The 57,671-nt window shown below is 32.4% G+C and carries 53 protein-coding genes and 1 riboswitch (2 of these 54 cut by a window edge); of the genes, 31 read left to right on the top strand and 22 right to left on the bottom strand.

Features of this window, described 5'->3' with window-relative positions; genetic code table 11:
* The 4 genes from IM744_RS17705 to IM744_RS17690 all read right to left on the bottom strand — a co-directional run.
* Positions 1-334: the 5' portion of a trans-sulfuration enzyme family protein gene (locus IM744_RS17705; RefSeq protein WP_194509509.1), read on the bottom strand. The gene continues 827 nt to the left of window position 1, outside the view; the window shows 334 of its 1,161 coding nt (coding positions 1-334); its start codon is at positions 332-334; its stop codon lies off the left edge, out of view.
* A 3-nt stretch (positions 335-337) separates the two neighbouring features.
* On the bottom strand, positions 338-1,360 hold the full coding sequence (locus IM744_RS17700) for an alpha/beta fold hydrolase (protein ID WP_194509508.1): 1,023 nt from the start codon (positions 1,358-1,360) through the stop codon (positions 338-340).
* A gap of 69 nt (positions 1,361-1,429) precedes the next feature.
* On the bottom strand, positions 1,430-2,722 hold the full coding sequence (locus IM744_RS17695) for an O-acetylhomoserine aminocarboxypropyltransferase/cysteine synthase family protein (RefSeq protein WP_194509507.1): 1,293 nt from the start codon (positions 2,720-2,722) through the stop codon (positions 1,430-1,432).
* 142 nt (positions 2,723-2,864) lie between these two features.
* A riboswitch (SAM riboswitch) is annotated at positions 2,865-2,989 on the bottom strand.
* Positions 2,990-3,286: 297 nt separating this feature from the next.
* Complete coding sequence (locus IM744_RS17690; protein WP_194509506.1) at positions 3,287-4,735, bottom strand: T9SS type A sorting domain-containing protein; 1,449 nt, start codon at positions 4,733-4,735, stop codon at positions 3,287-3,289.
* Between the two features lie 331 nt (positions 4,736-5,066).
* On the opposite strand from IM744_RS17690, the gene metK reads away from it, so the two are divergent.
* The 8 genes from metK (at position 5,067) to IM744_RS17650 (ending at position 16,119) form a co-directional block, all read left to right on the top strand.
* On the top strand, positions 5,067-6,320 hold the full coding sequence (gene metK / locus IM744_RS17685) for a methionine adenosyltransferase (RefSeq protein WP_194509505.1): 1,254 nt from the start codon (positions 5,067-5,069) through the stop codon (positions 6,318-6,320).
* Positions 6,321-6,414: 94 nt separating this feature from the next.
* On the top strand, positions 6,415-7,218 hold the full coding sequence (locus tag IM744_RS17680) for a hypothetical protein (protein ID WP_194509504.1): 804 nt from the start codon (positions 6,415-6,417) through the stop codon (positions 7,216-7,218).
* Between the two features lie 61 nt (positions 7,219-7,279).
* Complete coding sequence (locus tag IM744_RS17675; protein WP_194509503.1) at positions 7,280-7,939, top strand: hypothetical protein; 660 nt, start codon at positions 7,280-7,282, stop codon at positions 7,937-7,939.
* Entirely contained in the window at positions 7,926-9,062 is a 1,137-nt protein-coding gene (locus IM744_RS17670; RefSeq protein ID WP_194509502.1) for an AAA family ATPase, read from the top strand. Before IM744_RS17675 ends, IM744_RS17670 begins: the two co-directional genes overlap by 14 nt.
* On the top strand, positions 9,035-9,784 hold the full coding sequence (locus IM744_RS17665) for a hypothetical protein (protein WP_194509501.1): 750 nt from the start codon (positions 9,035-9,037) through the stop codon (positions 9,782-9,784). The genes IM744_RS17670 and IM744_RS17665 overlap by 28 nt, the downstream gene beginning before the upstream one ends.
* Positions 9,777-12,332, top strand: a complete 2,556-nt coding sequence (locus tag IM744_RS17660) for a ribosomal protein L7/L12 (RefSeq protein ID WP_194509500.1) — start codon at positions 9,777-9,779, stop codon at positions 12,330-12,332. The genes IM744_RS17665 and IM744_RS17660 overlap by 8 nt, the downstream gene beginning before the upstream one ends.
* Positions 12,322-14,208: a hypothetical protein gene (locus IM744_RS17655; RefSeq protein ID WP_194509499.1), complete on the top strand. Its 1,887-nt coding sequence runs from the start codon at positions 12,322-12,324 to the stop codon at positions 14,206-14,208. The genes IM744_RS17660 and IM744_RS17655 overlap by 11 nt, the downstream gene beginning before the upstream one ends.
* 90 nt (positions 14,209-14,298) lie before the next feature.
* The gene (locus IM744_RS17650) at positions 14,299-16,119 is read left to right on the top strand and encodes a carboxypeptidase-like regulatory domain-containing protein (RefSeq protein WP_194509498.1); all 1,821 of its coding nucleotides are present in this window, start codon (positions 14,299-14,301) and stop codon (positions 16,117-16,119) included.
* 77 nt (positions 16,120-16,196) lie between these two features.
* Here IM744_RS17650 and IM744_RS17645 read toward each other — a convergent pair whose 3' ends face one another.
* The 5 genes from IM744_RS17645 to IM744_RS17625 all read right to left on the bottom strand — a co-directional run bounded on the left by IM744_RS17645 (position 16,197) and on the right by IM744_RS17625 (position 22,428).
* Positions 16,197-17,060 (bottom strand): GLPGLI family protein, encoded by an 864-nt coding sequence (locus IM744_RS17645; RefSeq protein ID WP_194509497.1) that lies wholly within the window; start codon positions 17,058-17,060, stop codon positions 16,197-16,199.
* A gap of 317 nt (positions 17,061-17,377) precedes the next feature.
* Positions 17,378-20,110, bottom strand: coding sequence for a TonB-dependent receptor (locus tag IM744_RS17640; RefSeq protein ID WP_194509496.1), 2,733 nt, complete (start codon positions 20,108-20,110; stop codon positions 17,378-17,380).
* A 61-nt stretch (positions 20,111-20,171) separates the two neighbouring features.
* Complete coding sequence (locus tag IM744_RS17635) at positions 20,172-21,068, bottom strand: GLPGLI family protein (protein WP_194509495.1); 897 nt, start codon at positions 21,066-21,068, stop codon at positions 20,172-20,174.
* 113 nt (positions 21,069-21,181) lie between these two features.
* Positions 21,182-22,030: a GLPGLI family protein gene (locus IM744_RS17630; RefSeq protein ID WP_194509494.1), complete on the bottom strand. Its 849-nt coding sequence runs from the start codon at positions 22,028-22,030 to the stop codon at positions 21,182-21,184.
* Between the two features lie 26 nt (positions 22,031-22,056).
* Entirely contained in the window at positions 22,057-22,428 is a 372-nt protein-coding gene (locus tag IM744_RS17625) for a hypothetical protein (RefSeq protein WP_194509493.1), read from the bottom strand.
* Between the two features lie 375 nt (positions 22,429-22,803).
* Between IM744_RS17625 and IM744_RS17620 the strand changes: the two genes are divergently transcribed.
* The 4 genes from IM744_RS17620 to IM744_RS17605 all read left to right on the top strand — a co-directional run bounded on the left by IM744_RS17620 (position 22,804) and on the right by IM744_RS17605 (position 26,523).
* Complete coding sequence (locus IM744_RS17620; protein ID WP_194509492.1) at positions 22,804-24,366, top strand: sensor histidine kinase; 1,563 nt, start codon at positions 22,804-22,806, stop codon at positions 24,364-24,366.
* A complete protein-coding gene (locus IM744_RS17615; RefSeq protein ID WP_194509491.1) occupies positions 24,359-25,036 on the top strand; it encodes a response regulator transcription factor in 678 nt (225 codons plus the stop codon). Before IM744_RS17620 ends, IM744_RS17615 begins: the two co-directional genes overlap by 8 nt.
* Before the next feature lie 87 nt (positions 25,037-25,123).
* Positions 25,124-25,906 (top strand): hypothetical protein, encoded by a 783-nt coding sequence (locus IM744_RS17610; protein WP_194509490.1) that lies wholly within the window; start codon positions 25,124-25,126, stop codon positions 25,904-25,906.
* Positions 25,907-25,908: 2 nt separating this feature from the next.
* A complete protein-coding gene (locus IM744_RS17605) occupies positions 25,909-26,523 on the top strand; it encodes a deoxynucleoside kinase (RefSeq protein ID WP_194509489.1) in 615 nt (204 codons plus the stop codon).
* A gap of 28 nt (positions 26,524-26,551) precedes the next feature.
* On the opposite strand, the gene IM744_RS17600 is transcribed toward IM744_RS17605, so the two are convergent.
* The 5 genes from IM744_RS17600 to IM744_RS17580 all read right to left on the bottom strand — a co-directional run bounded on the left by IM744_RS17600 (position 26,552) and on the right by IM744_RS17580 (position 31,777).
* Entirely contained in the window at positions 26,552-27,010 is a 459-nt protein-coding gene (locus tag IM744_RS17600) for a hypothetical protein (RefSeq protein WP_194509488.1), read from the bottom strand.
* Between the two features lie 2 nt (positions 27,011-27,012).
* Complete coding sequence (locus tag IM744_RS17595) at positions 27,013-28,008, bottom strand: App1 family protein (protein WP_317175401.1); 996 nt, start codon at positions 28,006-28,008, stop codon at positions 27,013-27,015.
* Between the two features lie 51 nt (positions 28,009-28,059).
* Positions 28,060-28,512 (bottom strand): hypothetical protein, encoded by a 453-nt coding sequence (locus IM744_RS17590; RefSeq protein ID WP_194509487.1) that lies wholly within the window; start codon positions 28,510-28,512, stop codon positions 28,060-28,062.
* A 187-nt stretch (positions 28,513-28,699) separates the two neighbouring features.
* On the bottom strand, positions 28,700-31,117 hold the full coding sequence (locus tag IM744_RS17585) for a sodium-translocating pyrophosphatase (protein WP_194509486.1): 2,418 nt from the start codon (positions 31,115-31,117) through the stop codon (positions 28,700-28,702).
* A gap of 132 nt (positions 31,118-31,249) precedes the next feature.
* Positions 31,250-31,777 (bottom strand): inorganic diphosphatase, encoded by a 528-nt coding sequence (locus IM744_RS17580; protein WP_194509485.1) that lies wholly within the window; start codon positions 31,775-31,777, stop codon positions 31,250-31,252.
* Positions 31,778-31,968: 191 nt separating this feature from the next.
* On the opposite strand from IM744_RS17580, the gene IM744_RS17575 reads away from it, so the two are divergent.
* The 3 genes from IM744_RS17575 (at position 31,969) to IM744_RS17565 (ending at position 33,464) form a co-directional block, all read left to right on the top strand.
* On the top strand, positions 31,969-32,403 hold the full coding sequence (locus IM744_RS17575) for a DUF4174 domain-containing protein (protein ID WP_194509484.1): 435 nt from the start codon (positions 31,969-31,971) through the stop codon (positions 32,401-32,403).
* 6 nt (positions 32,404-32,409) lie between these two features.
* Positions 32,410-32,748: a hypothetical protein gene (locus IM744_RS17570; RefSeq protein ID WP_194509483.1), complete on the top strand. Its 339-nt coding sequence runs from the start codon at positions 32,410-32,412 to the stop codon at positions 32,746-32,748.
* Positions 32,749-33,242: 494 nt separating this feature from the next.
* Positions 33,243-33,464, top strand: coding sequence for a hypothetical protein (locus tag IM744_RS17565; protein WP_194509482.1), 222 nt, complete (start codon positions 33,243-33,245; stop codon positions 33,462-33,464).
* A 202-nt stretch (positions 33,465-33,666) separates the two neighbouring features.
* Here IM744_RS17565 and IM744_RS17560 read toward each other — a convergent pair whose 3' ends face one another.
* Both IM744_RS17560 and IM744_RS17555 read right to left on the bottom strand, forming a co-directional pair.
* Entirely contained in the window at positions 33,667-36,177 is a 2,511-nt protein-coding gene (locus IM744_RS17560) for a DUF5686 and carboxypeptidase-like regulatory domain-containing protein (RefSeq protein ID WP_194509481.1), read from the bottom strand.
* Between the two features lie 149 nt (positions 36,178-36,326).
* Positions 36,327-37,304, bottom strand: a complete 978-nt coding sequence (locus tag IM744_RS17555) for a pyruvate dehydrogenase complex E1 component subunit beta (protein WP_194509480.1) — start codon at positions 37,302-37,304, stop codon at positions 36,327-36,329.
* A 327-nt stretch (positions 37,305-37,631) separates the two neighbouring features.
* On the opposite strand from IM744_RS17555, the gene IM744_RS17550 reads away from it, so the two are divergent.
* The 9 genes from IM744_RS17550 (at position 37,632) to IM744_RS17510 (ending at position 45,669) form a co-directional block, all read left to right on the top strand.
* On the top strand, positions 37,632-38,363 hold the full coding sequence (locus IM744_RS17550; protein WP_194509479.1) for a hypothetical protein: 732 nt from the start codon (positions 37,632-37,634) through the stop codon (positions 38,361-38,363).
* Between the two features lie 26 nt (positions 38,364-38,389).
* Positions 38,390-39,136, top strand: coding sequence for an electron transfer flavoprotein subunit beta/FixA family protein (locus IM744_RS17545; RefSeq protein WP_194509478.1), 747 nt, complete (start codon positions 38,390-38,392; stop codon positions 39,134-39,136).
* 22 nt (positions 39,137-39,158) lie between these two features.
* Positions 39,159-40,121: an electron transfer flavoprotein subunit alpha/FixB family protein gene (locus IM744_RS17540; RefSeq protein ID WP_194509477.1), complete on the top strand. Its 963-nt coding sequence runs from the start codon at positions 39,159-39,161 to the stop codon at positions 40,119-40,121.
* Between the two features lie 115 nt (positions 40,122-40,236).
* Complete coding sequence (locus IM744_RS17535; RefSeq protein ID WP_194509476.1) at positions 40,237-40,851, top strand: bifunctional nuclease family protein; 615 nt, start codon at positions 40,237-40,239, stop codon at positions 40,849-40,851.
* A 558-nt stretch (positions 40,852-41,409) separates the two neighbouring features.
* Complete coding sequence (locus tag IM744_RS17530; protein ID WP_379660191.1) at positions 41,410-42,750, top strand: NupC/NupG family nucleoside CNT transporter; 1,341 nt, start codon at positions 41,410-41,412, stop codon at positions 42,748-42,750.
* A gap of 21 nt (positions 42,751-42,771) precedes the next feature.
* Positions 42,772-43,275 (top strand): DUF7738 domain-containing protein, encoded by a 504-nt coding sequence (locus IM744_RS17525; RefSeq protein WP_194509475.1) that lies wholly within the window; start codon positions 42,772-42,774, stop codon positions 43,273-43,275.
* Positions 43,276-43,504: 229 nt separating this feature from the next.
* Positions 43,505-44,329, top strand: a complete 825-nt coding sequence (locus IM744_RS17520; protein WP_194509474.1) for a thymidylate synthase — start codon at positions 43,505-43,507, stop codon at positions 44,327-44,329.
* 9 nt (positions 44,330-44,338) lie between these two features.
* Positions 44,339-45,160, top strand: coding sequence for an energy transducer TonB (locus tag IM744_RS17515; RefSeq protein ID WP_194509473.1), 822 nt, complete (start codon positions 44,339-44,341; stop codon positions 45,158-45,160).
* Positions 45,161-45,174: 14 nt separating this feature from the next.
* Positions 45,175-45,669, top strand: coding sequence for an energy transducer TonB (locus IM744_RS17510; RefSeq protein ID WP_194509472.1), 495 nt, complete (start codon positions 45,175-45,177; stop codon positions 45,667-45,669).
* A 70-nt stretch (positions 45,670-45,739) separates the two neighbouring features.
* Here IM744_RS17510 and IM744_RS17505 read toward each other — a convergent pair whose 3' ends face one another.
* Positions 45,740-46,039: an isoamylase early set domain-containing protein gene (locus IM744_RS17505; protein ID WP_194509471.1), complete on the bottom strand. Its 300-nt coding sequence runs from the start codon at positions 46,037-46,039 to the stop codon at positions 45,740-45,742.
* Positions 46,040-46,339: 300 nt separating this feature from the next.
* Here IM744_RS17505 and IM744_RS17500 point away from each other — a divergent pair, with 300 nt between their 5' ends.
* From IM744_RS17500 to lspA, 5 genes are all read left to right on the top strand, one after another.
* Positions 46,340-47,269 (top strand): dihydrofolate reductase, encoded by a 930-nt coding sequence (locus IM744_RS17500; protein ID WP_194509470.1) that lies wholly within the window; start codon positions 46,340-46,342, stop codon positions 47,267-47,269.
* A 27-nt stretch (positions 47,270-47,296) separates the two neighbouring features.
* Positions 47,297-48,394, top strand: coding sequence for a hypothetical protein (locus tag IM744_RS17495; RefSeq protein ID WP_194509469.1), 1,098 nt, complete (start codon positions 47,297-47,299; stop codon positions 48,392-48,394).
* The gene (locus tag IM744_RS17490) at positions 48,391-49,944 is read left to right on the top strand and encodes an NAD(P)/FAD-dependent oxidoreductase (RefSeq protein ID WP_194509468.1); all 1,554 of its coding nucleotides are present in this window, start codon (positions 48,391-48,393) and stop codon (positions 49,942-49,944) included. The genes IM744_RS17495 and IM744_RS17490 overlap by 4 nt, the downstream gene beginning before the upstream one ends.
* A 71-nt stretch (positions 49,945-50,015) precedes the next feature.
* Positions 50,016-50,909 carry an ACP S-malonyltransferase gene (gene fabD, locus IM744_RS17485; RefSeq protein ID WP_194509467.1) on the top strand — a complete coding sequence of 298 codons (894 nt, stop codon included), beginning with the start codon at positions 50,016-50,018 and terminating at the stop codon, positions 50,907-50,909.
* A 5-nt stretch (positions 50,910-50,914) separates the two neighbouring features.
* Complete coding sequence (gene lspA, locus IM744_RS17480; protein ID WP_194509466.1) at positions 50,915-51,400, top strand: signal peptidase II; 486 nt, start codon at positions 50,915-50,917, stop codon at positions 51,398-51,400.
* Positions 51,401-51,483: 83 nt separating this feature from the next.
* On the opposite strand, the gene IM744_RS17475 is transcribed toward lspA, so the two are convergent.
* The 4 genes from IM744_RS17475 to IM744_RS17460 form a co-directional block, all read right to left on the bottom strand.
* Entirely contained in the window at positions 51,484-51,675 is a 192-nt protein-coding gene (locus IM744_RS17475) for a hypothetical protein (protein ID WP_194509465.1), read from the bottom strand.
* Positions 51,676-51,836: 161 nt separating this feature from the next.
* A complete protein-coding gene (locus IM744_RS17470) occupies positions 51,837-53,120 on the bottom strand; it encodes an amidohydrolase family protein (RefSeq protein ID WP_194509464.1) in 1,284 nt (427 codons plus the stop codon).
* 10 nt (positions 53,121-53,130) lie between these two features.
* A complete protein-coding gene (gene galE / locus IM744_RS17465; RefSeq protein WP_194509463.1) occupies positions 53,131-54,153 on the bottom strand; it encodes a UDP-glucose 4-epimerase GalE in 1,023 nt (340 codons plus the stop codon).
* Position 54,154: 1 nt separating this feature from the next.
* Positions 54,155-55,309, bottom strand: coding sequence for a DegT/DnrJ/EryC1/StrS family aminotransferase (locus tag IM744_RS17460; RefSeq protein ID WP_194509462.1), 1,155 nt, complete (start codon positions 55,307-55,309; stop codon positions 54,155-54,157).
* Between the two features lie 160 nt (positions 55,310-55,469).
* On the opposite strand from IM744_RS17460, the gene IM744_RS17455 reads away from it, so the two are divergent.
* The gene (locus IM744_RS17455) at positions 55,470-56,624 is read left to right on the top strand and encodes a 3-deoxy-D-manno-octulosonic acid transferase (protein WP_317175400.1); all 1,155 of its coding nucleotides are present in this window, start codon (positions 55,470-55,472) and stop codon (positions 56,622-56,624) included.
* Between the two features lie 110 nt (positions 56,625-56,734).
* Entirely contained in the window at positions 56,735-57,169 is a 435-nt protein-coding gene (locus IM744_RS17450; RefSeq protein WP_241738361.1) for a hypothetical protein, read from the top strand.
* A 139-nt stretch (positions 57,170-57,308) separates the two neighbouring features.
* On the opposite strand, the gene IM744_RS17445 is transcribed toward IM744_RS17450, so the two are convergent.
* On the bottom strand, positions 57,309-57,671 hold the final stretch of the coding sequence (locus tag IM744_RS17445) for a T9SS type A sorting domain-containing protein (RefSeq protein WP_194509461.1). Its footprint extends 918 nt past the window's final position; 363 of the gene's 1,281 nt are visible here — the last part of the coding sequence; its start codon lies off the right edge, out of view; the stop codon is at positions 57,309-57,311.

Here is a 57,671-nt window from a genome sequence, read left to right as displayed (position 1 = left end):
CATGAGTAGATCCAAAAATGCTCCTTGCAGAAACAATATGATCACCTGCATTTAGTAATGCTGCGAATGTTGAAAACACTGCAGACATTCCTGTTGCGAAGGCATAACCAGCTTCAGCTCCTTCCATTTTACAAATCTTTTCTACAAACTCAGTAGTGTTTGGGTTTGTAAAACGACTGTAAATATTACGTTGTTTTTCTTCGGAAAACGACGCTCTCATATCTTCGGCATCTTCAAAAACAAAACTTGATGTTAAGTATAAAGGTGTAGAATGTTCTAAAAATTGAGAACGTTCGGTTTGCGATCTTATCGCGTCTGTTTCAAAATGACTCATGTTTTATGCTGTTATGCGTTTTTTATAGCACTCTAATTCAAAATATTTGGTTTCTTTTCGAGCTTCAAAAATGGGTGTTAAAAATTTAGATAATTGTGCAAATTCAATTAAAAATGCATCATGACCATGAATCGATTTGATTTCATTAATGCAAACATTCTCTTTAATTAATTTTAAGTCTACGTAAGTTTCCCAATTTTCTTCAGCCTTAAAAAAGAGATCACTATTAATCGTCACAATATGAATATTTGAATTGATTTTTGAAACCACATCATTAAACGAAGTTCTATCTCTAGTAATATCAATAGTCCTCAATATTTGATTCATTAATTTATATGCTGAAAGATTAAAACGTGTATTCAAAGCTTCTCCATGATAATTTAGCCAACTCTCCACATTAAAAAGCGAACTCGATTTTGTGGTACGATTAAACTTACTCGTTAATGATTCTGGTGATCGATATAAAGTCATCGCATGCATTCTTGCGTCCTCTAAAGGCTTACAAGAGTTATTTAAAATGGCATCTTGGATATGACAATTCGCAATTAACCAATCTGTAGATTTCCAATCTGTAGCTATAGGAATAAGGTGATCTATCAAATCTGGTTGCAGTGCTGCAAGTTCCCATGCAATTCCGCCACCAACAGATCCTCCAATAACAGCAAAAAGTTCTTTTATATTTAATTTTTTTAGTCCTTCGGAAAAGATCTCTGCAATTGTTCTTGCTGTAAAATCCTTATAGTTTTCAATTAGATTTTCGTCGTTATCATCAAATCCGTTTCCAGGAATATTGAAAGCTAAAACCGTATAGAAGTTTGTGTCAATGCATTTGTTTTCACCTATAAGATCATTCCACCAACCCTCTTTTCCGCAGACAGTAGAATTACCCGTTAATGCATGATTCACCAAAACTATTGGTGCATCGCTTAAAGGCTGACCATATATTTGATATGATAGCCTGATATGTTGTGATTGTCCATTTTCGGTTTTAAAACTGGAAATCTTAATATATTTTAATGACGACATAAACTTACTTATTAGAATAGCTATCGCAAGCCAGAACGACTTGAAATAGCTATTTTGACTACTATATTTTTAGGATAAAATAGCTTGTTTCACCACTGCGAAAGCTTCTTTTAAATCTGCTTTCAAATCATCAATATTCTCTATACCAACAGATAAACGAATCAAATCTTTAGTAACACCTGTAGTTTCCTGCGCTTCATCACTTAATTGTTGATGCGTTGTACTTGCAGGATGAATAATTAAAGATTTAGTATCACCAATATTGGCTAATAATGAGAACAACTTGGTTGTATCTGCTACTTTTTTAGCTGACTCATAACCACCTTCAACACCAAAGGTCACAATTCCACTTTGTCCTTCAGGTAAATATTTTTTAGCTAAGTCTCTATATTTACTTGTTTCTAAACCAGGGTAATTAACCCAGTTTACTTCTGGTTGCTCCTGTAACCATTTTGCTAATTCTAACGCATTCTCACTATGCTTTTTAATACGCAATTCTAAAGTTTCTAAACCTTGAATAATTTGAAACGCATTAAACGGACTCAAAGCTCCACCATAATCACGTAATCCTTCAATTCTAACTTTTGCAATAAATGCTGCTGGACCTATGGATTCGCTATAAACCAAACCATGGTAACCTGCTGATGGCTCTGTGAACTCTGGGAATTTTCCGTTAGTCCAATCAAAGGTTCCTGCATCAACTATAATGCCTCCTAAAGATGTACCGTTACCATTGATGTACTTTGTCAATGAGTGAATGACAATATTTGCCCCATACTCAATTGGATTTAACAAATAAGGTGTTGCCACAGTATTATCTACAATTAATGGCACTTTATGCGTTTTGGCCTCTTTAGAAATGGCTTCGAGATCTAAAACATCAAGTTTTGGGTTTCCTAAAGATTCTACGAAAATTGCTCTGGTATTTTCTTGAGCTGCTTTTCCGAAGTTTTCAGGATCAGAAGGATCTACAAAAGTTGTTGTAATACCATGTCTTGGCAACGTAACGCTCAATAAATTATAGGTTCCTCCATACAAACTGCTTGACGCTACTATATGGTCTCCAGCTTTTAAAAGTGTTAACAATGTTGTTGAAATAGCAGCTGTACCAGATGCGGTTGCAACTGCTGCGACGCCACCTTCCAGAGCAGCAATACGTTGCTCTAAAATATCATTGGTTGGGTTATTTAAACGTGTGTAAATAAATCCTGGAACAGACAAATTAAAACGTCCTGCTGCATCATCAGAATCATCAAAGACATAAGCTGTAGATTGATAAATAGGAACAGCCCTTGTACCTCCATTTTTACTAACATCGTGTCCTGCGTGCAACGCTTTGGTTGCGAATTTTTGTGTACTCATTTTTCTAAGTTTTTGAGTTAATTAATGATTAAACCAAAAGCCAAATAAGCTTCATTTACCCTGAGTATTATCTAAGGCTGAAGCATACTTAATAGAAAAATGTTATAAGAAAATATATAACTACAGATGAGTAATTACATTTTGGTTATCTATCTAGTTTGTCGATAAATGAATCGAAAAACTGAGTAGAATTTAGCACCTTCTTAATAAACTTAAGGGTTGCTAAGGCTTCATCGGGTCTAATCCCTCTGCCTTTCTTGATAACATTTTTGAAAAATTTTAAAAATTAAAATCTTTCTTTTCAGTAAGTGTTTGAACTTTGTGAGCACAAATATTGCAAAATTTAAATTGGACGACCAAATTAAACAGAATATTTTTCTTAAAAAATAATATATTCTTAATTAAACGGAAAATTATTCTATTAAATATAATCAATACAGTGGTTTATTCTAAAATCTTTAAATTGAAGATAATCGCATTTGTACCAAAAAATGCTTTTAGAATTTAATAATTACCATTCCATAATGAATGTAATAATTTTATTAACTAGAACGTTTTACAAAATCATTCTTTAATAATCCTATGAACAGTTGTACGATCATCAATCTCGACAAAAACAACATACAATCCTGAATTTAATTTGGAAATATTAACTTTTTCATTCGTCATATTTGACTCAGAACTTAATACTTCCTTTCCTAAAATATCAAATACTTTAACTCGAGTTATAGGTCTAACAGATTCTAAATTTAAAATATTACTCGTTGGATTTGGATACAAAGTGAATTGATTAGATATGTCGTCCTCAATTGATAACGTTTCTGCTTGAATAAGAATATCAAATAATCCTGGAGTATCTTTACTCCATACTTGTAAATAGTAATTTGCATTAGTAGTTACAGGAATATCACTTAAAAAATCTGTATCACATGCACCGCTTACTTGACTTAAGCTTTCACAAGCCCCAGTCCAAAGCTGTAAATTATATTGAGCTGATACGATAATATCAACAGAAGAAAATCCTCCAGTATTAAATGTAAACCAAACATCTTCTCGATTCATGTCATTACATGCGGGCACCTGTAGTGATTCTGTAGCATATTCATTATAAGCCTCTAAAGACTCTCCTATAGTAAGGCTTAATGCATTATTGCAGTCATCATTGCTTGGCACAAGACTGCAAGAAAATGCTACTTCCGGTACATTATTACAACCAGTAGCATTATTTTCAAAATTAACATAAGGACTTGATCCACCACAACATTGATAAATTTGATCTATTCTACTACAAAAAGGTACAACATTACAAACTGATAAATAAGGATTATTTAGAACTTGAATGTTAAATATTGGATTCGGGCAATCATCTAATGCTGAGATATCATTCAATAACGCATTATCCTGAATTCGTATACCATCTATATAATCAAAACCTATGTTTCCAAAACTTTGCAATACATCATTATCTGCTACTATAAAATAATTATAACAAAATAAATTATTACCTAATCCGTCTAAATTCAACAAAGAGTCATTATTGGCAATAGTGATAGAATCAAGAAAAGCATCATTCCCTTGAAGTCCATTTAGACTCATCAACAAAGGGTTATTTGAAATATTGATTGATGCATATTGATTGTCATATACCATATTTGACAATGCACTAATATCTGTTAACAAATCATTATTCCTTATTCTGAGACCATCAAATGAAAAATTTAATTCCAAAAGATTATTTAATCCTTCTAGGTTTGGTAATACAGCATTGTTTTCTATTAGTAATCTTGAGTTAATAGAAGTTATTCCTAATAATGGTGATAAATCTGTAATATCGTTACCACTAATAGTTAAACCAAGTATTATATCAGTACAACCAGGATAATTTGTAGTAAAAGCATCTACATCCGCTTGTGAATTTAACATGATATGAGCCTGAGGACATTGACTAAAACCAAAAGTTGGCATTATAACCATTAAAAAGTTTAGAAATAAAATATGTAGCATTGTTTTCATAAGACAAAAATTTTAATTAAACATTTAATAATCAACATGTTAAATATAATAAATATACTCTATCTATCAAAGTTTTCTTAAAATAATTGAATGACAATTCACAACCTACAGTAACGGTATTTTAATTAAAATAGTGAGATATTCAATAACAACCTACCATTTTTGTTTGTTATCTTCTATTAACTGTTTACATTTGTACTTTCATATACAGAGGAAAAATTTGTTCTGATTGCAACCTCATTAAAAAAATGCTAAAGCAGTTAGTTTTCGACTTCTCTAGCGACCAAGCAATCTCAATTTATTTTTCAGAATTATAAAACTAAAGAGATTTATGTCATATTTATTTACTTCGGAAAGTGTCTCTGAAGGCCATCCAGACAAAGTAGCAGATCAAATTAGCGATGCGTTAATTGATCATTTTTTAGCATTTGATAGCGAATCAAAAGTAGCTTGTGAAACCTTAGTTACTACTGGTCAAGTTGTTTTGGCTGGTGAGGTAAAATCTAATACGTATTTAGACGTTCAAAAGATTGCACGTGATACGATAAACAAGATTGGCTACACAAAAAGCGAGTATATGTTTGACGGAAATTCATGTGGTGTATTTTCTGCAATTCATGAACAATCTGAAGATATCAATCGTGGTGTTGATAGAGCTAGTAAAGAAGAACAAGGTGCAGGAGATCAAGGAATGATGTTTGGTTACGCAACTAGCGAAACCGAAAATTACATGCCTTTAGCATTAGATTTATCTCACAGAATCCTAAAAGAGCTTGCAGATTTAAGACGCGAAAATAAAGACATTACTTATTTACGTCCAGATTCAAAAAGTCAAGTGACTATTGAGTATAGCGATGATAATGTACCTCAACGTATTGATGCCATTGTGGTTTCAACTCAGCATGATGATTTTGACGAAGACGAAATCATGCTAGCCAAAATTAGAAAGGATATTGTTGATATTTTAATTCCAAGAGTGGTTGCTAAATTACCAGAACACATTCAAGTATTATTTAACGATCAAATCACATATCATATCAATCCAACAGGAAAATTCGTAATTGGTGGACCTCATGGAGATACAGGATTAACAGGACGTAAAATAATTGTAGATACTTATGGCGGAAAAGGTGGTCATGGTGGTGGTGCTTTCTCAGGAAAAGATCCAAGTAAAGTAGATAGAAGTGCTGCTTATGCAACAAGACATATTGCAAAAAATATGGTTGCTGCAGGTATTTGTGATGAAATCTTAGTACAAGTGAGTTATGCGATCGGTGTTGTAGAGCCTACCTCTATTTATGTGGATACGTATGGCACTTGTCCGTTTAATATCACAGATGGAGAGATTGCTTCAAAAATCAAAGGTATTTTTGATATGCGACCAGCAGCCATTGAAGAGCGTTTAAAATTACGTCAACCTATCTACAGTGAAACTGCAGCTTATGGTCACATGGGAAGAACCCCTGAAATGGTTACTAAAACTTTTGAGCAACCTAATGGAGAACCAATTACACTTGATGTAGAATTATTTACATGGGAAAAATTGGATTATGTAGATAAGGTTAAAAAAGCGTTTGACTTGTAAAACATATTTATATAAGATTACTAAAACCTCTGAATTTTAATTCAGAGGTTTTTTGTTTTACAGAGAGTCCTTATATTGTTTAAAAATCTAAGCTATGAAATTCAAAACCCTAGAATCTTCAGAATATAAAAATCTATATTTCCATAGAACTGAAGCATGGGATTGGATGTCTAGCGAGATGATTAGAGTTGTTGATAGTAAAAGTCCAAGAGTGATAACCATGGATCCTTGGCCTCAAAAAATATTTTTAGAAGCACTGGGACAATTAACAGTAGAAGATTATGTGCATACTGTTGCTAAAGAATACCCTAAAGGCAATACTCCAGAAGATCTAGATGTTATCATATTAGAAATGTTAGAAGACTTGGTTTACGGTGAAAAAATTGTTTCATTTTCTGATGTTCCTGTAACTTTAGATGCTTCAATTTTAAAACCTATGACAGAAGAAGGTACCATTAACGTTAAAGGTATTTGGAATGGTACTTATCAATATGCTCCACGAGATGAATTTAAAGACGACAAAATGATTGATGTCAACTTTACAATAACTATTGATAACGTAAAAAAGAATACATTTACTGGAACTGTAAAAGATGACTTATCAACTGGAGGCACACCAGGAACTGGAATCATTAAAGGGAAATTTGATAATGACCGTATGTATTTCACCAAGAAGATGCCTATTTCTTCTACAATAGATGAAACAGGAAAACGCAACAATGACACCAATAAAAAACACCCAACGTTAATATACGAAGGTGCTTTTTCCAGAAGTAAACAAATCATAACTGGCACATGGAAATTCAAAACAAAAGCCTTGTATTTTAAAGGCTTTATCCCTTACCTATTTTCTAGAGGGACTGGAACTTTTGTAATGAGTAAATCCCAAAACAGTTAGAAAAATCAAATTAGCATGGTTCATACTTTTGTACTAAATTGTAGTCCTTTATCTATAATTAATGTCAAAACTAAAACCTAACTTTTTTCTAGATTCTATTGCTCATTTAAGAGCTCATGGACATCTAATTATTAGCGACGACTTACTTAAAACGACTAAAGCAGAAGACGAAGACATCGTATTATATCTAGAACAAGATTTTGAAAAAGAATGTTTAAGCTTTCCTTTTAAGGCTCCAAAATTTAATCCAAAAGCTGCTTTATGGGCAAGTAAAATTGTCTATTATGCAACACTTTTATTATTACATCGCAAAGACACCAAAAAAGATTTGGATACCATGTTTACAGATTATACAGGTGTTGTGGACTTGTCTGCTATACTTTCGGTAGATTTAACCTTACGCTTTTTACCTCAAGTTCTTTTAGAGTTAGAAGCTATTGACCCTCAAGACCCTTTGGTTCCTATTTTGAAACAGATTTTAAATACGTGGCAGTTTTCAGCAATACATCAAACATTTAAAGTTGAAGAGATTGATAAGCATATTTATTTAGACACCTTAGACATTAAACAACTATTCTTAAACAGAATTATAGATAAAAAAGCAATAAACTGGGCTAATGATTCACAAATAAATGACATTTTAATTAACCATTTAGGTTATTATAAAAATGACATTTGGAAAGCTCTTCAACCTAAAACAGTAACTAATGAACACGAATAATATAGAACAACTCAAAGCGGTTTTAGATCATATCAAAGCAACTTTTGTTGGTAAGGATGATATTATTGATTTGCTTGGCATTAGCTTAATCGCTAGAGAAAACACTTTTTTATTAGGACCTCCAGGAACTGCAAAAAGTGCCATTGTAAAATCATTATCTAAGGGAATTGAAAATGGTAAAAACTTTGAATATCTCCTCACAAGATTTACAGAACCTAATGAATTATTTGGACCATTTGACATCAAGAAACTTCGTGAAGGCGAATTGGTGACCAATACAGATGGGATGATGCCAGAAGCCTCTATGGTATTTTTAGATGAAATTTTCAATGCCAATAGTGCTATTTTAAATAGTTTGCTCATGGCATTAAACGAAAAAGTATTGCGACGAGGTAAACAAATTTTAAAACTACCAGCATTGATGTTTGTTGGCGCAAGTAATGTATTGCCAGAAGACGAAGCTTTAAACGCACTTTTTGATCGTTTCTTGGTACGTGTTAAATGTGATTATGTGAATCCAGATTTACTAAATCAAGTGTTATTAGCTGGTTGGAAATTAGAAAAAAACGCAACAGGTGACATTCCAGTGATACAACCTGAAAACATAAAAGAATTACAAGGCGAAACCAAAAAAGTAAATCTTACACCTATTATTTCAACTTATGTTGATGTGATTCATAATCTGAGAAACACAGGTATTAATGTGTCTGACAGACGTGCTGTAAAACTTCAAAATCTAATTGCTGCGAGTGCTATTTTCTGCGGAAGACAAGAAGCAATCCTCAGTGATCTTTGGGTGTTGAAATATATTTGGGATACCGAAGAACAGATTGAAATCTTAGAAGGCATCATCAATAATGTCATAGAAAAAGATATTACAGATGATTCTCATCCGCAAGCATTATACAACAAAGCTCCAAATCCTGAAGAAGTCATCAAAGAAGTCAACGCGTTAAAAGAACGTTGGAAAAATGACACCTTATCTTTTGAAGAACAAAATGTGATTAAAGACAAATTACGATTTACCCAAAGTCGCGCAGATTGGATTAACAACGACGAACAAAAACAATTTATCAAAAACGAAATAGATGCATTATGGCAAAAAATTCTGCAGACATTATAGAATTTTTAGTTAGGATAGATAAGTCAGATCTTAATACTTTGGCCCAAATTCGTCATTTTGAGAATTTAAAACTTGCTCAAAATGAAAACGATATATGGGTTAAAGGCTTTAGTATGGAACAAATTGATAGTGTTGCTGTTAAAACGCTTCCGAAGAAAAATATATTTTACATTAAAGATTCTAAATTGTTCCCTAAAGAAAGTCTATTACCAATTGGGAAACTGCCATCGTCTTTGCTTTGGACACCAATACAAATGGCACTTTTGTTAGAAGAACCTCAACTTAATCACAATTTTTTTGGCATTCATGAGACTATTGACATTCAGCTCTCACCATTTTCCGAGGAAAAACAACTATTTGCAACGTTAATTAATTTAGACAACACGACTAAATCAACCATAGAAAGTTCTCCAAATTTCAGATTAGAGCATCTCAAATATGTGCTCGTTAATACATCAAAACTTTTAATTATTGGGCATCCAACATTAGGTATTAAAGGACAGTCATTTTGGTTTCACAATGATTTTTTACTACCAAATGGATATCATTTTAAATTCCCAATACTTACTAAAAGTATTAAGAATGCCATAAACTCAAATGGAGAACATTATGTATTATGGCAAAAAAATAACAGCTATGCTTTGATAAAAAAGAGCGATTTTAAACCCATGTCAATAAGTTCTTTTAGGCGAACTTTAAGTCTGCTTGATATCCATGCATAACTACTTTAACACATATAAAGGCTATTTTTGGCATTGGGATTGTGATGAGGAGCATGTGAATGACGAAACTCATTATTTAGCGACGATTACAGACGGTCAATCCATTGCTTATTATCCTAAGATTAAAGGTCTTCTAGAAGATTTAAAACATCAAGGCCTACCTCCTTTTGGATCAATTTTATTAGTCTTAATTGCTACTAATGAAAACATAGACGAAGTCACGTCAAACCACCTAGAGCGTTTATTATTAAACATTGATGATTCTAAAACGACGCTCAATGCGATAGAAGTCTTAGATCTTATTAAAAATTTACCATACAGACTTAAAACGGGTTCCAATCTTAGTTTACTATTACAAACGCTATTTAAAGAATGTCATAATAGAATGGCAATTCCTAAATCTAAACAACTTCTCAATAATCTAGAAAATACATACTATAATTATTATATAAGCTTAGAAACTGTTGAGAATAAAAACCAAAGTATATTTCATAAAGACATAAGAGCCATCTCATTACTTATTAGGCGTTTTAAAAGCACTGAAGACATTAGTAATGCGATGCAAAACATCCCTAAAAATGATTTAGCGGAAACTTTAGAACTCGAAGAAACCATCTCTAAAGAAGACAATGTAGATAAATCATTAATTGAGCAATTAACCGAAAACAAAAGCACTTACCAGATTGGAAGTTTAATTAAACGTATTTGGTCTGGACTCAATATCCCAATGCACAATAATTTGCCAAGTTCTCAACCTTTAGGAGGCGTGTCTGATATTACAAATAAGGGAGATTTTAGCAGATTATTAATTTCCGAATTTGCTTACGACGACGACACTTTCATGTCAAGAGTCACTAATAACGAAGCACTTTACATTGAGAGAGAAACACCTCCAGAAACCAATGATAAGCATCGCGTATTTTTAATTGATGCGTCTTTAAAAAATTGGGGAATCCCTAAAGTATTATCATTTGCAACGACTTTAGCAATTGCTCAACACCCAAAATCTAATTATAAATACAGTGCTTTTATTGTTGGGCAAGATTATGAAGAGGCACCTATTCAAACATTAGTTGATGTTATTGACAGTCAGCAAGTCCTTTCAGGAGGTTTGCAAGCTTCTCAAGGTTTATCAAAATATTTTCATGATTTTGATGATGATTCTAATCGCGAACTTTTCTTTTTAACCGAAGCAAAGAACTTGGAGCATCCAGATCTTCAGAATATAATGTATCAGTTTCACGAGCAATTTAATTACATCATTACTACACAAACCAGTGGTGACATCGATTTTTATAAACACCAGAATAGAAGCAGGAAACATTTTCAGCATATTTTATTGCCTTATGAAGACATTTGGAATAGTGAACGTCCAAAAAACAAAACTTCTAAACCTATTACGAGTAGTGACATTCACATTGATCATTTATTATTAGAACCTATAGATATTACATCTGTTAAGATTATTCCGTTTGAGGAAACGTATTATTTAATACAGAATTCTAATGTATATTCATTGACATCTGCTGGTTTTGACAAAGGTTTACAATTGGTTATGGAGGACATTCCCTATAGCCGAGACTATCAATATACAATTGTAAGACATGAATCTAAAGCGCTCATTTTAGTTGTTTTTTATTTAGCTGAAAAACGCCTTACCAAAATCAATCTAAAGACAAAAGAAAGCTCGTCTAACATCATCGCAAATAAAAGTATTTCAAATTATCAAACCGTATTATTTTCCGAAGAAAACAACATTATAATTTCTAGTGACAATTCGTTTTGGAACATTACTGAAGATTCAAAATCATTCTTTAAACTTAAAGGAACTGTGGCATTTTCAGAATCTATGAACACTTATTTTGATAAAATTCATGAGTTTAGACGAGAGCTGAGACTTCATAAGGTAAGATATGACATTCTCAAAAACCTTGATCACATTAGAGCAAAACGAGGTTCGAATGCAATTCTCTACTTAATTATTAATGATTTCTTACTTGAAAACGAATACATAAAAAGCACCAATCAAAGCAGATATCAATATGCTTTAAGAGCAGGAACATCTGTTTATATTGAAAAAAAGCAAATCCTTATTTTAAAAAGAAGAGGCGACAAACCTCTGAGTGTCGTAAAATACCTCAAAGAAAATTTAAAATTTAATTTAAAACAAGCTAAAGAAACCGTTGAAACATCTCCTTGTGTGATTTCAAAACAATTATCTTTTGATGAAGCAGAGCGATTCAAGAAAGAAATTGAAAATCTAGGAGCAACCTGCTATTTAAAAACAGATTATTTTGAAAGTAAAGATGGTAGCACGATTCATATAAAAAATGGTCAACTCATTTTTAATAGTAGTAAAAAATTCATTCCAGCCTTTTATATTACGTCTGTTCTTAATCAACGCATTGCTATGGCTACTCAAGGAGAATTTGCAGGAAACACGTATTATTTACCAGTAAATCATAAGCTCACAGCTATAGAAACTCAAGAGTTTTACAAAAAATATATTAATCCGTTTCTAAATCAAATTCTAGAATATGAAGATTAATATTACACCAACAAAACGTAACACATATCCTAAAAAAGGTATTTTAATTAGAAGCGCTCATCCTTATGAGTGGATCCAAGAATTACAAAATTTAGGCATTGATTTAGAAACCGTAAACGCGTATGCTATCCCAAGCAAAATCGCAAATCAAATCTATGGTTGTTTTGTGGTTTTAGATAGCTTAAAATCTAATACTCACATTGCCAATGTTGCCATTTTTCAATCGATTAATGATGTGATTTATATTCCTGAATTTTCTAAAATAAATCCAAAAATATCATTAGAAGAAAGTCAAAAATTATTAAAATCACCACATATATTTCATCCAGATTTTGGTTGGTTTTCTCTTGAGACAGAAATCAACTGGGCTAATCTCATTGCACTAAGAGCGCCTCTACCTTTACAAATTACTGTTCCTGAGGATTCTGTTTTTATTCCTTCGGAAATTTTAAGTTTTCAATTAATTTCTAAATCTGATGAAGAGATTACAAAAGATTTAGATTTAAAATTAGAGAAACCAAAAAAGGAAAAACTAAGTGCTGTAGATAAAATAAAACTCAATGTTCTAAAAACGCTATTTTCAGCAACACAAGGAAATAATGGAAACTTTAAAGTTGAACGCAACGGACTTTTAAAATGGTTAGATAATTTAGGTGGATCTCAAGGTAAACCTCAAAGCAAACGAAGCTCAAAGTGGGAAAAGAATTTAGAAAAACTCCTATATAAAAACCAAAAAGAAACAGACAAACTTTTGAGATTATTACGACTCAATCCAAACGCAGCATTAAAATTTGCGATCCCTATAGATTTAGCAGGATCGTCTAGAGATTCAGGAAATAGAAGTTTGAGTATTTTCTCTAAAAATGGTGATGGCGATAGTCGGTTTTCTAATTTTATTTTTAAAGCACTCGCCTATTTTACTATTATTACAATTGTATATTTATTATTTAAATTCTTTACAGGAATAGCTAATTCTAATTTATATCCGTTTTTATGGACCTTATTAAAAGCTGCTGGTTATATAGTTGCAGTAGTTATTGTAGTCGTCATTCTAGAACGTTTATTTGAAAACAATGACAATGGAGGTTCTGGTACTGTGGATAATGAGCGCTTAAATGCTTTGAGAGAGCAATATGAAAAATTAGCAAAAGATGCCATTGCTAAAAAAGACTACAAAAAAGCAGCCTCAATTTATATCAAGCTTTTAAAAAATTACTACTCTGCAGCAGAAGCCTTAGAAGAAGGCCAACTCTATCAAGAAGCTGCGCTTGTTCATTTAAAATATAATAAAGACAAGCATAAAGCTGCAGAGGTTTATGAGAAAGGGAAAATCTATGACAAAGCCATAACACTTTATAAAGAATTAGAAGACCACGAAAAAGTAGGTGATGTTTATAAGACGATGCGCAAAAAAGAAGATGCTAATACTCATTATCAAATGGTGATTGACAATTATATTGAAAATTCTCAATTTGTAAAAGCCTCATTAATTTATAAGTATAAAATTGAAGATGCTCCAAAAGCTCAAACCATTTTATTGCAAGGTTGGAGAGCAAATAAAGATGCTTATAACTGTTTGACAAACTATTTTAGCAATTTCCCAAATACAGATATTTTAAAAAAGGGTATTGAATTTATTTATAAGAAAGAAACTAAACCAGAAAATCTCACTTTGTTTTTAAAAGCTTTAAAAGTAGAACATCAAAAGCATGAAAACATTCAAGATTTCACTCAAAACATTGCCTACGAGATTGTAGCCAACAACTTGAGTGATAATCCTGGAATTACTTTTGAACTAAAGGCATTTAATACAGATAATCATTTATTACAAAATGACGCGACACGTTTTGTAAAGCGCACGAAGTACAAAAAGTAACTAAAAATCAATATTTTATAATTTTTGACGCAACCATTTTATAAGTTTCGCATCTAAGCTATAGAACTCTATAATAAAATCAATCAAAATATGAAATTATCAAAATCACTTTTACTCGTAGCTTTAATGTTTTGTTTCTTTTCTTGTAACAAAGACGATGACCAAAACAATCCTCAAAATCAAGACCCAGATCCAGATCCAAACCCAATAGCATTTGCTCAAAATTTTGGAAGTGAAATCTCAAGAACATTTTTGGGGACTGTAGTTGACATCAACAATAACCCAATTGAGAATGCAACTATTAGCATTGGTAGCTCAACAGCATCAACAGATGCCAATGGAGTTTTCATCATTAATAATGCTACTGTTAATCAACGCTTCGGATATGTAAAAGCTGAAAAAGCTGGCTTCATACATGCCTCTAGAGCTGTTGTACCAAGTGAAGGCACAAATAAAGTTCGCATTACCATGTTAGCCGAAACGGTAGTTGGTACAACCTCAAGCGGAACAGAAGAAACCATTACTTTACAAAATGGAGCATCTGTTGCTCTTGATGGAAACTATATAAAGCCAGATGGCTCTACTTACTCCGGAAATGTGACTGTCATTATGCATCATTTAGATCCAGCAAATGAAAATATGGCAGACCAAATGCCTGGAATGCTGTATGCTGCTAATGCACAAAATGAAGAACGCATGCTACAAACTTATGGCATGTTAGCTGTTGAATTAAGAGGAGACAGCGGAGAAGATTTAAACTTAGCAGAAGGTTCTACAGCAGAAATCACAATGCCTGTAGATGCCAGTTTAATGGCAACTGCGCCAAGTTCAATACCACTTTGGTATTTTGATGAAGTGAATGGGTATTGGATTGAAGATGGTGCAGCCACTTTAGTTGGTAACAATTACGTTGGAACGGTGTCCCACTTTTCATTTTGGAATTGTGATATTCCTGCTGAAGCAGTGAATTTGTGTATCACTATTAAGGACGAAAATGACAACTTATTATCTAATTTGTATGCTCAAATTACTAGTACACAATATGGTGCAAGAGGAGGAAATACAAATCAAAATGGAATGGTTTGTGGTTTAGTGCCAAGTAATGAGAGTTTAGAATTAATTGTATATGACGCTAGTGGTAACATTTGCGAAAACAGTCTATATAATGGTAATATTGGTCCATTTACCTCTGACTCGAGCATTGAAATCACAACAACAAATAATAGTGGTGAATGGATAACAGAAACTGTCACTGGCAATTTTACAGATTGTAATGAAAATCCAATTTCTGAAGGATATATCAGGCTTACTAACAATGTCAACAGTTTTCTAGATATGAATTTTGTTGAGGATGGTGAATTTGAATTGTCTACTGTGAGATGCAGTTCCAGTTCAAATATCTTTAAATTATATGCTGTAGATTATGTTAATGCTCAAGAAACAGATTCTATTAGTTTCACCTATACCTCTCCAATTACAAATATAGGTACCATTGCAGCTTGTAATACTGTAGATGAATTTATCACTTATCAAGTTGATGGAGGAGACACATATACTGAGTACTTCGGAATTCAAGGTGGACTTGATGGAGAATCTTATCTAGTCGTCTCTTATTATGACAATATCGGAAATGTAAATAATCAATTTAATATTGGAATTTCAAATGAAGATGGAACACCAATAACAATTGGTGTGTATACACCTTCAGAAAACACCTATTTTAGTTTTCAGGATGGAACAAATGCGACTGGACCAAATTCAACTGGAAGTGATACTTCTATTACTCTAAACATTTCTGAAATTGGAGAGGTTGGAGACTACATAGATTTGACTTTTAGTGGCACTTATCTAGATATAGATTTGGTTGAGCATACTATTACAGGTACTATTCATGCTTTAAGAGATTATTAAAAATCATTATTTAAACAAAAAAGCCTCCTCATTTATTGAGGAGGCTTTTTTGTTACTTCGGAAATTGGCTTAATCAATTATCCTCTAGGTCGTCCACCCATTCTTTGAGATCTAAACTCTTTCATTTTCTCAACAATCGTTTCTTGATACTCTTTCTTATTCACTTCTTTTCCTTTACTTGGAGCTTCTATTTCAATAGATTCTTTTGGGTTAATAACCAATTTAGAACATAACATCGTTGTATCTCCTGCGCTTACTTCTAGAATTAATCCTGGAAGTCCCCAATATTCTGATGGTCCATGACTAACAGGGATTTGTGGAGAGTACCATGCTTCTACTTCCGTCATATCAATTTCTAACTCTTCTGTTTCTCCACTTTCAGTAACAGGAGCACTAGGTCTTAATTTTCCCCATGAAAATGAATGCCAAGTCAACTCATCTGTTGGGATAGATGCTGTGGCTTTAAAACACATATATTTTCCTATTGGCTTGCTTTCACTTCCTAATTTCCAATTAATTGGTTGAAGGCTATCTTTTACTAAAAAACGTTTTCCGTAGAATTCTTGGTCTTGTATTTGTGTATTGGTCTTCACATTTTTATACTGATCACCTGCTGCAAAGTTTTTTCCCCAAGAATCTGTTGCTCCAGACATGGCGTCTAACATATCATTCTCTGTGAAGTAAGATTCGGTTTTATTGAAGGTAAGCATGTATGTTTTTTCTAGTCTATTTTTTAATCGTGCCTTTACTTCCTTTTTTTGCTCTTCACTCATTCTTGCTCCCCAACTCCCTAAATCTAATGAAGATTTTGCCATGTACGTCGCTTGACCTTGAAATTCTCTAGTGTCTTGTGTTTCAATTGATTTTATTTTTTTGTCTGGACTTATTATCATTAATCCCATAAATAATAACAAAGAAAATGTAGTGAAAATTGTTTTCATAATAACCAATATTTTGTTTAACAAATTTAATTAAAAATTAAACAGTAAAATATTTTTATTATAACATTAACATCTAAACAACTGATTATCTGTAAAAAGAAAAAGCCTTCTCAAATAATGAGAAGGCTTTTTCTTTTGCGTTAAGGATTACTCACGAATTATTATTCTTTTGTATCGAGTTCGTGAACCTAAAGGTTTGTAGCGACATCCTTTTTGTTTTTCTCAAAAAGATATAGCGAATAGCCTGACTATTTACTCATACCTACAAGGTTTTGAAAACCTTGTAGGTATGAGTAAATAGTAACGCCCAAAATATTTTACAATGTATAAATCACTCTAAAGGTTACGAAACGTGGTTGAATAAAAGTTTCTGAACTATAAACTGAGATATTACTAGACCCATTACTAATATTAGAATCTATATCTAATAAGTTAGATGCCTTGACTTCAAATTCCCATTTTGCATCTTTATCTTTTCTATAAGCTAAACTCGCATCCCAAGTTTGGAATGACTCTGCTGGTCTTAAACCATCATCTTGGTTTGTATAAGTATAATCTGTTCTAAACGTAAATGCTTTTAATATGTACGCATCAAACTCTACAGATGGTGCATTAACTTTAAATGTTGTAGAACTTGCGCCTTGATTATTTTCAGTAACTGTGTAAGCATATCTCAATCTTACATTAGGAGCTGTTTTAAAATTAGTACGAATTTCTGGTGTATAACTTTGTCTAAAACTTTCATTGACAGATCTGACATCTTGTATAAATTGATTGCTCTTACTATATGAAAAATTAACATTTAAGCCTGCACGAATCTTTTTAAAAGTACGTTGCACACGACCAAATACACTAGCAGATTCATCTGCAAAATTAGAATTGAAATACGTACTCGTTCTAATAACGTTATCAAATTCTGTTTGACTTCTAATTTGATCAATATTCTTAGAATAAGAAGCACGCGCAAAAACATTTGTATAATTAAATAGATTAAAACTAAAATAATTTAGACTCACATTATGTGATAATGAATTTTGAAGTTCTGAATTTCCATAACCTATGTTATTATAGTTATTTAAAACCAAGCCTTCTGCCAAACTCGTTACATCTGTAAATGAGTTGCTCATGTTATAATTAAAAGTCAAACTTTCACTCTTTTTAAACTGAATACGTGTTTCAAAATCTGGTAAAACTCTAAAGAAATTGTCTTTATACGTTTCATTAAATTGAGTATTCTTATTTCCGTAGGAATGTAAAGAGAAACCAGGTGTAATTGTGAATTTTCCAGTTTTTAATCTATAGTGAAATCCTAAATAGACATCGCTAAAATTGTAGTCTGTATCGTTTTGATTTATTAACACGTTGCCTTCACCATCTTCTAAAGTAGCTATTGGGTCAAAAAATGTCCCATCGTCTAAAAACTGAAATATATTAGAATTAAATTCTTGTTTACTTAATATGGTTCCTAATGTTAGGTTGATATTACTCTTATTATTTAAAATGTGGTAATAATCTACTTTGGCATCTAATTGATTGGATTTAATACGTCTATTTTGATTAAGGTTATAACCAAATTGATTTTGATCTAAACCTAAACCTTCTGCTGTATTGTCAAATGCATCATCGTCACTCGTTGGGTCATTTACTAATAAAGCATTATAAAATGGATCTTCATCTTTAATAAGATGTTGCGCTTCTAAAGCAAAAATATTTTTATCATCTAAAGTGTAGTAATAACTTAAGTTTTGATTGATACTAAAAGGTTTCACTTTATCAACTTGATTTGTACTACCTACTACTGAAGAAAACAAATCTTGAACTTCTGTATCATTTGATAAACGACCTAATAGATCATAATCTAATTGGTTATTAGAATTTGGTTTGTAAGTAGCGCTCAATTTAGCTAATGCTTGGTTTGATGCTTCTTTTCCTATTTGTACCGTTTCTTCATCTGGAATACCTAATTCTGCATCTGTGTAACGTACATAACTCTCTTCTCTAGTTCTTAATCTACTGCTATTGTATATAAAAAACCCACTAAGATCTAGATTTTTTTGTGGTGCATAACTAAAGTTAGCAGCTCCTAATTTTGTTTCTACTTTTTGAGCATTGCTAACATTGGTCAATCCACTAAGACCATTATTTCCTAAATTAATATTAGTACCACTACTTCTAGATGGCGATCTAAATCCACCTCCAAAATTTCTAATATCACGATTTGTCAATGCAACTTCTCCAATATTATTCATATCACCAATAAGGTTGATACTATATTTTGGACTGTAATAAAATAATTTAGGTTGTACGAGGTAGAGTCCGTCGTTGTCTGCAACTCCTGTTCCTGCTGTAATATCTCCAAACCAAAAATTCTCTTTTCCTTCTTTTAGTTTGATATTAATAGCAACATTATCTTGATTATTACTGACACCACTCAATTGACCAACTTCAGAATAATTTCGTAACACTTGAATTTTATCTACAGCATTAGAAGGAATATTTTTTGTAGCTAATTTTGAATCACCATCAAAAAAATCTTTTCCATTTACCATAAGCTTTGTTACAACTTTTCCCTCGACTTCTATTTGTCCGTCAGCATTAATCTCAACACCTGGTAATTTTTTTAAGACGTCTTCAAGTTTTCTTTCGCTACCATCTTTAAATGAATCTGCGTTATAAACTAAAGTATCACCTTTGATGGTTACTGGCATTTCATAAGTAAGCTCGACTGCAGCAAGTGCATTGTCATTTTGAAGTGTATAATTTTTGGTAAGATCTTCTTCTTTGGTAGTAATCGTTTCTGAAACTGTTTTCATCCCAATATAACTAACCTGAACAGTGTAGACTGTATTTTTATCTAGATCAAGCTTAAAAACCCCTTTATCATTGGTAATAGCATAAGATGCCATGGCTTTTGTTTCTTTGTTGATAGCAATAATATTTGCTAATTCTAAAGTGTCGCCAATACTGTCTTTTACGACACCTTTTACGGTAACTTGGGCACTAGAAATTCCTGCTATTAAAAGCATTAAAACAATAAAAATATTTTTCATTTGGTTGGTTTTTACTTCCTTATTATCTTCGGAAGTGTGGGAATATTAGTTAATTAGTTGATTAATTTCTTCGTCCGCCTCCTCCACGTCCGCCTCGACCACCATACATCTCTCTCATCTCTGCGATCTTGTCTTTCATGATTTGATTGTATTCATCGCGAGTTACTTCTTCTCCTTTTTCTGGTCTGTCTATTGATTCTTTGTTTTGAGGATTCATTACAATCTTAGTACATAACATCACTGTTTTATCTGCTGTTACTTCTAAAATTAATCCTGGAAGTCCTTGATATTCACCTGGACCTGTACTCACAGGTATTTGTGGCGTGTACCAAGCGGTAACAATGACAAATTTTGGAACTTCGATATCCTCAAAAACATCATTTGATTCTTTCTTAGTAGTATCTGCTTTTTCCTCACCTTCTTTCTTTTCATCATCTCGACCTCTTCTACGCATACTCATAAAGTCCATTTCATCAACAGGCTTTGTCGTTGTTGCTTTAAAGCAGGTATATTGTCCAATTTGTTTGGTTTCACTTCCTAATTTCCATTCTAATTTTGGTAGAGAATCTTTTACGAGAAATTGTTTTCCGAAGAATTCTTGTTCCTGTAAAATCAAAGATTCTTTTATATTTTTATATTGTGCTCCACCAGTGAAGCTGCTCATCATTCCGCCAAAACGACCTCCACCACCAGCACCTGGAGCTTCTAACTTTTCTTCTTCTGTATATGTAGATTCGCTTCTATTAAAATTAAGTACGTAAGTTTTCTCTAACATACTTTTCATGCGATCTGCAATTTGTTTTTTTCGTTGCTCACTCATTTGATCTCCTCCAAAACCACTCATATCCATAGTTGTTTTAGTTTGATAAATAGCTTGCCCTTGAAAATCTTGAGCAGAAATTGAAACACTAACTAATAATAAAAGTGCAGTGCTAAATGTGATAATAAATCGTTTCATATTATTTAAAGTCTTTATAAAAGAGGTAAAGTTAAACCCTTACATTCCAATTAGACTTTAAAAGTTAAGATTAGTTAAATCATGAAAAGTTAAAATTTTCTTAAGAAATTAAACTAGCCTCCAATTCTTATCTCAATGCTTTCTCCATCACCTCTTCCATTAGGGCTGTAGCGTTCTTCCATTTCTTTCAGCTTCTTTTCTAAAATATCATCAAATTCTTTTTGAGTGACTTCTTTTCCTTTTGTGGGCTCTAGGATTTCTTTAGACTTTTTAGGATTAATAATAATCTTACTACAAATAATCGTTTGGCTACCATCATTAGTCTCTAGAATTAAGCCTGGAAGTCCATGATATCCTGCTGGACCAAAACTCACAGGAATTTGAGGCGTGTACCAAGCAGTAATTGTAATGGTCTTCATTTTAGGTTCAGCATTCTCATCTTCGCTTAAATCATTATCTCCATTAAAACTAATACCACTTTGTACCTCTTCAATTTCTCTGGTCATAGTGGCCTTAAAACAAGTATACTCTCCAATATTTTTTGTGTCTGACTCTAATGTCCATTCATGTGCTTTCAAATCATCTTTGACTAAAAAAAGCTTACTAAAAGTCTCGGTTTGGTTGGTTTTGCGTTTTTCTTTTATGTTTTTATATAAAATGTCTGATCCTCCAGTGCCAATCATTACCATTTCCATGCCTTGCGGATTTGGAGCACTAAGTGATTCTTCTTCTATATATACAGACTCTTCTTTATTAAATGTAAGAATGTGCGTTTTTTCAAATTGCTTTTTCAACATTTCCATCACCTGCTGTTGCATTCCTGTATCCATCTGTGTGCTATCTAACTTAACGTCTATTTGTCGTTTAGATTTATAGGTTGCTTCGCCTTTAAACTCTTGAGCGTTCATTTTTCCGAAGAGAAAAAGTGTAGATATGATAATTAATTTTACGATTGTATTCATCTTTCTAATTTTTGATTTATTAATATTCACTTTTTATTATCGTAATATTTAATGGCTGCTTTTCTAATTTTCTTTATGCTTTTAATAAACCCTTTTGTGTCACTTGAATTTCCTGTTACGCGATAAGAAACTTTGCTAGTAACTCCATTTGAAATCTCTTCTCCATTACAAGTAATTTCAAATGAGAGATCTTCATTACCTTCAACTTCATTTAATATTTTCTTAATGTCTTTCATATTAAATGTAGATTCGACTTCTTCTGCGGAATCCACTGTTACAGAAACACTCAAATTTATTATCTTAGTGTCTTGAGTGGTAACGTTTGCTTCTAAATTTTGTGCCTGACTAAAGTTAACTGTTGCTACTAATAGTCCTAAAATTGTAAATACTGTTTTCATGTGTTTCTTTTTATTATTTTTTATTCGACACATGCAGTTCGCCATTAATAACCTCTTTAAGTGATAAAATTTTGAAAATGCTCGTGTCATGATATTTGATTTTTTATGAACTCCTCTTAACTTTTTATTCTACCTGCAAAACATCCGTTTTGCACTCTAATGAGTTTATTTTTTATAACCGTAGTGATACTATGCTAAGAAAAAATAAACTCATTAGAATACAAAAGCAATATTTTTCGGTTTAAAATAATAATTCAAGATTAGTTCGATTAATACACTACAAATGTAATTGGGACTTGAGTAGATTATAGTTAACCAGTGTTAACGTGTGTTAACCGATTAGTTTTTAATGGTTTTAACATTTACTTTTGAAATATGAATGATTCAAAACACAGATATATACTATATATAATTGTCATTGTAATACTATCTACAATTGGGATTCAAGCCTATTGGAACTACAAGAATTATTTGTCCAGCAAACAGCAACTCATCAATGATGTGCAAACAAGCCTAGATAAAGCTGTTGATGATTATTATGCTAATTTGGCTGAAAACAGCACCATTGGTTTTAGTCTTAAAGGGATGAGTCAAACCGATTTTATTAAAGATGGTAGGTTTGATAGTGTTCTAAGTTCTATTAATGAATCTAACATTAATGGATTTAATGGTATTGATTCTATTAATCCCAATCTATTAGAAGGAGTCGCTATAGTAAAAGGACCTAAAGCAGATTCTATCATTAACCAAATGCAACTTAAAAGTATTATTGAATTTAAAGATTCATCATCAACTGTGATTAATCATATTCATATAGATTCTTTATCTAAATACTCTAAAAATAATGATTCAAAGTTTTCTGAAGAGGACCTTAAAACCTTTACCTCAAAGATTATTATTTCTATGACTACAGATTCATTATCTCTAAGAGGAATTGATACCTTATTACAATCTGAACTCCGCCGAAAAGACATTGGCATCAATTATACTATTAAATACAAAGACCCTTCAACTGATATTGATTATTACAATTCGGTAGAAAAAGACATAGAGTTTATAGACTCTGTAAAGTTGAAATCATTTTTAAGCACGTCTTCCAAATCAGCGTTACTCCCTAAAAAAAGTGAATTGAGTATTTTATTTAATAATATCTCAAACGACGTTTTTAAGCGTATAATTTGGGGAATTGTTATTTCTACATTTTTAGTTTTAGCGGTAATTAGCTGTCTCTTTTATCTCTTGCAAATTATAAAGAGACAAAAGCAACTAGCTGAAGTCAAAAATGACCTCATCAGTAATATTACACACGAGTTTAAAACACCTATTGCAACTATTGGTGTTGCGTTAGAGAGTCTTCAAAATTTTAATATGATTGATGATGAGGAAAAAAGGATGACCTATTTAGATATGTCGCGTTCTCAATTATCAAAACTAAATACGATGGTTGAGAAATTACTAGAAACTGCAACCTTAAACAGTGATAATTTAGAGCTCAATTTTGATACTTATAATATTTCTGAAGTGATTACAACAATTGCAGAGAAACATAAATTTCAAGACAGCACTAAATCTATTTCCTATACAATTGCAGATGGTATTTATACTCATGTGGATATTTTTCACTTTGAAAATGCTATTAATAATATTATTGATAATGCGTGTAAATATGGAGGGAATGACATTCATATTGATGTAAAACGGAATGATAATCAAATAGATATCTCTATTTCAGACAACGGAAAATCGTTAACAAGAGCAGATATAGATCGTATTTTCGAGAAATTTTATCGCGTACCAAAAGGAAATACACATGACGTCAAAGGTTTTGGGATTGGATTATATTATGCTAAGAAAATCATAGAAAAACATAATGGCTCAATACAACTAGATCTCAAAAAACAACTCACAACTTTTAAAATCCAACTGCCAAATGTCTAAAACCACCATTTTACTTGCAGAAGACGAGCCAGCATTAGGGCAAATCATTAAAGAAAGTTTAGAAACTAGAGATTTTAATGTATTGCTTTGTGAGAATGGAAACATTGCAATGGATGTGTATCACAAAGAATCTCCACAAATATTAGTGCTTGATGTGATGATGCCTAAAAAAGATGGTTTCACATTGGCTAAAGAAATTAGAGCTATTGATGATGCAATTCCTATCATTTTTCTAACTGCAAAATCACAAACTAAGGATGTGGTAGAAGGTTTTAATATTGGTGGTAATGACTATTTAAAAAAGCCATTTAGTATGGAAGAGCTTATTGTTAGAATAAATAATTTACTCAACCGTACACAGATTCAAAAATCTTCGGAAATTTTAAAAATTGGAAATTATTCCTTTGATTTCCCAAAGCAAATACTACATTTTGATGGCATTGAACAACAACTCACACATCGAGAATCACACTTATTATTTCACCTGGTTCAAAACAAAAACAAAGTCTTAGATCGCTCGCTTATACTCAACAAACTTTGGGGAATAGATGATTTTTTCACTGCACGAAGTATGGATGTATTTATTACCAAACTGAGAAAGAAACTGAAGAAAGATGACAGCATTCAAATCATCAATGTTCGTGGATTTGGATACAAACTAGTATTCTAAACCAAAACCATACACAATCTATAATCACAATTATAGTTATCTAAATAGTGGTTCAATTTTTGTACTTTTCAGTTCTGTAAAACACCTATGGCTCTATTTAGATATATTTTCTTAATTTTCTCTTCAATGGCTGCTGCTCAATCTCAAATTGACTTGACTGCGATAAATTCTACAGCCATAAAAGCAGATCAAATTATAGGAGTAGATAATTTTGAAACGATTTATTACACTATTGGCAATATTCTGTATAAAAAACCCACAGACAAACCTGCCATTAATTACAGTAATGTGCAACTGGGATTCCCAACTACAGTTAATGCTTTTAATCCATTAAAAATAAATGTGTTTTACCAGGATTTTAATACAATTATAATTCTTGACAATCGTTTAGCCGAAATTTACAAAGTTGATTTCAATACCAAACAGCCTTATAAAAACGTATCACACATCTCAACGGGTTATGATAATACGCTTTGGATTTTCAATCAAGATTTACAGCAATTAGAACTTTACGATTACAAAACCGATAAATTAAGAGCTACAACGGTACCTGTTCAATCTAATGTTTTGCAATTATCGAGTGATTATAATTATTGTTGGATGCTTACTGAAAAGTACCTGTATCAATATACTTACTTCGGAAGTTTAATCTCTAAACTACCAAACAAAGGCTACACATCATTTGCTGTAGATAATGAAAACATCATTTTAAAAACAGAAACTGGTCTTTTTTACAAATCGAAAAAAGCCGAAACTATTAGTACAATCACAATGCCCAAATTGTTAATAAATCAGTTTTTACTAACCAATGAAACCTTGTATATTTACGATTCGAAAATACTCCATAAATACCAACTAAAAATCAATTAAATATGCACGTTGCAGTCGCAGGAAATATTGGTGCAGGTAAAACTACACTTACTAAATTACTAGCTAAACACTACAAATGGGAACCACAATTAGAAGATGTGGTTGACAATCCATATTTAGATGATTTTTACAATCAAATGGAACGTTGGAGTTTTAATTTACAGGTTTATTTTTTAAATAGTAGGTTTCGTCAGGTATCACAAATTCGTGAAAGTGGAAAAGATATCATTCAAGATAGAACCATATATGAAGATGCACACATTTTTGCACCCAACCTTCATGCCATGGGATTAATGACCAATCGTGATTTTGAAAATTACCGTTCTCTTTTTGACCTTATGGAATCTTTTGTTGAAGGTCCAGATTTATTGATTTATTTACGTAGCTCAATTCAAAATTTGGTAGCACAAATTCACAAGCGTGGTCGTGATTATGAAAACACCATTAGTATCGATTATTTAAGCAGATTGAATGAACGTTACGAAGCTTGGATTAGCAAATATGATAAAGGTAATTTGTTGATTATTGATGTTGACGATTTAGATTTCGTTGCAAATCCTGAAGATCTAGGTGATATCATCAATAAGATTGATGCTCAAATTAATGGATTGTTTTAGCATACTTGTAAAAGGCAATTGTGTCATTTTATTTCAAATCCTCTACTAACTCAACAAATTTCTTATAAGTATTTGCTGGCGGATTTTCATAATCAATATACCCAATATTTGTTTTTAAGAATTCTTTCATTTTTAACAAGCACGTATCTATGGTTTTGGTGTTGAGTTCTCTATTTGTCTCTGCGTTTTGTGATATTCCAAAAATCATGCAGCCATCTTTTGTGTAAAAAATCATTGCATGTTTATTTAGATTTTCATCCACTGTGCTTTCCCAATAGATATTTTGTGCGTATTCACGATTTGATTCTAAGAATATCATTAGTTTACTTACATTATCAAATTTATGAATTGGATTTTCTGAGTATTGAGGTATAAAATATTCATCAGCACTTTCTTGTCGATTAGGTAGAAAGGTATTCAAAAAATCAATTCCAATTTTTCTTGACCTTGATTTCTTAATTACATATATGTCGGCTAAATATCCCATAATTACTTAACAAACCCATGCTCTCTTGCATGCTCAATAGCCTCATCGCTACTTTCTACCAATAATACAGGTATTTGCTTATAATGCTTAAACAGAGAGGAAACTCTAAGCATTTTCTTTTTATGCTTTACACTTCGTAAATAGATGGCTGCAACCTGTTTAGGGAATTCATTTGCGATATCTATATAAATATCTGCATCATGTTCTCCACTATCACCTATTAATATAAACTTAAGCTTAGGATAAGTTTTTAAAATATTAACGATTTCTATATGTTTCCGTGGTCGATCACTTGTTTTCTTTTTAAATATATCTGCAAAACTTCTGAGTAGAATTGGTCCTTTAGGGAACGTATTCTGTTTTAAAAAAAACTCGAGATATCTGTATAAATTCCAAGGACTATGGCTCACATAAAAAATCGGGTTGGCATTCTCTCCAGATCCTCCTCTATGTAATTTATGGTAAAAATCTGCTGCACCTTCTAACGGAATTCTACTAGTAGCACTTTTAAAAATGCTATTGATTAAGACTTTCCATTTGAGTGTTGACACAACTCCTGTATGAATAATAGTATCATCAATATCACTAATAACTCCAAATTGAGAGGCAACACAAGGAATTAATAATTCTCCTGAAAATCGATTAGAATTTTGAATGCTTCGTTTTATATTAACATCATCATAAGCCATCTCAAAACTAAGCCACCCTTCATCATTTGCTAAATCACATAAACCTTCTAATTGCTCATCAACTTTAAAATAACCATGATCGTCTGTAACTGTTTTTAAAATGGTTCCGTTTGGCAACGTAAGTTTAAGCTCAGCATGTTTGATTTCATCACTTTCAAAACGCTTCCAGGAATTGATTAATAAACCAAACAAACCTTTCTGTTCTAGGTTGATTGTTTTATCCTCTAGAGCACGTCCACGCATGTAAAAATGGGTATCTGTACCATAACTTTGAAACGTAATAATTTGTAAAGGGTCTTTTTTAAACACTAACCTATTGAATTAGATGTTCAAGATACTAAAATCAAGAAAATTAAAATCTTAAATGTTGCTGTAATTAACTTTGGCTTTTATAAGTTGCTCAATATCAGATTTGATTTCTGAGAGTTGATTCATAAGCTGTTTATGTTCTATTTTTATTAAACGTAATGAGTGTTCTAGTTTATCTTTTCCGTAGGTATCAAATTTCAACTGACAAACTGCTATATCGTGTTCCAGGTTACCAACTTTGTGATCTAAAGCGTAAATCTCAGTGACCACCAATTTAAACTCATTTTTAAATTCTGAAATTTGACTCTTGCATTGAGGTAATGCTGTTTCCAGTTGCTCTAAAACACGCTCAAAATTAAGGTTAACCCCAGAATGCGCACAACCCAAACGTTTTTTTCTATGCGTAGCATCACATAGATTCACGCGATTAAAAACAATCGCATCATCGAGTAAATTATGAATAGGATTTGCATCAACATCTGTAACTACTTTTTCATGGTACATTTGACATTGCACAATATGAAAGGACTGAACGGTCTCAAGTATTTGAAAAATATTTTGTGAAGTATGGCTCATTTCATTACTAAAGATAAATGACTTCAAAACAACTCACAATAGGTAAAAATACCTGATTATTAAACATAAAAAAGCCACGATAAACGTGGCTTTTTTTAATATATGTGAAATGGTGTTACTCTTTAATAACGTCCATCTTTTTAATCACTTTTTTAGCATCACCTTCAACAGTAGACTCTGTCTTTTCGAATGCTTTTAATTTTGCGTCAACCTCAGCTTCAGTGCCAGAGAATGTTTCTTCTTTAGTGACTTCCACTCCATTTTCAACCATTGTGTAACTAATTGTTGCTTGCGCTAAATCTTTAGAAGCACCAATAATTGTTTCAACCTCAACTTCAGCATTGGTTAATACAGTTTTCTCTCCATGACCTCCTAAAATTGGAGCAATTACCAATCCAATTAAACATGTTAATTTAATTAAGATGTTCATTGATGGTCCAGATGTATCTTTAAATGGATCTCCAACGGTATCTCCAGTTACTGCTGCTTTATGCGCTTCAGAACCTTTATAAGTCATAACTCCATTAATCTCTACACCAGCTTCAAAAGACTTCTTAGCGTTATCCCATGCACCACCAGCGTTGTTTTGAAAGATTGCCCAAAGCACACCAGATACAGTAACACCAGCCATATAACCACCTAACATTTCTGCAACTAGCATGTTATTTTCTTGATATACTATTTTACCTATTAATACAACTAGTATTGGAAAACCGATAGTCAATAAACCAGGTAGCATCATTTCTTTTAAAGAGGCTTTTGTTGAAATATCAACACATTTATCATATTCTGGTTTCCCAGTTCCTTCCATAATTCCTGGAATTTCTCTAAACTGTCTTACCACTTCGTTTACCATTTCCATGGCAGCTTTACCAACAGCATTCATTGCTAATGCAGAGAATACAACTGGAACCATACCACCAACAAATAACATAGCTAATACTGGCGCTTTAAAGATGTTAATTCCGTCAATTCCTGTAAACGTTACATAAGCAGCAAATAAAGCTAATGATGTTAATGCAGCAGATGCAATAGCAAAACCTTTACCAGTTGCAGCAGTTGTATTACCAACAGCATCTAAAATATCTGTTCTTTCTCTTACGATTGGATCTTGTTCACTCATTTCAGCAATACCACCTGCATTATCAGCAATTGGTCCAAAAGCATCAATCGCCAATTGCATAGCAGTTGTTGCCATCATAGCAGAAGCTGCTAAAGCAACTCCATAAAATCCAGCTAAAGCATATGATGTCCATATTGCAGCAGCAAATAATAATACAGAAGAGAATGTAGAAATCATACCTGTAGCTAAACCAGCAATAATGTTTGTTCCTGCTCCAGTACTTGATTGTTGTACAATTTTTAAAATTGGCTTAGAACCTAATCCTGTGTAGTATTCAGTAAATGCAGAGATTCCAGCACCTACAACTAAACCAACTAAACATGCATAGAATACACGCATTGAAGAAATATCTTGAAGACCTTCACCGTAGAAATTCATTTGCATTGTTTCTGGTAACATCCAAGTTACTAATCCAAAACATGCAGCAGCAACCATTACGATTGATGCCCAGTTTCCAATGTTTAAAGCTTTTTGTACATCAGCTTCTTTTGCATCGTTAGATGAAATTTTAACTAAGAAGGTTCCTATAAGAGAAATGATAATTCCTACACCAGCAATTGACATTGGTAATAAGATTGGACCAATACCTCCAAAAGCATCAGCAATAGATCCACCCATATCTTTTATGACATAGTTCCCTAATACCATTGCAGCTAAAACTGTTGCTACATAAGATCCAAATAAATCGGCTCCCATACCTGCAACATCACCAACATTATCACCAACATTATCAGCAATTGTTGCTGGATTTCTTGGATCATCTTCAGGAATATCAGCTTGAACTTTACCTGCTAAATCAGCACCAACATCTGCAGCTTTAGTATAAATACCACCACCAACTCTTGCAAATAATGCAATAGACTCAGCTCCTAATGAGAAACCAGCTAATGCTTCTAAAACGATAGTCATGTCTGCAGTATTAGTCCATTCTCCTCCCATAAACAATTGAAAGAATATAATAAAGAAAAGGGTTAAACCTAATACAGCAAGACCTGCAACTCCAAGTCCCATAACAGTACCACCACCAAAAGAAACTTTTAATGCATTTGGCAAACTAGTTTTTGCAGCTTGTGTTGTTCTAACATTAGTTTTTGTTGCTATTTTCATTCCCATATTTCCTGCAAAAGCAGAAAAAACAGCTCCTATAATAAATGCAACTACAATTAAATAAGTGCTATCCATGTAAAAAGCAATACCTGCTAAAACAAGACTTGCTCCTATAACGAAGAATGTTAACAAACGATATTCTGCTTTTAAGAACGCTAAGGCTCCTTCGTAGATATGATCTGAAATTTCTTTCATTTTACCATCTCCAGCATCTTGTTTCATAACCCATGATTTCTTAATAACCATGTAAATTAATCCTATAAGTGCCAAAGCAATTGGCATATAAATCATTAATGACTCCATATTTTATTTTTAAATTGATTAGTTTTTTAACTGGGCAAAAGTAGTAAAATCAATCATATTTTACCAAAAAAGCAATATCAATTACTTGATATTGCTTTTTTAATAGAATTTTGTTAAAAAAATCTTTGATTCTTAAATTGTAAACGTGCGTTTCTTTTTATGCTCACTTTCATCATAACGCAGTACACATTCATGATAGATTTTTATAGCTTCTTCAGCATCTCCCCAACCACCTGTATCAACTTTTTTCTTTTCTAAATCTTTGTATACTTGAAAGAAATGTTCAATCTCTTTTAATCTATGCGGATTCAAATCACTTATATCCTTATTGTTACTCCAAATAGGATCTGAAACTGGTACACAAATAATTTTTTCATCTGGTCCTTTTTCATCTGTCATATGAAACACACCAATTGGTCTTACTTCCATTACAACCATTGGGTAAGTTGGTTGATGACCTAAAACCAAAACATCTAAAGGATCACTATCTAAAGCTAAAGTTTCTGGAATAAATCCATAATCTCCAGGATACATCATAGATGAAAACAACATACGATCAAATCTAATCTTATGTAATGTAAAATCATATTCGTATTTGTTTCTGCTTCCTTTTGGGATTTCTATTAATACATCAAAAGTTAATTCACCAGGTTCTGACATGTCTTCTATTTTTTTCTACGGAAATTGGATTCCTAATTTTATTTCATCTAACTACGAAATTCAAAACGCTTTTAACAAGTTGAATTTCGGGATGCAAAGATAGTGTATTGTTTGAATTTTGGCAATTTATTTTAGTTGAGTTTATTTAAAAAATAGTCGAACTTAGTACATTATAAAGTTTCCTAATTATTATGAAAAGAAACGTATCTATCACAATAATCTTAATTCTAACTTTCAATTTATACATGAAAGCGCAAGATTTATCAAAACATCAATGGAAGAATAGAGTCTTGCTTATTATAACCGAGAATATCGAAGACCAAGAATTTAAAAATCAAATAAAGAAACTTCAAAACAATCAAAAAGGCCTTCAAAACAGAAAACTTATTATTTATCAAATGACACCTACTCATTTTAAATTAGGAATTTCCGAAGAAAATGAATGGATCAAAAGACCTGAACTTTACAACAACTTGAAATCAAATGATAAAACATTTGAAGTTATACTTGTTGGTTTGGATGGCGGAGAAAAACTAAGACAAAATAGTGTATTAACTACAGATAAACTATTTAGCCTCATTGACGGAATGCCAATGCGACGTGCTGAGATAAAAAACAAAAACTAGTTATATATGATAGAAAAAACAACAAACGAGATTCTAAAATGGTGGGAACCTAAACGATTATGGTTTAACATCGTTGTTGGACTATCTGGTATTTTAGCCATACTTTTAACTGGTGAGTTTGAATTTATAATATTTGATATCATTGGAATATTTATTTGGGGAGTTATTGCAAATATTCTTTTTTCAACAGGTATTTTAATTGAAATTTTAGACGATTATTATTTTAAAAGTAAATTAAAACTATTTAATTTTAGATGGCTTTTCTATATCGTGGGAACTCTTTTGTACTGTATTGTAACTTTTGGATATGCTGTTCTTTATTATTCGCCTTTTGCTGACTTCTAATTTCTACGGATTTTTCTCTGGTTCGTTTTGTTTTACTAACTTAGTTCTTGCCAACACAACAATTATACACGAACACGTCAGCAGTAATTAAATGAAACTCAAAAATGATTGAATAAGAATACATTGAGAAGATTAATTATTTCTATTCTTGGTTCAAAAGATTCTTCGAATTATAAAGTTTCTGATGAAAGAATAACAAAATGGAAAGAGAAACGAGAGATAGAAATTAAAAAAAATAGAGGAATTTCATTTGAAAACAGACTGATTTATTACTCGGATTTCTATGATTTGAGAACAATTATCTCTAAAAACTGGGAATCGTTTTTACCCATATTAATAAATAAGAAACGATTTGAAATATTTTTTCAGAGATTGAGAATTTCAGAAACACAATAGCTCACGGAAGAAATCTCACATCAAGTCAAGAAAGCTTAGCAAACGGAATCACTTCGGATTTAAAAAATTTAATCACTATTTACCACAATAAAAATAAAATGAAAGACGATTATTTTATTGAGATTATTAAAATCAATGATAACATTGGAACAATATGGGAAAAAGGTTCAAGTCCAAAAAAACCTGTAATTAGAGTTGGTGATGAATATGAGTTAATAGTTGAAGCTAACGATCCTAAAGGAAGAGAAATTGAATACGAAATATTTGTTATTACTACCGATTTTAAAATTACTCAAAAAATAATAGATTTAAATTCATAATTGAGAATAAATTAGTCTCTAGAACATCTCAGTTTTATGTTATTGCTAGAACGCCAAGTTCTGAATATGAAAATGATGACTGTGAAATTATTTCATTAACAATCTTGCCTAAATAACTACAGCCAACATCCATATATAACAAATAGCAATAAATTTTAAAGAGTAATATCTCATAATACTTAAAGAATTAACAAAATCCTCCTTAAAAATTAAACCCAAAACTACCAGTCACACCAAAAGGTCTCGCATCTGGATTGTCTAAATAATTTCCTCTAAAGTTAAAATCTATACGTAGTATTTTAAAGATGTTACCAACACCAACGCTATATTCGTAATACATTTCGTTTGTTGGTGCTACTAAAGGCGTTTCTATTGGATTCCCTGTGGTATTGAGAGCAATATTCTCTGCAGACAAATCTCCCCAAACACCTCTAACACCAACAATGGCTCTTAGATTATATTTTTTAAGAAATGGAATTCTTGAGAAAAAGCGACCATTAAAATTATGTTCTAAATGCAAAGACGTGTAGGTATCTGTTACAAACTCATAGAAATCTAATTGTGGGAATGTATTATAGATAGAAAAATACGATTGATTTCCTGGCACCACATTTAATAATCCCAAAGGAACTTCACCAAATGTTTTTCCTGCTTCAACAGTTGTGGTTAAACGTCCAAAGCCTCCAATTTGCCAAGGCTGTATATAAGAAAACTGAACTTTAGTATAATCAAAATCACTATTAAAAACACTCTTATCTCCACGTGTAACTTGTGCAAACAAACTAGCAAAACCATCATTAGCTGTACGACGCTCTACACCAAAACCTGTCATTTTTCGCTTAGGAAAGTATGATAAGGACAAAGTAGTCTCAAACTGTTTGACTTCCGAAGAAATACCAGTAGGAGATCCTGGATCATTATAATCTAAACTAAAAGTTGGTGATGCAGATTCTAAGGTTCTATAAGTTCCACTAGTTCTAATCACAAAGTTTTTACTCGGTTCTATTTCTAGAGCCAACGTAGTAAGATTCACATTGGTTAGTTTGTCATTGGTGCTTGTTCCAACCACTGCAGATGAGGCTAAACTTCTACCTAACACATCTGTAGATGCGGTAAGATTTGCACCTATTTGCTCGATATCTCGTCTGTTTCCACCAGAGATTATAAGTCGGTGCTTTTTATCTACAAGCCACTTACCAGAAATACCATATTTAAATTTGTCATCTCTAAACCCATAAGCTAAAAACCCTTCTACTCTCCAAAGGTCATTTGGTCCAAAATAGGTTCGTCCACCTCCACGAATTCGCATACCTTCTACCTCATTATATCCAAAAACAGAAAAAACAGGTCCAATGTCTAAATTGAGACTTGGTACTTCAATGTAACCTGAGGCTAGAATACTTCCTACATTATAGAGTCGCTTAAACTTTTTAACGGTTTTAAGCGTGTCTAACATTTTGTAAACCCCTTTTTCGTCTTTGTTTAAGGACTCCATTCGGTTTTGTTCCCAGAAATCATCATCGCGATTATAAGCGTCTTCGTTATAGTTATAGACTTCTTCATCGTAAAATTTCTCCTCCTTAGGTTTGTCAAATTGGTAATTATCGTATAAAGTTGTTCTTTTTCCGTAGACACCACGAGACTTTTCCTTTTTATTCAGAGCAAAATCTGAAAGCATATAATCACGCTTAATCAAAAAGAGTGTATCATTTAAAACTTCAAATTCTTGTTCTATATAAATCTCTTTGACCCAGTTTATGTTTGCACTTTTTGACGCTTGAAGATTGATATCTTTAATCGCGTAGGTAGAATCGTTAACCCAAAAATCACCTTTAAAGGTCAATTCATTTTTACGTCTTGGATAGTAAACAATATTGTAGCACCATTTATTATCTATAAAAGCACTGTCTGACAATACATAATTATACGTTTGAACGCCTGTTCTAGACAACGGACTCACAAAACTCTTATCAAAAAACTTTAGGTAGTTATCATAAATATCAAAATCTGCATAGAGGTCATCAATAAAATCGATGATGATTTGATTATTACTAAAGCCTGAGTTTTTATTACCTTTTAAATCTTCCTTTTCCTTTTTTAATAAATTGTCGCCATAAACTTTAGCAACAGACTCATTAATAAATATTGGCAAGTATGTTTTACCAGTAATATTAGACGTATCAACCTCTTCAAAAACAAACTCCATCCCTTTAAACAGCTTACTTTTTATGAGTGCACTATCTATGGTATTGAGATCAAATTCTACTTTTTCGTATTTATCGTACTCGTATTGCTTGAATTGTTTTAATCCGTTTTTCCGTTTGCGTTCCCAAATTTTCTTTAGGATTCTAATTGCAGGATTTTCAGATGCTTTTTTAGATTGTTTCCCTGTGATTATAAGTACTGCATCTAATGCTCCAGCTTCTTCTTTTAGAACAAATTTTAAATCGTAATTAACTTTGTTTTCTAGTTTAACTTCTTGACGTTCATAACCTAGAAAGGAGACAACTAAGGTTTCCCAAGTATTATCAGACTCCAGATAAAAGCGTCCATCTTCGTTAGAAATAGTACCTTCTGTAGACCCTTTGAATAGAATGTTAGCAAAAGCTACAGGCTCATTAAATTCATCATAGACATATCCACTTACTTTAGTTTGCGCGTATGCGAAGCATATTCCGAAGAAAAATAATAAAATGAGGAGCTTCTTTTTCATAATTATAGGTCTTTGCAATGTATACTTTTTTGGGGCTCAAATTGCAGTTGCCAGTTTTTAACTGGATTAAGTTTTTAAAACTAAAAAAACTTCATCAACAATCGCGCTAATGAAGTTCGTTTAAATATTTTAACGCAAATAATTGCGATTTATTTGTACATCACTTTATTTACTGCTTTAATAACTTCTTTGTAGTCTGGTAACCACTCTGCTAATAAAACTGGAGAATAAGGTGCTGGTGTATCTGCTGTATTAATTTTAATAATTGGAGCATCTAGATAATCAAAAGCCTCAGATTGCACTAAATATGTGATTTCTGTTGCTACGTTTCCAAATGGCCAAGCTTCTTCTAAAATCACTAAGCGATTCGTTTTCTTTACAGATTTCAAAATAGCATCACGATCCATTGGACGTACTGTTCTTAAATCGATAATCTCACAAGAGATCCCTTCTTTTTCTAATTCGTCTGCTGCTTTGTATGCTTCTTTTATAATTTTTCCGAAGGAAACAATAGTGACATCTGTACCTTCTCTTTTAATTTCTGCAACGCCTAATGGAATGGTGTATTCGCCTTCTGGCACTTCACCTTTATCACCATACATTTGCTCACTCTCCATAAAAATTACTGGATCGTTGTCTCTAATCGCAGATTTCAATAAACCTTTCGCATCATAAACGTTTGAAGGTATCACCACTTTTAAACCAGGTGTATTTGCAAACCAGTTCTCAAAAGCCTGAGAGTGTGTTGCTCCTAATTGTCCTGCAGAACCTGTTGGTCCACGAAAAACGATTGGACATTTAAACTGCCCACCAGACATTTGTCTAATTTTCGCAGCATTATTTATAATTTGATCAATACCAACTAAAGAGAAGTTGAAGGTCATGTACTCAACAATAGGACGATTTCCTGTCATTGTAGAACCAATCGCAATACCAGCAAAACCAAGCTCTGCAATTGGTGTATCAATGACACGTTTTGCTCCAAACTCGTCTAACATTCCTTTTGAAGCTTTATAAGCTCCATTGTATTCTGCAACTTCCTCACCCATCAAATAAACGCTTTCATCTCTGCGCATTTCTTCGCTCATGGCTTCGCAAATTGCTTCTCTAAATTGAATTGTTTTCATGTATTCCTTTTTTTAAACGAATAGCAAAAGTAATAATTATTGATAATACTATCACATAAATATAGGTACGAAAACAGAAATCAAATACAATAAATACTATATGTCTGATAAATTCAGATTATTTTCTTCCGAAATGAGCCTCTCCGGAAAAATTTATAGGTCTTAATTTTACATATTTAATGATTTAAGACCTCAAAACTTATCATATTACTCATAAAAGGATGGAAAATCAAAATTTTATAAAATTTTATTATGCACGCATAGTAAAATTTGAAATTTTATAATTATCTTCGTGAACTTAAAATTCTAACTAAAAGATAATTTTAAATGAAAAAAAATATACTCTTAATCTGTATTGCTTTATTCTTTATAACTAAAGGATTTTCTCAAGACAAAAAAGTGGCAGTAGTAAGTTTTTATGGAGATAAAATCATTGGTTTTAGTGAACTAGGTTTAGGTGGTGAAGAACTTTTAGCAAGTGTATTAGAGCTAAGAGACAATCCAGATTTTGATTTAAAACCTATTATGGATCAATTTCATGACGAATTCTTTAATACGTATTCTAAGAAATTCCCATTTGAACTACTTCCAGAAACAGAAGTTACAACAAATGAAGAGTATATAGCATTCACGCCAAAATATGAAAAGAATGAAGATGAGCTTAAACGCTACATTGTTCATGATGGCTATAAATATATTCACGAAGGTTTTTTAGGTCAAGCCAATGAAGTAGCAACTGCTAACATGTTTAGCGACAAAGCAGATGGTGTTCTATTTGTTGAAGTTCATTTTGAACTTACCAAAGGCTTTGGTATTGGCGGTACTGCAACTGTTAAGATGAGAGCTTATGCTAGAATAGCACTATATGATAAGTCAGGAAAAAAAGTATTTGCTATAAATGAAGGCGCAAATTCAAAAAAGACAACAGTAATGGTTGGTGGAATTCCAGTAATGTCAACTAAAAAAATATTACCAATGTGTGAAAGCGCATTAGAAAAATTGATGAAAGACTTAGAAAAACGTCTTCCAAAAATTATTAAGAAAGCAGATAAATTATAATAAATATACACTCAAAATAATTCGATATGAAAATATTAGTATGTATTAGCCACGTACCTGATACGACTTCAAAAATTAATTTCACTGATGGCGACACAAAATTTGACACCAATGGTGTACAATATGTGATTAATCCAAACGACGAGTTTGGTTTAACTCGTGCTATGTGGTTTAAAGAAAAACAAGGTGCTCAAGTCACTGTTGTTAATGTTGGTGGACCAGAAACAGAACCTACACTTCGTAAAGCTTTAGCTATTGGAGCAGATGCTGCAATTAGAGTAAATACTGAAGCTAAAGACGGTTTTCAAGTTGCTAAAGAACTAGCAAATGTTGTTAGTGATGGTGGATTTGATTTAGTAATTGCTGGACGTGAGTCTATTGATTACAATGGCGGAATGGTTCCAGGAATGATAGCAGCTTTAACAAATGCTAACTTTGTAACTAACTGTATTAGCTTAGAAGTTGATGGTACAAATGCTACAGCAATTAGAGAAATTGATGGTGGTAAAGAAACTGTTGCAACAAGCTTGCCTTTAGTAATTGGCGGACAAAAAGGATTGGTTGAAGAAAGTGACCTTCGTATTCCTAACATGAGAGGAATTATGATGGCTCGTAAAAAACCATTATCTGTTGTTGAACCTATCAATGCTACTGCTGAAACTAATTCAGTTAAGTTTGAAAAACCAGTTCCAAAAGGTGCAGTTACTCTAGTAGATGCAGACAATCTTGATGAATTAATCAATTTACTTCACAACGAAGCAAAAGCGATTTAATTAACCCTTTAAAAGAAAAAACATGTCAGTTTTAGTATATACAGAATCAGAACAAGGAAAGTTCAAAAAAACAGCATTTGAAGTTGCATCTTACGCTAAAGCAGTTGCAGACCAAATGGGCACAACTGTTACAGCAATAACTATTAATGCAGCAGACACATCAGAGTTAGGAAACTATGGTGTTGATAAAGTATTAAATGTTAGTAATGGTGATTTAGACAAATTCAATGCCAACGCTTATGCAAGCGCTATAGCTCAAGCAGCTAAAAAAGAAGAAGCAAAAGTCGTTGTTGTAAGCTCTAGTGCAGATAGCAAATATTTAGCACCAATTCTTGCCATTGGTTTAGAAGCTGGTTACGCATCAAATGTTGTTGCAGTACCTTCTAGCACATCTCCTTTTACAGTAAAACGTTCAGCGTTTACAAATAAGGCTTTTAATATGACAACTATAGATACAGACATCAAAATAGTTGGTGTATCTAAAAACGCATTTGGTTTGGTAGAATCTAGCGGATCTGTTTCTTCGGAAGACTTTTCGCCAACATTACCAAGTCTAGGAGTAACAGTACAATCTGTAGATAAAGCAACAGATAAAGTGACTATTGCAGATGCTGAAATAGTTGTTTCTGCAGGTCGTGGACTTAAAGGTCCAGAAAACTGGGGAATGATAGAAGAACTAGCAGAAGTACTTGGAGCAGCAACAGCATGTTCTAAACCAGTATCAGATTTAGGATGGAGACCTCACAGTGAACACGTTGGTCAAACAGGAAAACCTGTAGCTGCAAACTTATACATTGCTATTGGTATTTCAGGAGCTATTCAACATTTAGCAGGTATTAATTCTTCAAAAATAAAAGTGGTTATCAATACAGATCCAGAAGCGCCTTTCTTTAAAGCTGCAGACTATGGAGTTGTTGGTGATGCCTTTGAGGTTGTACCAGCTTTGATTGAAAAATTAAAAGCTTTTAAGGCTCAAAACGCATAATTTTTTATAAATTGTAGCTTGAAAAGGGCTGTTTTGATTTGGTTCTTTAAACATAAATCTGCATTTTGCAGTTGTTAAAGTCCGAATTAAAACGGTTCTTTACGTTTTATAAATTATGAGTCTAGTTAGATTAAATATTAAAGGAATTTCATACAGCCAAACTCAAAATGGCGCGTATGCATTGATTCTGAATGAAGTAGATGGTGACCGTAAATTACCAATCGTTATTGGTGCTTTTGAAGCGCAGTCCATAGCGATTGCGTTAGAAAAAGAAATTAGACCTCCAAGACCTCTTACCCACGATTTATTTAAAAATTTTGCAGATCGTTTTGATATTGTTGTCAAACAAGTCATTATCCACAAATTAGTTGATGGTGTATTTTACTCCAGTTTAATTTGTGAACGCGATAAAATTGAAGAAATCATAGATGCTAGAACCAGTGATGCTATTGCTTTAGCATTGCGTTTTAAAGCACCTATATTTACCTATAAAAATATCTTAGACAAAGCTGGTATTTATCTTAAAGTCAATCCTAAAAAGGATGGCGAAGAGCAAGATCAAGATTCTATTCTTGTAGATGACATGGTCGTTGAAGAGATAGAAGCAAGTATCCAAGATAATTATATGGATAAATCACTTCAAGAATTACACACACTCTTAGATGAAGCTGTCAATAATGAAGACTACGAAAAAGCAGCTAAGATTAGAGACGAAATTGACAAACGATAATACAGTTTTATTATGAAACGAGCATATAAAATTTTATCACTTAAGAGAATGATTTATCGCGAACAGCATGTGACCATTGAAAAAAATAAATATAAACACATGAAACATTTTCTTCTAGCTATTGCAGCTATTTTTTTTGGTATTACATTGACTTTTGGTCAAGATACTCAAGAAATTTCAACAGACAGTCTGCCTAAAGTAGTAAAATTTCAAGATATTAAAAACAATGCCAAAGAAGTTAATTTGGTTATTAACAATTGGCAATTATTATCACACGAAACTTTTGACAATTATCCAAATGATAAAACTGGTGATATTGATTTCAATAAAGGTAAAGAGTTTTTAAATCTTGGCAAAAATGGAGAATACGAATCGATTTTAAACAATAATTTCAACAAAGGGTTTTGGCTTCAGAATAATAACTTAATAGTTTTTAAGCAGAAAGTTCCAACGACAGTAGATGTTTATTATGAGATTGTAAGTAAAAAAGAAACAGAATTAATTTTAAAAAATTCTAATGATGTTTTCACATTTATATCAGATAAGCATCCTAGCTTTATTGCTCAAGGAGAAGCTATAGACGACATAGTAAAAAGTCAAGGTTATAGTTTCAATAGTATTTGGCGTGGCGTATTAGGTATGATAACTTTACTTGTCATTGCCTTTTTATTTAGTAGTAATAGAAAAGGTATCAATTGGAAAACAGTTGCAATTGGCTTAGCATTTCAACTAATCATTGCAATCTGCGTTTTACAAGTTGATTTTGTAAAGGATATTTTTGAATCAATAGGTCAAGTTTTCATAAATATACTTGACTTTACTAGAGCTGGAAGTGAGTTCTTATTTAGTGGTGTAATGGATATTAATTCCTATGGTTTCATATTCGCTTTTCAAGTACTACCAACTATTATCTTTTTCTCAGCATTAACCTCTGTTTTATTCTACTTAGGAATCATTCAAAAAGTAGTAAAAGCAATGGCTTGGTTGCTATCTAAAACGCTTAAAATATCAGGTGCAGAAAGTCTAAGTGTAGCTGGAAACATATTTTTAGGTCAAACAGAAGCACCTCTTTTAATCAAGGCATACCTTGAGAAAATGAATAAATCAGAAATGCTTTTAGTTATGATTGGTGGTATGGCAACAGTTGCTGGAGCTGTGCTTGCAGCATACATTGGGTTTTTAGGTGGTGAAGATGAAGCCTTACGTTTGTTCTATGCAAAGCATTTATTAGCAGCTTCTGTTATGGCAGCACCTGGAGCAATTGTGATTTCAAAAATTCTATACCCTCAAACAGAAAAAGTGAATACTGATGTGGCTGTTTCGAAAGAAAAAATAGGTTCAAACATTTTAGATGCTATTGCTAATGGTACTACCGAAGGTCTAAAATTAGCTGTTAATGTAGGTGCAATGTTACTTGTATTTGTTGCCTTTATTGCTATGGCAAATGGTATTCTAGGTTGGGTTGGAGACATTACAAATTTAAACGATTGGGTAGCTGGAAACACAGCTTACCAAAGTTTATCTCTCGAACTTATTCTAGGTTATATTTTTGCTCCATTAATGTGGTTAATTGGTGTTGCTACGGAAGACATGGCGCTTATGGGACAACTCTTAGGTATTAAATTAGCAGCTAGTGAATTTATAGGCTACATTCAATTAGCAGATCTTAAGAACGCAGCAAATGCGACGCATTTAAAATATGAGAAATCAATTATTATGGCAACCTATATGCTTTGTGGCTTTGCCAACTTTGCATCCATTGGTATTCAAATTGGTGGTATTGGTTCTTTGGCTCCTGGTCAACGTAAAACCTTATCTAAATTTGGAATGAAAGCTTTAATTGGTGGCACTCTGGCTTCGTTGATTTCTGCTACTATTGCTGGAATGATTATAGGATAGAAAAAACTAAATAAAAATAAAATGAAAATCTTTACAATTATCGCTATCGTATTCTTAAATGTGACTTTTGCACAAACAAATGTTGAGATAGAATTCACCAAAGATAAAGAAGTAGTGCTTAACGAAACAACATTAAATACTAACACATCATTAGAAGAGATCACAAAAATATTGGGCACTCCAACGGTTTATAAAGAATATCCTACTGGGAAAATTAATTACCATTACAAGGAGCATGGTATATCTATTCACACCGTTAAAGACAAATTAATATTTATAGGATTAAACTTTAATTGGGATGGTGATAAAAATTTCCCTGAAACATCATACTCTGGCACTTTTAAAATTGATGAGTTATCAATAGACAAAATATCTAATAATTCTATAATTGATAACATTAAATTTGTTGATATAGTAGCTGTTATGCCTAATTTATATATGTCAAATCCAAAAGTAGAATCAACACCAATCGTCATTGGATTTAAAGACAATTTAATAACTCAAATTGGTTTTGAATTTCACTAATTAAAATTAGAATATAGTTAATAACTTTTAATATTATAAAGGGTTGAAATCGTAAAGATTCAACCCTTATTTTTTACTTTTATTTTCTGAAATTTTACGTTTAATTAAAAGAGTTTTCCGTTGTCACAGAAAGTGAACAAGAAATGAACAGACTAGAGAAATTCGTATACATAGAATTTATTTTTTTGCGAATTACACCTGAGCACTAAAACACAATTGACATTAACAGATGAAACAATACCACGACTTAGTAAAGCACGTTTTAGAACAAGGAAACGAAAAAGGAGATCGTACAGGAACAGGAACAAAAAGTGTTTTTGGACATCAAATGCGATTTGACTTGAGTGAAGGTTTCCCAATGGTGACTACTAAAAAATTGCACTTAAAATCTATCATTTATGAATTATTATGGTTTTTAAAAGGAGATACTAATATTAAATACCTAACGGAAAACGGAGTTAAAATCTGGAATTCTTGGGCTGATGAAAATGGAGATTTAGGTCCAGTATATGGTCATCAATGGCGCAATTGGAACAATGATGATATTGACCAAATAAAAGATGTTATAGAAACGCTTAAAAACAATCCTAATAGTCGTCGTATGATGGTGTCTGCTTGGAACCCGTCTGTAATGCCAGACACATCAAAATCATTCTCAGAGAACGTTGCGAATGGTAAAGCAGCTTTACCTCCTTGTCATGCATTCTTTCAGTTTTATGTTGCTGATGGTAAATTATCATGTCAGCTATACCAACGTAGTGCAGATATATTTTTAGGCGTCCCTTTCAATATTGGGTCTTATGCATTGTTCACTATGATGATTGCACAAGTTTGTGGTTATGAAGCTGGAGAATTTATACACACTTTTGGTGATGCTCATATTTATAGCAATCATTTTGAACAATTAGAATTGCAACTATCAAGAGACATCAGACCATTACCTAAAATGAAATTGAATCCTGATGTAAAAGATATTTTCGAATTTAAGTTTGAAGATTTCACTTTAGAGGATTATAATCCGCATCCACACATCAAAGGTACTGTTGCTGTTTAAAATAATTATATGAAATACTACATTTTTATTATATCCATCTTATGTGGAATGCTTGTTCATGCGCAAGAAAAAACAATAAGTCAATCTGAGTTAGATTCTTTATCAAATAAAAGTGATTCAAAAGTATTACATGTTATTGAAAACGTCCCTATTTATAAAGGCTGCAAAAGAGAAGACGGAAATGCAAATAAAAAGAAGTGTATGTCTCAGAAAATTGCAATGCTTTTTCATAATGAATTCAACACGACACTACCCAAAGGCTCAGAAATTGAAGCTGGGCTTAAGCGTATTGTAGTCATTTTTAAGGTTGGAAAAGATGGTAAAGTTATAGACATAGATTCTAACGCAGAAGATGAATTCTTAAGAGATGAAGCCAAACGTGTTGCTCAAATGATTCCACAAATGACACCAGGAATGCAAAGAGGTGAACCTGTTATTGTACCCTATGCGCTTCCTCTAAGAGTAGAAATGAATAATTACACAGATAAAGATTTAAGATATCCTATTTATAGAGGTTGTGATAAAGAACCCACTAATGCAGAATTAGAGACATGCTCTAAACGAAAAATAACGAACTTTATTAAAATGAGTTTTGATATTGAAATGGCAAGTCGTGCATTACCTTTGGCGAGATCAACTCAATTTCTTTTAGAATTTACAATTAGTAAAAACGGAAAAATAAAAAACATAAACGCAAAAGCAAATCATAAAGCCATAGCTATTGAAGCCATTAACGTCGCTAAACGTCTTCCAAAATTTAAGGCACCAAGAACGCTTAATGGTAAACCTGTTGATACGCCTTTCAAATTATTAATGACTGTTTATTTTTAAATAACAATTTTACCATGAAAGTATTTTGCACCTTATTTTTCATACTTATTTTTGCTTTGTCTTATGCTCAAGACAGTATTCCTAAATCTGAATTGCCAGTAAAATTGATACAGCAAGATGGAAAAATCAAAGTAGTTCCTTTTGCAACAGTAGAAAAAGTTCCTGTTTATATGGGTTGTGAAGAACAGCTCTCAAATGAAGAGCTAAAAAAATGTATGAGTGATAAAATCACTTTGTTTATTCATAAGAAATTCAATGCTAATGTTGCAAAGAGATTAAAACTCAATAAAAAAGATGTAAGGATAACCGTGCTCTTCAAAATTAATGAACATGGAGACATTGAAAATATTATGGCAAGAGGACCACATCCTAAATTAGAACAAGAAGCTACTAGAGTTGTAAAATCTTTACCTAAAATGTCAAAACCAGGAATGCAAGATGGCAAACCAGTGATTGTTCCATATATGTTACCAATTCTTGTTACTCAAAAAAAACGTTCAAGTAACTAAAGAAAATATAATTAAATAAAAAGAGCCTTCTAAATTTAGAAAGCTCTTTTTAATCTGTCAAAACGGATAATTACACGTTTAAAACACCATTCTCTGCACCTGCAAAATCGCTCCATGCGTAAGCATCTGCTTGGTCATCGTTGATGTAAGTTCCATCAACAACATATCTAAACTCATAAGAGTTGTCTTTTTCTAAATCTACAGTTCCTTTAAAAGTTCCGTTTTTTAATTTTTTAAGTTGAACAGCTTTCTTCTCATTCCATTCATTGAATGATCCTACTACTGATACTTTTTTTGCTTCCTCTGCTGGTAATGAAAATGTTACCTTACAAACAGGCTTGCTTTTTAAAAATTGTTTTGTAATTGCCATAATACTTATGAATTAATTTCTTGGTCAAATGTATAAAAGAATCATTGATACTCAAACGCATACCTTATAGCAAAATAAAGAATTATCATTTTCTTAATGAATGAGGACTAATAATTCTAACTATTAAAAAAAAAGCGCCTTAATTTAAGATATCTATAATAAAAATAACCACTCTTATATCTTGATTTTCATTAAGTTAAATACGATAACGTTTTCGTGTTTTATTGTTTTCCGAAGAAAAAAATAATTACAACGTTTACGTTAAAAACTGTAACTTTACATTTATAACTATTTTGATTTATGTTCGGAAAAAAGAAAACAATTCCACAGATAGATAAAGAGCAATTAGCGCTAATTAAATATGCAGAGAAACGCATTAAACAAAAACGACGTGTTTATGTTCATTTTGTTGTGTTTTTAATAGGTGCTGTCTTTTTAATTTTAGCAAATACTGTTTTAGGTATTGGCAAAGATTTTACCATAGCTGGACTCGATTGGTTCGTTATTGCCATTGTTATATGGTTAGCATTTTTCATCTATCACTTTGTGAGTGTTTTTATAACTCATAAATTTATGGGTAAGGACTGGGAAGACCAACAACGAGAAACACTCGTTGCTAAACAGAAAGAACGTATAGAAAAAATAAAACAACAGCTTTTAAAAGAGGAAACCGAAATTGCAAAAACTGAAGTATTTAATGATACTTTAATTGAGCAAACGCCAACCGAAAAAAAAAAAACTGAGCGCACCATCATTGTAGCTGCAGGAGATGACAATGCCATTGGTAAGGATAATGATTTAATTTGGCATTTAAGTGATGACCTAAAACGCTTTAAATCCTTAACAAATGGACATTGTATAATCATGGGACGGAAGACTTTTGAGAGTTTCCCAAAACCATTGCCTAATCGTACACATATTGTGATTACTAGACAAAACAATTACAAAGCTCCTGATGGTATCATTGTTGTCAATAACATGGAAGATGCGCTTGATGCTGCTAGAAACGACAAACAACCTTTTATCATTGGTGGTGGAGAAATCTACAAACAATCTATGGGTTTAGCAGATAGGATTGAAATCACTCGTGTGCATCACAAATTTCCAGATGCTGACACTTATTTTCCAGAGATTGATATGTCAAAGTGGAAAGAAACTGCTAGAAAAGAACATTCAAAGGATGACAAGCATGAGTTTTCGTTTACTTTTTTGACTTATGTGAGGAAGTAACATCTAAATTTAAATCAATCCCTAATTATGAGGTTCTTTCTATCTTCTGTACTATTTATCATGCTTGGTCATATTTATGCTCAAAACTCTAACCCATATATTATTGACAATATATTACATGTCGATTACAAAGATCTTGCTGAGTTAAGAATTGACTCATCATATATACATGAAATTAAATTCATCACTAGTTCTAAAGATCTCAGCAATCTTGGTTTTCCAAATAAAGATAGTATCGTTTCCATAACTACGAAAGCTTACTTTAAGAGATCTGATAGCTTAAAAAACATACCTTCAACCAATAATATGGTAAATCAAAATGGCATCTGGTTAATTGATAACAAACCATATAACGGAAAATATATTAATTACCATCTTAATGGATTAAAAAAAAATGAAGGCAATATAAAAGCAGGTAAAATTGATGGTTTGCTTTATGAATATTGGGACACTGGAGAATTGAAAACCAAAATCACTATTCGTGATAATATTCAAAATGGTGAGTATTTAGCCTATTATAAAAATAGCAATCTTCGTGTTAAAAGGTATTTTCTTAATAATTCAAATGTTGGTACTTCTGAGTTTTATTACCCAAATGGAGCGTTGAATTCAACTTCCATTTATAAAAATAAAAATTTTAGAATCAACGAAAAACAATATTACTCTAATGGCACTTTTAAAGATTTAGATAGAAGCAAGTACAAATTAGTCTTGAAATTTTTAGAGTTTGTTTCTAAAAAAACAGAAGGAGAATATCGTTTATATCCTGATAAAACAAAAAACGTATCCAAACTTAATAGTTACATCAAGAAATTTTCTAAAAAAATTGAGGTAGATCAAAGTTATGATGAGTATTACTCTTCAAGAGGTGAAGCATACACATTAAAAGGTGATTTTGAAAATGCTTTAACAGACTTGGATAAAGCATTAGAAATAGAGCCATTCAATTATAAAGCTCAGTTTGTACGAGCGCATATTCTACTCAAAAAATATGAAAATTCAAATAATATTCCATCAATCGACAAGAAGAAAATTTGTAATGCACTTTCTAAATATATAGTAGACGACGTTCATCGACTTGGCAACTCAACAATAAATAAACTTACAGAAATCTGTAGTAAATGATCAAACAACTCCAACTCCGCATTAATTTACATGAAGAAGGAAAACCAAATGGATTGCTTTATAAAGCAGCTTATGATTTGGATGTAAAATCTTCAGAAATTACTGGAATTAAAATTCTTAGGAAGTCAATTGATGCTCGTAAGTCGCGTATCATGTTCAACTATAAGGTAGAGGTTTACATTAATGAGCCAATGCCTGAAACTTCGGCTTACGTATTTGATTACAAAGATGTTTCTAAAGCAAAACCAATTCATATCATCGGTTTTGGACCTGCAGGAATGTGGGCAGCTTTGCGATGTATTGAACTTGGATTCAAACCCATCGTTTTAGAACGTGGTAAAAATGTACAAGATAGACGACGTGACATCAAAGCCATTAATCAAAATCACTTTGTCAATGAAGACTCTAATTATTGCTTTGGAGAAGGTGGTGCTGGTACGTATAGCGACGGAAAATTATATACTAGAAGTCTCAAGCGTGGTGATGTAAGAAAGATCTTTGAAAACCTAGTATTTCATGGCGCAACAGATCAAATCTTAGTTGATGCACATCCACATATCGGAACAAATAAGCTTCCAAAAGTAGTGCAAAATATTCGTGAAACGATCTTGAAATATGGTGGTGAAATTCACTTTGAAACACGTGTGACAGATTTCAATATTAAAAATAATAAGATTAAATCTCTAACACTTCAAAACGGAAATGAGTTAGATATTGAAAAGGTGATTTTAGCAACAGGACATTCTGCTCGTGATATTTATTATTTACTAAATGAGAAAAATATTCAGTTACAAGCAAAATCATTTGCCATGGGAGTTCGTGTGGAACATCCACAACAAATTATTGACGAAATTCAATACCACTGTAAAGGCGAACAAAGAGATGAGTTATTGCCTGCAGCTTCATATAGTTTAGTAAACCAAGTCAACGACAGAGGTGTGTATTCATTTTGTATGTGTCCTGGCGGATTTATTGTACCTGCAGCAACTGCAAATGGAGAAGTCGTAGTCAATGGTATGTCACCTTCAAGACGTAATAACGAGTTCGCTAATTCTGGTATTGTTGTAGAAATTAACGCAGATAGAGACCTATTTAAATATGAACAACATGGTGTTTTAAAAGGTTTAGAATATCAAAAAGATTTAGAACGTTTAGCATTTACATCTGGTGGAAGATCACAATCTGCACCTGCACAACGACTCACAGATTTTGTAGAAGGTCGATTATCTAATGATTTAAATTCTACCTCATACCAACCAGGATTAAAATCTGCTCCACTACACTCTTTATTACCAAAATTAATTGGAGGTTCTCTTCGGAAGGGTTTTAAAGCCTTTGGAGAAAAAATGCACGGTTATTACACTGCTGAAGCTAATGTTGTTGGTGTGGAATCTAGAACCTCATCTCCTGTCAATATCCCAAGAAACGAAAATTTAGCACATCCCGAAATAACAAACTTATTCCCATGTGGTGAAGGTGGTGGTTATGCTGGTGGAATCGTTTCTGCAGCCATGGATGGCGAACGATGTGCTGAGGCTGCTTGTGTTTAACTTTTTCTTCGGAAATCGGCAGTTTTCAGTAAAATAATTATTCCTATTTTTGCAGCTTAAATTTGATTACTATGAACGCATATATATTTCCAGGTCAAGGTGCTCAATTCTCAGGAATGGGACTTGATTTATACGAAAACTCACCATTAGCTCAAGAGCTATTTGAAAAAGCAAATTCTATTTTGGGTTTTCACATCACAGACATTATGTTTGAGGGTTCTGCAGAAGACTTAAAAGAAACTAAGGTAACACAACCTGCCATATTTTTACACTCTGTTATATTAGCTAAAACTCTTGGAGACAGTTTTAAACCAGATATGGTTGCTGGTCATTCACTAGGAGAATTTTCTGCATTAGTTGCTGCTGGAGCATTAACTTTTGAAGATGGTTTGAAACTCGTTTCTCAACGTGCGCAAGCCATGCAAAAAGCATGTGAATTACAACCAAGTACAATGGCTGCTGTTTTAGGATTGGATGATGACATCGTAGAAAAAGTTTGCGCTACAACAGAAGGTGTTGTCGTTGCTGCAAATTATAACTGTCCTGGTCAATTAGTGATTTCGGGAGATGTAGATGCTATCAATAAAGCCTGTGAAACTTTGAAAGAAGAAGGCGCTCGTCGTGCTTTGGTACTTCCAGTTGGAGGTGCTTTTCATTCGCCTTTAATGGAACCAGCTAGAGAAGAATTGGCTGCAGCAATAGAAAATACAACATTTAGCAAACCTAATTGCCCAATATATCAAAACGTTACTGCTACTGCGATAACCGATGAAAATGAAATTAAAGCAAATTTAATTTTGCAACTAACAGCTCCTGTGCGTTGGACTCAGTCTGTGCAACAAATGATTGCAGATGGTGCTTCTCATTTTACAGAAGTTGGTCCTGGTAAAGTATTACAAGGATTAGTAAAAAAAATCAATAGAGAAGCACAAACTGCTTCAGCAACATTAGGACCTAACGCATAATTTTTATGAAAATATCTAGAAACATAGGTATCATTCTTCTTATAATTTTAAATATTGCTATTGACCAAATTTCAAAAATCATAGTAAGAGATTCAATTGATCCTAGTGAGCGCATTAACGTTATTGGTGATTTTTTCCAAATGATGAATGTTGAGAATACTGGTGCATTTTTAGGAATGGGAAGTGATATGAACCCAACTTTAAAACTCATTTTCCTTCTCATTTTACCTGTTGGAGTTCTTGGATACCTTATTTATTATACCATAACAAACAAAATGCTTGATAAGGTTAGTATTGTTGCTTTAAGCTGTATAGCTGGAGGCGGTATTTCAAATGTATTTGATAGAATAGCTTTTGGATCTGTTACAGATTTTTTCTACTTACACATAAATGACACTCTAAGAACTGGTATTTTTAATGTTGCAGATATGTCTGTAACCTTTGGAATGCTTACGCTATTATTCACGATAATATTCGCTAAAAAAAAGTGATACCATTTTTAGTTAAAACTATCTCAATAAGAAATAGAATGAAATAATAAAAAAACCTCTTCAAATTTGAAGAGGTTTTTTTATTATTTTGCTAAACTTATATTTTCACAGTCTTTAATTTTACCGTAGTACGTTTCTCGATATTTATGAACTGTTTTGTAAGGGATACTCAAGAATTGTTTCTTAATATATGTTACGTTTGTTGTCAATACACCCATTCTTTTTGTGAACCTGGCTTCTGGCTTAGTTTCTCTTTTAATACTAATCAATTTCATTGGTTTTCATTTATCATTAGCTCCAAAGAAACAAAGACGAACGACCAACACCAAGTTTTAAACATTAAATCATTGTTAATCAATTTGTTAAATATAAGACCCTTAAGAAAAAGGTGTTATTGTTGTCATATTTATAATTAATTGGTCTTAAATTATGAAATTTACAATTCGTTTTTATAGACTTTTCCTTCTTTCATGACGAAAATCACGTGTTCCATCGTAGAAATGTTTTTTGTAGGATCTTCATCTATTGCAATTATATCTGCAATAAACCCTGCTTTTATTTGCCCCAATTGATTCTCCATATCTAGTAACTTAGCATTCGTTACTGTTGCACTTTGTAAGGAAAACATTGGTGACCATCCAGCATCAACCATGTATCGAAATTCTTTAGCATTATCTCCATGAGGAAACACACCAGCATCTGTTCCAAAGGCTATGGGAACACCTTCACTAATGACCATTTTTATAGTTTTATCCAAAATAGCCATAGTACTTGTTATTTTAGGGATAATCACATCAGGATAATAATTTGGAATCTTTGCCTTCTCCTCTACATAACGTCCAGCAGATAAAGTTGGCACCATATAGCAATTGTTTTGTTTCATTAAAGTAGCAACTTCTTTATCCATAAATGATCCATGTTCTATCGTTTGAACACCAGCTAATACAGCACGTTTCATACCTTCTTTACCGTGAGCGTGAGCTGCTACATTCATTCCATATTCTTTAGCTGTTTTTACAATCTCATTAACTTCTTCTTGAGTAAATTGAGCGTTTGCACCATTTTTAGCTACACTTAGAACACCACCTGTTGCTGTAATTTTTATGAGGTCTGCTCCATTTTTATAGCGTTGTCTCACTGCTTTTCTAGCATCTTCAGGACTATTGATTACACCTTCGTCTGGTCCAGGATCTCCCATTAAATCTTTTCTCATTCCGTTTGTTGGATCTGCATGTCCTCCTGTTGTTCCTATTGCTTTTTCAGCAGTAAAAATTCGAGGTCCAGGTACTTTTCCGTTAGCAGTAGCATCACGCAGTGACACATTTACACCACTACCTCCAAGATCTCTAACCGTTGTAAAACCTGCCATTAATGTTCTTTTAGCTATTTCTGCGGAAGTAAATGCGACATCTGCTTCATTCTTAGTAAACGTCTCTAAATATCTTGTCGGACTTGTTTCACCTTCAAGATGAACATGCATATCTATAAGTCCAGGCATAACCGTTTTTGATTTTAGATCGATGATTTTATCTTCTGAAGTCTTTCCGTTCACATATCCATTTTCAATAGAAACAATTTTATTTCCAGAAATAATAATCGTTTTTTCTTTTAAAATAGTCCCATTTTTTGTATCAATAACTTTTCCGCAGTGCAAATAAGTATCCTGTCCAGTTACTGAAATCGTCAGTAAAAGGATAATAAGTTGTAATACTCTTTTCATTATATATAGTTTATAAATTTCTTATTTTCTGTTCCCATTTCCATGCTGAACCAATAGCATCATTAAGAGAAGACTTAGCTTTCCAACCTAAGACAGTATTTGCTTTTTCTGTATCTGCGAAAGCAGAAATCACATCACCTTCACGTCTTGGAGCAAATTTATAGTTTAGAGATTGGTTAGATACATTATCAAAAGCAGTAATCACTTCTAAAACCGAACTACCAACTCCTGTACCTACATTAAAAGTCTCAAAATTTGAATCATTTTTATTATCGAGTAAACGCTGTAAAGCAATTACATGTGCTTTTGCTAAATCTACAACGTGAATATAATCTCGTATACATGTACCGTCTGGAGTAGGGTAATCATTTCCAAAAACAGATAAACTTTCCCTTAGTCCAGCACCTGTTTGTGTTATATATGGTACTAGATTTTGTGGGACTCCAATTGGCAACTCTCCTATATTTGCACTTGGGTGTGCTCCTATTGGGTTAAAATATCGCAGCGCAATTGCATTTAAATTTGGACTTACTTTACACGTATCTGTTATAATTTCTTCACCTACTTGTTTAGTGTTTCCGTAAGGAGATTCTGCAGGTTGCGTTGGAGCTTCTTCTGTAATTGGCATTTTCTCTGCTTGACCATATACTGTACACGAAGAGCTAAAAATAAAGTTGGACTCTTTTAAATTGAGCACCTCTTTAAGCATGTAAATAAGTGTATTTAAATTGTTCTCGTAATAAAGCAGTGGATTTTCAACACTTTCTCCTACAGCTTTACTAGCTGCAAAATGAATGACACCAGAAATATCATTGTGCTTTTTGAAAAAGTTTTCTACTGAAGATTTTTCCTTTAAATCTAATTTCTCAAAAAAGGGCTTTTTATTTGTAATAGATGTGATTCCATCTAAGACGCTTTCCGAAGAATTTGATAAATCATCAATTATAACAACTTCAAAACCTTCATTTTGAAGTTCAACAACTGTATGAGAACCTATAAAACCCAGTCCTCCTGTTACAAGAATTTTTTTCATATTAAGAATTAATAAAGTTAATGACTGTTGATGTAATAAACTCAATTTGTTCGTCATCTAACTCTGTGTGCATAGGTAATGAAATCACCTCTTTAACTAGTTGATTGGTCACTTTAAAATCTGCTTCATTGTAACGCTCATCTAAATATGCTTTTTGACGATGCAAAGGAATTGGATAATAAACTCCACAAGGAATCCCTTTATCATTTAAGTGTTTTACCAAAGCATCACGATCACTATTTATGATACGTAATGTGTATTGATGAAATACGTGACAATCACAATTATCGCAAATCCCATTACACACGTCTTGACCTGTAGGTGTAATTATATTTGCTTGTTCCTTAAAAGCCTTATTATATGCTCTTGCAGCATTTTGCCTCGCTTTATTATAAGTATCTAATCGTTTTAATTTTATATTTAAAATCGCTGCTTGAATAGAGTCTAATCTAGAGTTTACACCTACAACATCATGATGGTAGCGCTCGTACATACCATGATTAACAATACCTTTAATAGTATGTGCTAAATCATCATCATTGGTGAAAATCGCACCTCCATCTCCATAACAACCTAGATTTTTTGATGGAAAAAATGATGTTGAAGCAACATGACCAATAGTTCCTGCTTTAGCTTTTTCTCCATTACTATATGTATATGTAGAGCCAATTGCTTGAGCATTATCTTCTATAACAAACAAATCATGCTCTTTAGCAATTTGCATGATTGCTTCCATATTGGCACACATACCAAATAAATGAACTGGTACAATGGCTTTTGTTTTAGGTGTAATTGCTTTTTTAATAGCGTCAATATCAATATTAAAATTTACAGGATCTACATCCACCAAAACCGGAGTTAATTGTAGAAGTGCTATTACCTCAACGGTTGCTGCAAAGGTAAAATCTGCAGTGATGACTTCATCTCCTGGTTTTAGACCCAATCCCATCATGGCTATTTGCAACGCATCTGTTCCATTTGCGCAAGGAATCACATGTTTTACTCCTAAATAGGATTCTAAATTTTTCTGAAACTCATGAACTTTAGGTCCATTGATATAAGCTGTAGAATCTAATACCTCTAAAACAGAACTATCGACCTCATCTTTTATTTTGCTATATTGACCTTTAAGGTCAACCATTTGAATTTTTTTCATAGGTAACGAATTTACGAAATTCATTAGCATTAAGCAATGAATTTATTTCAAAGAACCCTATTTTAGCATGAATAATAGAATTTAAGCATTGTACAATTTAGGCATATATATACTTTCTTTTTTTTTAAGGATTATTGCTCCTTTTAATTGCAAAATTAAATTGGGTGTTGACGGTCGCAAGCAAACCTTTGATATTCTGCAAAAAAACATAAATAAGACAGATAAAACCATATGGTTTCACTGTGCTTCTTTAGGCGAATACGAACAAGGTCTTCCTGTTTTTGAGAAGTTGCGACAAGAATATTCTCAGTATAAAATAATACTCAGTTTTTTCTCTCCTTCAGGTTATGAAATTAGAAAAAACACTAAAGTGGCAGATCTTGTAGTTTATCTTCCTCTAGATACCAAATCTAATGCTAAGCGATTTATTGATATTGTACATCCTGAATTCACAGTGTTTGTGAAGTATGATATTTGGGCAAATCTACTTTTGGAGCTCAAAAACCAAAACAGACGTGCAATTTTGATTTCGGCAGTTTTCAGAAAAAATCAAATTTATTTTAAGGGTTATGGAAACTTACAAAAATCTGCACTGTTTGCATTTGAGCATATTTTTGTACAAGATGAAAACTCTAAAACTTTACTTAACAACATCAACTACAATTCTGTAAAAGTTTCTGGTGACACGAGATATGATCGCGTTTCTAATCAATTAAATCAAGACAATAAACTTGATTTTATTTCAGAATTTAAAGGTAATAGCACATGCATTGTTATTGGAAGTTCTTGGGAAGAGGATGAAGCGCTACTCATACCATATATAAATGATAATGCTTCGGAAAGTTTAAAATTCATAATAGCGCCTCATGAGGTTAACACTAGTCATATCAATGCTATTAGCTCTAAACTAACTCCTGTTACAGTCTTATTTTCTGAAAAAGAAGGAAAAAATTTAGAAGATTATAATGTGTTTATTATTGACACTATTGGTTTACTAACTAAAATATATAGTGATGCAGACATTGCTTATGTTGGTGGAGCTATGGGAAAAACAGGTTTACATAACATCTTAGAACCAGCAGTTTTTGGAGCACCTTTAATTATTGGCAAAAACTATAAAAAATTCCCAGAAGCGTTTGCCATGATTGAAAAGGCAGGTGTTATTTCGGTAGAAGATAAAACTGGTTTAAAAACAATCTTAAATTCTCTTATTACATCACATCAACTACGTGATTCATTAGGTAAAAAAAATGCTGCTTTTATTAAAGAAAACAAAGGAGCAGTAGTCCAAATCATGAATCACATACGTATATAGTGCATTGATGAAAGGTTATCATTTTTTATAAATGTTAAAATTTTAACCATATATTCAATTTAAGTTATTAATTTTGAACTTTAACAATAATTAACACTAAAACTATTACAATGAAAAAATTAATTTTAAACATCGCATTAGTATTGGCACTTGTAGTGTCTGTAACATCATGTAGAGAAACTAAAGAAGGTGCAGAAAATGCTGCTGATGCATTAGAAAATGCTGCTGATGAAGCAGGAGATGCAATCGAAGATGCTGCTGATGCAACTGGTGATGCTATTGAAGATGCTGCTGACGCGACTGGAGATGCTATTGAAGATGGTATTGACTCTGTGAAAGAAGGAGCTGAAGATGCTAAGGATGCTGCAGGTAATGCTGTTGACTCTGCTGGAAACGCAATCAAAGAAGGAGCAGAATCTGTAAAAGATGGTGCTAAAGATTTAGCAACAGATACTAAGGACGCGGTTAACAAAGCTGCTGCTGATGGAAAAGAAAAAGCTTCTAGTGCTATTGATAAAGCTTCTGATAAGTTAAAAAAGAACTAAGATTAACAACTAATCTTAAATACAAGAAAAGGTCTGATGAAAATCAGACCTTTTTTTATTGCTAATAAATATAATTAAAAGTATTTCGTAATTAATTGTATTAAAATACGCTTCAACTTACATTATTGAAACAGCACATTTACCTTTTAACAACCTTAAAGGTTTGAACTGTTGTATCTGTTTTCAGTTTTAAAAAATAAATACCTGTACTCAAAGACGATGTATCAATGCTATAATCTGCATTTAGCTCAACTACCCTTTGATTTCCTAAAATATCAACGATTTGAACAGCTATTAATTCGCTTTCCGTAGTAATCTGAATCGTATCTTCAAAAGGATTAGGAAATACTTTTATACTCGACAATTCATAATCTTCAGCTGATAAAGCTCCACAAAGCGGATTAGTTCCTGCTGTGGTAGTAAAAGTTCCTGCTTCAATTGACCAGTTTCTCCATTCTCCTCCGCTTCCAGTTTCCCAATCTGACAAATCAAAATAATTAAC

Source organism: Psychroserpens luteus, from assembly GCF_015319355.1.
GTDB lineage: Bacteria > Bacteroidota > Bacteroidia > Flavobacteriales > Flavobacteriaceae > Psychroserpens > Psychroserpens luteus.
The sequence above is the reverse complement of the archived record's forward strand: the minus strand, read 5'-3'. Positions and strand labels throughout refer to the sequence as shown.

What these genes read in the sequence shown, in the direction of transcription:
- IM744_RS17700 (WP_194509508.1), bottom strand. Translation starts at nt 1,360, where the DNA reads ATGTCGTCATTAAAATATATTAAGATTTCCAGTTTTAAAACCGAAAAT.
- IM744_RS17695 (WP_194509507.1), bottom strand. Translation starts at nt 2,722, where the DNA reads ATGAGTACACAAAAATTCGCAACCAAAGCGTTGCACGCAGGACACGAT.
- IM744_RS17690 (WP_194509506.1), bottom strand. Translation starts at nt 4,735, where the DNA reads ATGAAAACAATGCTACATATTTTATTTCTAAACTTTTTAATGGTTATA.
- metK (WP_194509505.1), top strand. Translation starts at nt 5,067, where the DNA reads ATGTCATATTTATTTACTTCGGAAAGTGTCTCTGAAGGCCATCCAGAC.
- IM744_RS17680 (WP_194509504.1), top strand. Translation starts at nt 6,415, where the DNA reads ATGAAATTCAAAACCCTAGAATCTTCAGAATATAAAAATCTATATTTC.
- IM744_RS17675 (WP_194509503.1), top strand. Translation starts at nt 7,280, where the DNA reads ATGTCAAAACTAAAACCTAACTTTTTTCTAGATTCTATTGCTCATTTA.
- IM744_RS17670 (WP_194509502.1), top strand. Translation starts at nt 7,926, where the DNA reads ATGAACACGAATAATATAGAACAACTCAAAGCGGTTTTAGATCATATC.
- IM744_RS17665 (WP_194509501.1), top strand. Translation starts at nt 9,035, where the DNA reads ATGGCAAAAAATTCTGCAGACATTATAGAATTTTTAGTTAGGATAGAT.
- IM744_RS17660 (WP_194509500.1), top strand. Translation starts at nt 9,777, where the DNA reads ATGCATAACTACTTTAACACATATAAAGGCTATTTTTGGCATTGGGAT.
- IM744_RS17655 (WP_194509499.1), top strand. Translation starts at nt 12,322, where the DNA reads ATGAAGATTAATATTACACCAACAAAACGTAACACATATCCTAAAAAA.
- IM744_RS17650 (WP_194509498.1), top strand. Translation starts at nt 14,299, where the DNA reads ATGAAATTATCAAAATCACTTTTACTCGTAGCTTTAATGTTTTGTTTC.
- IM744_RS17645 (WP_194509497.1), bottom strand. Translation starts at nt 17,060, where the DNA reads ATGAAAACAATTTTCACTACATTTTCTTTGTTATTATTTATGGGATTA.
- IM744_RS17640 (WP_194509496.1), bottom strand. Translation starts at nt 20,110, where the DNA reads ATGAAAAATATTTTTATTGTTTTAATGCTTTTAATAGCAGGAATTTCT.
- IM744_RS17635 (WP_194509495.1), bottom strand. Translation starts at nt 21,068, where the DNA reads ATGAAACGATTTATTATCACATTTAGCACTGCACTTTTATTATTAGTT.
- IM744_RS17630 (WP_194509494.1), bottom strand. Translation starts at nt 22,030, where the DNA reads ATGAATACAATCGTAAAATTAATTATCATATCTACACTTTTTCTCTTC.
- IM744_RS17625 (WP_194509493.1), bottom strand. Translation starts at nt 22,428, where the DNA reads ATGAAAACAGTATTTACAATTTTAGGACTATTAGTAGCAACAGTTAAC.
- IM744_RS17620 (WP_194509492.1), top strand. Translation starts at nt 22,804, where the DNA reads ATGAATGATTCAAAACACAGATATATACTATATATAATTGTCATTGTA.
- IM744_RS17615 (WP_194509491.1), top strand. Translation starts at nt 24,359, where the DNA reads ATGTCTAAAACCACCATTTTACTTGCAGAAGACGAGCCAGCATTAGGG.
- IM744_RS17610 (WP_194509490.1), top strand. Translation starts at nt 25,124, where the DNA reads ATGGCTCTATTTAGATATATTTTCTTAATTTTCTCTTCAATGGCTGCT.
- IM744_RS17605 (WP_194509489.1), top strand. Translation starts at nt 25,909, where the DNA reads ATGCACGTTGCAGTCGCAGGAAATATTGGTGCAGGTAAAACTACACTT.
- IM744_RS17600 (WP_194509488.1), bottom strand. Translation starts at nt 27,010, where the DNA reads ATGGGATATTTAGCCGACATATATGTAATTAAGAAATCAAGGTCAAGA.
- IM744_RS17590 (WP_194509487.1), bottom strand. Translation starts at nt 28,512, where the DNA reads ATGTACCATGAAAAAGTAGTTACAGATGTTGATGCAAATCCTATTCAT.
- IM744_RS17585 (WP_194509486.1), bottom strand. Translation starts at nt 31,117, where the DNA reads ATGGAGTCATTAATGATTTATATGCCAATTGCTTTGGCACTTATAGGA.
- IM744_RS17580 (WP_194509485.1), bottom strand. Translation starts at nt 31,777, where the DNA reads ATGTCAGAACCTGGTGAATTAACTTTTGATGTATTAATAGAAATCCCA.
- IM744_RS17575 (WP_194509484.1), top strand. Translation starts at nt 31,969, where the DNA reads ATGAAAAGAAACGTATCTATCACAATAATCTTAATTCTAACTTTCAAT.
- IM744_RS17570 (WP_194509483.1), top strand. Translation starts at nt 32,410, where the DNA reads ATGATAGAAAAAACAACAAACGAGATTCTAAAATGGTGGGAACCTAAA.
- IM744_RS17565 (WP_194509482.1), top strand. Translation starts at nt 33,243, where the DNA reads ATGAAAGACGATTATTTTATTGAGATTATTAAAATCAATGATAACATT.
- IM744_RS17560 (WP_194509481.1), bottom strand. Translation starts at nt 36,177, where the DNA reads ATGAAAAAGAAGCTCCTCATTTTATTATTTTTCTTCGGAATATGCTTC.
- IM744_RS17555 (WP_194509480.1), bottom strand. Translation starts at nt 37,304, where the DNA reads ATGAAAACAATTCAATTTAGAGAAGCAATTTGCGAAGCCATGAGCGAA.
- IM744_RS17550 (WP_194509479.1), top strand. Translation starts at nt 37,632, where the DNA reads ATGAAAAAAAATATACTCTTAATCTGTATTGCTTTATTCTTTATAACT.
- IM744_RS17545 (WP_194509478.1), top strand. Translation starts at nt 38,390, where the DNA reads ATGAAAATATTAGTATGTATTAGCCACGTACCTGATACGACTTCAAAA.
- IM744_RS17540 (WP_194509477.1), top strand. Translation starts at nt 39,159, where the DNA reads ATGTCAGTTTTAGTATATACAGAATCAGAACAAGGAAAGTTCAAAAAA.
- IM744_RS17535 (WP_194509476.1), top strand. Translation starts at nt 40,237, where the DNA reads ATGAGTCTAGTTAGATTAAATATTAAAGGAATTTCATACAGCCAAACT.
- IM744_RS17525 (WP_194509475.1), top strand. Translation starts at nt 42,772, where the DNA reads ATGAAAATCTTTACAATTATCGCTATCGTATTCTTAAATGTGACTTTT.
- IM744_RS17520 (WP_194509474.1), top strand. Translation starts at nt 43,505, where the DNA reads ATGAAACAATACCACGACTTAGTAAAGCACGTTTTAGAACAAGGAAAC.
- IM744_RS17515 (WP_194509473.1), top strand. Translation starts at nt 44,339, where the DNA reads ATGAAATACTACATTTTTATTATATCCATCTTATGTGGAATGCTTGTT.
- IM744_RS17510 (WP_194509472.1), top strand. Translation starts at nt 45,175, where the DNA reads ATGAAAGTATTTTGCACCTTATTTTTCATACTTATTTTTGCTTTGTCT.
- IM744_RS17505 (WP_194509471.1), bottom strand. Translation starts at nt 46,039, where the DNA reads ATGGCAATTACAAAACAATTTTTAAAAAGCAAGCCTGTTTGTAAGGTA.
- IM744_RS17500 (WP_194509470.1), top strand. Translation starts at nt 46,340, where the DNA reads ATGTTCGGAAAAAAGAAAACAATTCCACAGATAGATAAAGAGCAATTA.
- IM744_RS17495 (WP_194509469.1), top strand. Translation starts at nt 47,297, where the DNA reads ATGAGGTTCTTTCTATCTTCTGTACTATTTATCATGCTTGGTCATATT.
- IM744_RS17490 (WP_194509468.1), top strand. Translation starts at nt 48,391, where the DNA reads ATGATCAAACAACTCCAACTCCGCATTAATTTACATGAAGAAGGAAAA.
- fabD (WP_194509467.1), top strand. Translation starts at nt 50,016, where the DNA reads ATGAACGCATATATATTTCCAGGTCAAGGTGCTCAATTCTCAGGAATG.
- lspA (WP_194509466.1), top strand. Translation starts at nt 50,915, where the DNA reads ATGAAAATATCTAGAAACATAGGTATCATTCTTCTTATAATTTTAAAT.
- IM744_RS17475 (WP_194509465.1), bottom strand. Translation starts at nt 51,675, where the DNA reads ATGAAATTGATTAGTATTAAAAGAGAAACTAAGCCAGAAGCCAGGTTC.
- IM744_RS17470 (WP_194509464.1), bottom strand. Translation starts at nt 53,120, where the DNA reads ATGAAAAGAGTATTACAACTTATTATCCTTTTACTGACGATTTCAGTA.
- galE (WP_194509463.1), bottom strand. Translation starts at nt 54,153, where the DNA reads ATGAAAAAAATTCTTGTAACAGGAGGACTGGGTTTTATAGGTTCTCAT.
- IM744_RS17460 (WP_194509462.1), bottom strand. Translation starts at nt 55,309, where the DNA reads ATGAAAAAAATTCAAATGGTTGACCTTAAAGGTCAATATAGCAAAATA.
- IM744_RS17450 (WP_241738361.1), top strand. Translation starts at nt 56,735, where the DNA reads ATGAAAAAATTAATTTTAAACATCGCATTAGTATTGGCACTTGTAGTG.